The organism is Embleya sp. NPDC056575 (assembly GCF_042793325.1).
In the GTDB taxonomy this organism is placed as follows: domain Bacteria; phylum Actinomycetota; class Actinomycetes; order Streptomycetales; family Streptomycetaceae; genus Embleya.
On the sequence record NZ_JBHTVA010000054.1, the window covers coordinates 1 to 57,671 of the forward strand.

General features: G+C 73.6%; 28 protein-coding genes and 2 pseudogenes (1 of these 30 running past the window's edge). 8 read left to right on the forward strand and 22 right to left on the reverse strand.

All coding sequences use genetic code 11. The annotated features are described in order from the left end of the window. The 6 genes from ACFRCG_RS33980 to ACFRCG_RS34005 all read right to left on the reverse strand — a co-directional run. Positions 1-722, reverse strand: a 722-nt coding sequence (locus tag ACFRCG_RS33980; RefSeq protein WP_380038644.1) for a nitrilase-related carbon-nitrogen hydrolase, incomplete at its 3' end; no start/stop codon positions are given. A 56-nt stretch (positions 723-778) separates the two neighbouring features. Continuing rightward, a complete protein-coding gene (locus tag ACFRCG_RS33985) occupies positions 779-3,169 on the reverse strand; it encodes an FAD-dependent monooxygenase (protein WP_380038646.1) in 2,391 nt (796 codons plus the stop codon). 126 nt (positions 3,170-3,295) lie between these two features. Then, complete coding sequence (locus tag ACFRCG_RS33990) at positions 3,296-3,796, reverse strand: acyl-CoA thioesterase (RefSeq protein WP_380038648.1); 501 nt, start codon at positions 3,794-3,796, stop codon at positions 3,296-3,298. Positions 3,797-3,807: 11 nt separating this feature from the next. Continuing rightward, on the reverse strand, positions 3,808-5,466 hold the full coding sequence (locus ACFRCG_RS33995; protein ID WP_380038650.1) for an AMP-binding protein: 1,659 nt from the start codon (positions 5,464-5,466) through the stop codon (positions 3,808-3,810). 329 nt (positions 5,467-5,795) lie between these two features. After that, complete coding sequence (gene glmS / locus ACFRCG_RS34000; protein WP_380038653.1) at positions 5,796-7,625, reverse strand: glutamine--fructose-6-phosphate transaminase (isomerizing); 1,830 nt, start codon at positions 7,623-7,625, stop codon at positions 5,796-5,798. A gap of 166 nt (positions 7,626-7,791) precedes the next feature. Continuing rightward, on the reverse strand, positions 7,792-8,052 hold the full coding sequence (locus tag ACFRCG_RS34005; protein ID WP_380038655.1) for a hypothetical protein: 261 nt from the start codon (positions 8,050-8,052) through the stop codon (positions 7,792-7,794). Between the two features lie 257 nt (positions 8,053-8,309). On the opposite strand from ACFRCG_RS34005, the gene ACFRCG_RS34010 reads away from it, so the two are divergent. From ACFRCG_RS34010 to ACFRCG_RS34025, 4 genes and pseudogenes are all read left to right on the forward strand, one after another. After that, positions 8,310-8,678: a hypothetical protein gene (locus ACFRCG_RS34010; RefSeq protein WP_380038657.1), complete on the forward strand. Its 369-nt coding sequence runs from the start codon at positions 8,310-8,312 to the stop codon at positions 8,676-8,678. Positions 8,679-8,714: 36 nt separating this feature from the next. Further along, positions 8,715-8,942 carry a DUF6247 family protein gene (locus ACFRCG_RS34015; RefSeq protein ID WP_380038659.1) on the forward strand — a complete coding sequence of 76 codons (228 nt, stop codon included), beginning with the start codon at positions 8,715-8,717 and terminating at the stop codon, positions 8,940-8,942. A gap of 96 nt (positions 8,943-9,038) precedes the next feature. Then, positions 9,039-9,568: pseudogene (locus ACFRCG_RS34020) on the forward strand (FAD-dependent oxidoreductase); the annotation flags it as partial. A 335-nt stretch (positions 9,569-9,903) separates the two neighbouring features. Continuing rightward, positions 9,904-10,716 carry an SGNH/GDSL hydrolase family protein gene (locus tag ACFRCG_RS34025; protein ID WP_379997332.1) on the forward strand — a complete coding sequence of 271 codons (813 nt, stop codon included), beginning with the start codon at positions 9,904-9,906 and terminating at the stop codon, positions 10,714-10,716. 66 nt (positions 10,717-10,782) lie between these two features. Here ACFRCG_RS34025 and ACFRCG_RS34030 read toward each other — a convergent pair whose 3' ends face one another. Continuing rightward, entirely contained in the window at positions 10,783-11,571 is a 789-nt protein-coding gene (locus ACFRCG_RS34030) for a GNAT family N-acetyltransferase (protein WP_380038661.1), read from the reverse strand. 284 nt (positions 11,572-11,855) lie between these two features. On the opposite strand from ACFRCG_RS34030, the gene ACFRCG_RS34035 reads away from it, so the two are divergent. Beyond that, positions 11,856-15,371 carry an indolepyruvate ferredoxin oxidoreductase family protein gene (locus tag ACFRCG_RS34035; RefSeq protein ID WP_380038663.1) on the forward strand — a complete coding sequence of 1,172 codons (3,516 nt, stop codon included), beginning with the start codon at positions 11,856-11,858 and terminating at the stop codon, positions 15,369-15,371. A 58-nt stretch (positions 15,372-15,429) separates the two neighbouring features. After that, positions 15,430-16,578 (forward strand): acyl-CoA dehydrogenase family protein, encoded by a 1,149-nt coding sequence (locus tag ACFRCG_RS34040; RefSeq protein ID WP_380038665.1) that lies wholly within the window; start codon positions 15,430-15,432, stop codon positions 16,576-16,578. A 52-nt stretch (positions 16,579-16,630) separates the two neighbouring features. Here the strand turns inward: ACFRCG_RS34040 and ACFRCG_RS34045 are convergent, their stop codons facing one another. From ACFRCG_RS34045 to ACFRCG_RS34080, 8 genes are all read right to left on the reverse strand, one after another. After that, positions 16,631-16,864: a hypothetical protein gene (locus ACFRCG_RS34045; protein WP_379997087.1), complete on the reverse strand. Its 234-nt coding sequence runs from the start codon at positions 16,862-16,864 to the stop codon at positions 16,631-16,633. Beyond that, the gene (locus ACFRCG_RS34050; protein ID WP_380038667.1) at positions 16,861-17,187 is read right to left on the reverse strand and encodes a DUF6247 family protein; all 327 of its coding nucleotides are present in this window, start codon (positions 17,185-17,187) and stop codon (positions 16,861-16,863) included. Before ACFRCG_RS34050 ends, ACFRCG_RS34045 begins: the two co-directional genes overlap by 4 nt. A 93-nt stretch (positions 17,188-17,280) precedes the next feature. Continuing rightward, entirely contained in the window at positions 17,281-17,607 is a 327-nt protein-coding gene (locus tag ACFRCG_RS34055; protein ID WP_380038669.1) for a hypothetical protein, read from the reverse strand. A 66-nt stretch (positions 17,608-17,673) separates the two neighbouring features. After that, the gene (locus ACFRCG_RS34060; RefSeq protein WP_380038671.1) at positions 17,674-17,919 is read right to left on the reverse strand and encodes a hypothetical protein; all 246 of its coding nucleotides are present in this window, start codon (positions 17,917-17,919) and stop codon (positions 17,674-17,676) included. Next, complete coding sequence (locus tag ACFRCG_RS34065; protein WP_380038673.1) at positions 17,916-18,179, reverse strand: hypothetical protein; 264 nt, start codon at positions 18,177-18,179, stop codon at positions 17,916-17,918. The genes ACFRCG_RS34060 and ACFRCG_RS34065 overlap by 4 nt, the downstream gene beginning before the upstream one ends. A 171-nt stretch (positions 18,180-18,350) precedes the next feature. After that, the gene (gene ligD, locus ACFRCG_RS34070) at positions 18,351-19,319 is read right to left on the reverse strand and encodes a non-homologous end-joining DNA ligase (RefSeq protein WP_380038675.1); all 969 of its coding nucleotides are present in this window, start codon (positions 19,317-19,319) and stop codon (positions 18,351-18,353) included. A 192-nt stretch (positions 19,320-19,511) separates the two neighbouring features. Then, positions 19,512-20,273, reverse strand: coding sequence for a thioesterase II family protein (locus ACFRCG_RS34075; RefSeq protein WP_380038677.1), 762 nt, complete (start codon positions 20,271-20,273; stop codon positions 19,512-19,514). A gap of 46 nt (positions 20,274-20,319) precedes the next feature. Further along, positions 20,320-21,102, reverse strand: coding sequence for a BTAD domain-containing putative transcriptional regulator (locus ACFRCG_RS34080; protein WP_380038679.1), 783 nt, complete (start codon positions 21,100-21,102; stop codon positions 20,320-20,322). Positions 21,103-21,288: 186 nt separating this feature from the next. On the opposite strand from ACFRCG_RS34080, the gene ACFRCG_RS34085 reads away from it, so the two are divergent. Beyond that, entirely contained in the window at positions 21,289-22,188 is a 900-nt protein-coding gene (locus ACFRCG_RS34085; RefSeq protein ID WP_380038681.1) for a metallophosphoesterase family protein, read from the forward strand. Between the two features lie 2 nt (positions 22,189-22,190). Next, positions 22,191-22,838 (forward strand): 4'-phosphopantetheinyl transferase, encoded by a 648-nt coding sequence (locus tag ACFRCG_RS34090; RefSeq protein WP_380038717.1) that lies wholly within the window; start codon positions 22,191-22,193, stop codon positions 22,836-22,838. A 63-nt stretch (positions 22,839-22,901) separates the two neighbouring features. On the opposite strand, the gene ACFRCG_RS34095 is transcribed toward ACFRCG_RS34090, so the two are convergent. The 7 genes and pseudogenes from ACFRCG_RS34095 to ACFRCG_RS34125 form a co-directional block, all read right to left on the reverse strand. After that, positions 22,902-23,384 (reverse strand): nuclear transport factor 2 family protein, encoded by a 483-nt coding sequence (locus ACFRCG_RS34095; protein ID WP_380038683.1) that lies wholly within the window; start codon positions 23,382-23,384, stop codon positions 22,902-22,904. After that, complete coding sequence (locus ACFRCG_RS34100; RefSeq protein WP_380038685.1) at positions 23,381-23,845, reverse strand: nuclear transport factor 2 family protein; 465 nt, start codon at positions 23,843-23,845, stop codon at positions 23,381-23,383. Before ACFRCG_RS34100 ends, ACFRCG_RS34095 begins: the two co-directional genes overlap by 4 nt. An 85-nt stretch (positions 23,846-23,930) precedes the next feature. Then, positions 23,931-25,226, reverse strand: coding sequence for a thioesterase domain-containing protein (locus ACFRCG_RS34105; protein WP_380038719.1), 1,296 nt, complete (start codon positions 25,224-25,226; stop codon positions 23,931-23,933). Continuing rightward, a pseudogene (locus ACFRCG_RS34110) lies at positions 25,215-37,525 on the reverse strand (SDR family NAD(P)-dependent oxidoreductase); the annotation flags it as partial. The gene ACFRCG_RS34105 and the pseudogene ACFRCG_RS34110, both read right to left, overlap by 12 nt. A gap of 163 nt (positions 37,526-37,688) precedes the next feature. After that, entirely contained in the window at positions 37,689-47,243 is a 9,555-nt protein-coding gene (locus ACFRCG_RS34115) for a type I polyketide synthase (RefSeq protein WP_380038687.1), read from the reverse strand. 133 nt (positions 47,244-47,376) lie between these two features. Next, positions 47,377-57,000 (reverse strand): SDR family NAD(P)-dependent oxidoreductase, encoded by a 9,624-nt coding sequence (locus ACFRCG_RS34120; RefSeq protein ID WP_380038689.1) that lies wholly within the window; start codon positions 56,998-57,000, stop codon positions 47,377-47,379. 222 nt (positions 57,001-57,222) lie between these two features. After that, a protein-coding gene (locus ACFRCG_RS34125; protein ID WP_380038691.1) for an AAA family ATPase crosses the window boundary here: on the reverse strand, positions 57,223-57,671 show its end. 2,530 nt of this gene lie beyond the right edge of the window; 449 of the gene's 2,979 nt are visible here — the last part of the coding sequence; its start codon lies off the right edge, out of view; the stop codon is at positions 57,223-57,225.

A 57,671-nucleotide genomic window follows, 5' to 3' on the forward strand; every position in this document is an offset into this window, starting at 1 on the left:
GCTGCACCGAGTGGCGGTGTGTTCGTCTTGCCGATGACCAGGGCACCGGCGGCGCGGAGCCGGGCGACGTGGATGCTGTCGTAGTCGGCGGGCGCCACGGGCAGCGCGATGTAGCTCGCGGCGTGCACGAGTTCGCCCTGGGCGAGCAGGGTGAAGCGGGCCAGCGTGTTGGTGTTCTCGCCGCACGCGAGCACGCCGAGCGGGCCGATCCCGGTCGGGTGCACGCGCAGCGAACTGCCGTCGCCACCGGTCCAGGTCAGCTTCTCCGCCCAGGTGGGCACCAATTTGCGGTGCACGCCGATCAGTTCGCCGTCGGCGTCGATGGTCAGCATGGTGTTGTAGAGCACGCCCATGCTGTGCGGGCCGCGTTCGTTGACACCGATCACGACCACCGCGCCGGCCGCCCGGGCCGCCGCGCGCAGCGTTTCCACGTGCGGGCCCGGCACGTCCACCGAGGACCGGTACAGGCGTTCGTACCAGGGCGAGCCCTGGACCGGGTTCATCGTCCAGTTCCAGTACGGGTATCCGGGGACGAACGCCTCGGGGAAGACGATCAGTTCGGCGCCGTTGCCGGCGGCCTCGCGGATCAGCGCGACCGCCTTGGCCACGGTGGCGGCGGCGTCGAGGTAGACCGGCGCGGCCTGGACGGCGGCGGCCTTGAACCGGGGCGGGTTGTCGCGTTGGGCGCCGGTGAGCACGATCGGTGGGGTGGGACCTGTCATGGCGGGCTCCTCGTGGTGCGCTGTTCGGTCGGCGGATACGAGGTCGGGGTCTCGGGTCACCCCCGGCCGGGTGCGGCGAGCAGGCGGGGGTCGGTCTCCGGTCGCCACCGTCGCGGCACGGTCTCGACCCGCGCGCGCGACAGGTGCAGCCGCGGCGGCACGCGATCACTGCCCGCGCCGGGCGGCTTGCGACTGCCCGGCCGCCAGGCGCTCGGCCAGGGCGCGCCCGGTCCGGTGTAGCCCTGTTCGGCGGCGGCGTGCAGCGTCCACAGCGGGTCGTACAGGTGCGCGCGGCCCACCGCGCACAGATCCGCCCGGCCCGCGAGCAGGATCGAGTTGACGTCGTCGTAGGTGGAGATCGCGCCGACCGCGATGGTCGGCACACCGGTGGCGTTGCGGATCAGGTCGGCGAACGGCGTCTGGTAGCCGCGTCCGTAGGCGGGTCGCTCGTGCGGCACGACCTCGCCCGAGGACACGTCGATGGCGTCCGCGCCGGCCGCCGCGAGGGCCCGGGCGATCCGGACCGCCTCGTCCTCTGTGGTGCCGCCCTCGGCCCAGTCGCTCGCCGAGATCCGCACCACCAGCGGCTTGTTGCTCGGCCACACCGCCCGCACGGCGGACAGCACCTCGATCGGGAAGCGCAGTCGGCCGGCGAGCGAGCCGCCGTATTCGTCCTCGCGCAGGTTGGTCAGCGGGGACAGGAAGCCGGAGAGCAGATGGCCGTGCCCGTACTGGAGTTCCAGCGCGTCGAAGCCCGCCCGGTCGGCGCGTGCGGCGGCGGCGGCGAACGCGGCGGTGATCGTGTCCAGATCGGCCCGGTCCGCCTCGCGCGGGCGGAAGTCGCCCTCGGCGTCCCAGGCGATCGCGGACGCGGCCACGGTCGGCCAACCCTTGGCGCCCAGCGGCACCGATGTGCCGTCGGCGCCCGGCACCGAACCGGCCGCGCGGCGTCCGGCGTGGGTGAGCTGGATACCCAACAGGGGCCCGTTCGGGGCCTGTTCGCGCACCCGGGTGACCACCTCGCGCCAGGCCGTCTCCTGCGCGTCGGACCACAGGCCCGGACAGGCGGCGGTGGCCCGGCCGTTGGGCAACACGGCGGTCATCCCGGCGAAGACCAGGCTCGCCCCGCCGAGCGCGAGCGCGCCCAAGTGGGCGGCCTCGAACGGGCCGGGGAAGCCGTCGACGGCCGCGTAGGTCGCCATCGGCGGGACCACCACGCGGTTGCGCAGCCGGACCGCGCCGAGCCGGAAGGGCTGGAACATCGGCGCCGCGTCCACCCGGTCCGCTCGCCCGGCGGTGAACGCCGCGTCCACCTGCGCCACGAACGCCGGGTCGCGCTCGGACAGGTTGGCGTGGGTGACCCGGCGGCTGCGGGTGAGCAGGTTGAAGGCGAACTGCTCGGGCGCCTGGCCGACCGCCCGGTCGATGTTCTCGAACCACTCCAGGCTCGCCTGCGCGGCGCGCTGCGTGGAGGCCACCACCGGCTTGCGCTCGGCCTCGTAGGCGGTGAGGGCGGCCGGGATGTCGGCGTATTCGTTCAGGCACGCGGCCAGGGCGAGGGCGTCCTCCATGGCGAGCTTGGTGCCCGAGCCGATGGAGAAGTGCGCGGTGTGCGCGGCGTCGCCGAGCAGGACCACGTTCTCGTGGTGCCAGGTGGCGTTGCGCACCGTGGTGAACCGGATCCACCGCGAGTTGTTCGGGATCAGCCGGTGTCCGTCCAGGTGTTCGGCCAGCAGCGCCTCACAGCGCGCGATGCCCGCCTCGTCACTGGCCCCGCGCGGCAGCTCGCGACCGGCGAACTCGGCGAACCCGCCGCGCCGCCAGGCGTCTTCGGCCAGCTCCACGATGAACGTGCTGCGCCGGTCGTCGAACGGATACGCGTGCACCTGCACCACGCCGAAGTCGTGCTTGTCGACGATGAAGGTGAACGCGTCGAAGACCTTGTCCGTACCCAGCCACATGTAGCGGCAGCCGCGCTCGTCCAGATCGGGCCGGAACACGTCGGCGTAGCGCTCGCGCACGGTGGAGCGCACCCCGTCCGAGGCGACCACCAGGTCGTGCGTGCGCGCCAGTTCGTCCACGGGCGGGGCCTCGGTGCGGTAGCGCAGGTCGATGCCGAGCGCCGCGCAGCGCTCCTGCAGGATGCGCAACAGCCGCTCGCGGCCGAGCGCGGCGAACCCGTGCCCCCCGGAGGTGAGCGTGCGTCCGCCGTAGCGCACGTCGACGTCCGTCCAGCGGGCGAAGCCCTCGGACATCGCGGCGAAGATCTCCGGGTCGGCCTGGGCGATGCCGTCCAGGGTCTCGTCGGAGAACACCACGCCGAAGCCGAACACGTCGTCGGGTGCGTTGCGCTCCCACAGGGTGATCTCCGACGCCGGCGAGAGCTGCTTGGCGAGGGCGGCGAAGTACAACCCGCCCGGCCCGCCGCCGATGACTGCTATGCGCACAGCGTCCTCCAATGTTCCCGGCCTATCCGAGCGTATGTAATAAATTCCACGGTCGTCAACATCACGCGATATTCGAGGGGTCGGATCGGAGGTGCGATCCGCCCGGCCCCGCAGGGTGCGCGCGGGTCAGGTGTAGGACTCCGGGCGCTGCGGGCCGCCCCGGGACAGCGCGGTCCTGACCTCGTCGGGCCACGGCGACGCGCCCTTTTGGTCCGGCGGGCAGTGCACGACGGACAGTCGGCCGGTCGCGGCCACGCCGTGCTCGCCCCGCACCTCGAACGAGTAGTGCAGCGAGCTGGTACCCACCCGGTCGATGCGCAGCAGGATGTACGCGGCCTCGCCGAACCACAGACGTTCGAGGTAGTCCGCCTCGAAGTGCACCCGGGGGATCCGGCCGAACAGGTCGCCCACGCCCAGCCGGCGCAGCAGCACCGCCTCGGTCGCCTCGACCCAGCGCTGTACGGCCGAGTGGTGGTAGTGGCCGGCCGCGTCGGTGTCCTGCCACTCGACGCGGCGCTCGACCAGGACCGAGGGCAGGTCGGTGGGGTCGTCGACGGCCGGGTCGGTGGGGTCGCTCACGTCGGGCCGGATCGGGCCGGTCGAGCCGAGCGGGCTGTCTTGGGGCATCGTCGCGCCTTTCACGAGGCTTCCGGGGCAAGGGAGTTCGGGGCCGGTTCGCCGGTGTTGGCGGCCCAGGCGCGCAGTTCGGCGCGGCGCAGCTTGCCGTTGCCGGTTCGGGGCAGGGCGGCCACGAACTCGACGGCGCGCGGGTACTTGTACGGCGCGATCGTGTTCTTGACGTAGGACTGGATGCGCTCGGCGGTGTCCGCGTCGGCCGCGACCCCCTGGCGCAGCACCACGTACGCCTTGACGATCAGCCCCCGGCGGGGATCCGGTGCGCCGACCACGCCGCACTCGGCGACGTCGGGGTGTGCGGCCAGGGCCACTTCGACCTCGGGGCCGGCGATGTTGTAGCCGGAGGAGATGATCATGTCGTCGCTGCGCGCCTGGTACCAGAGGTAGCCGTCGGCGTCGCGGATATAGGTGTCGCCGGTGAAGTTCCAACCGTCGCGCACGTAGTCGAGCTGGCGCGGGTCGTCCAGGTAGCGGCACCCGGTCGGGCCCTTGACCGCGAGTTGCCCCGGTGTGCCGTCGGGGACCGGCTTGCCGTCGCCGTCCAGGACGACCGCCTCGAAGCCGGGTACGGCCCGCCCCGTCGCGCCGGGCCGGATGTCCTCGTCGGCGGCGGAGACGAACACGTGCAGCAGCTCGGTCGCGCCGATGCCGTCGATCAGCTCGATGCCGGTGGCCGCGTGCAGGTCGTGCCAGGTCTCCGCGGGCAGTGTCTCGCCCGCCGACACGCAGCGGCGCAGGCCCCGGAGGAGATCGGCATGACCCGCGGCCATGATCGCCCGGTACGCGGTCGGCGCGGTGAACAGCACCGTGACGCCGTGGTCGGCGACGATCCGGGCCAGCCGCTCGGGGGTGGCCTGTTCGAGCAGCAGGGTGGCCGCGCCGACGTGCAGCGGGAAGACCACCAGGCCGCCGAGACCGAAGGTGAAGCCGAGCGGAGGGGTGCCCGCGAACAGGTCGTCCGGGGTGGGCTTGAGGATGTGCCGGGAGAAGGTGTCGGAGTTGGCCAACACGTCGCGGTGGAAGTGCATGGTGGCCTTGGGCCGACCGGTGGTACCGGAGGTGAACGCGATCAGCGCCACGTCGTCGGCGGCGGTGTCCACGGCCTCGAAGTCGGCGCTCTTGGCCGCGCAGCGCCGGGTCAGGTCATCGGCCGCGTCGCCGCCGTAGGCCACGGTGGTCAGGCCGGGAACGGCCGCGGCGATCGGTTCGTCCATGAAGCGGTGGTCGCACAGCGCGATCGTGGGTCGGCCGATCTCGCACAGCGTGGTCAATTCGTGCGCCCGGAGCAGCGGCATCGTGGTCACCGCGACACCGCCCGCCTTGAGCACGCCGAACCAGCAGGCGACCAGCCACGGGTTGTTCGGACCGCGCAGCAGCACCCGGTTGCCCGGCACCAGGCCGAGGTCCTCGATCAGCACCCGGGCGACCTGATTGGCCCTGGTTCGCAGGTCGCCGTAGCTCCACAGATCGTCCAGGGTGACCAGACACCGTCGCTCGGCACCGAGCCGATCGATGGTGTCGTCGAGCAGGACCCTGGCGCAGTTCAGCCGGGTCGGGTAGCGCAATTCCGGTAGTTCGAAAAGCAGTTCGGGCCACTGCTCGGCAGGTGGCAATCGATCACGACAGAACGTGTCGACGTGAGCGGAACGGGACAGCTCCATGTGCGCGCACCTCATCCTGGTGTCAGCGGGAGTCGCGGAGCCAGTATCTATCAATTATGACGACAGTCAATGTTGCGCGATATATTTCCTTCGGCCACGCTGCGGGGAACGGGGATCGACGGGCACCGGGCACACGAACGCCCACCCCGGCGGGCGGTGTCCGGGCCGAGGCCGGGACACCGGGTGCCGAGGTGGGCGGGGTGGGCGGGGCCGGCGGGGTTGGCGAGAGCGGCCGGATTGGCGGGGCATGGTCGCGACAGTCCCCCACCCGGGGGCTCGTACCACCGCGCTTGGACCTTTCGGGTGAGCCGAACGGCGCCGACGCCGAGCTATTCGACCGTGACCGACTTGGCCAGGTTGCGGGGGCGGTCGATGTCCTCGCCGAGGGCTCGCGCCGCGTGGTACGCGAGCAACTGGGTGGGGATGGTGAGCAGGATCGGGTCGAGTTCGCGCTCGTTGCGCGGCACGGTGATCCGGTCGGCCTCCAGGTCGCCGAGGTCCACCCCGGGGTGGGTGATCACGGTCAGCCGGCCGCCGCGCGCACGGATCTCGTGCGCGGCCGCGAGGTTGCGTTCGACCAGGTCGTCCTCCGGGATGACGGCCACGGTCGGCAGGTCGGCGTCGATCAGCGCGAGCGGCCCGTGCTTGAGTTCGCTGCTGGGGTACGCCTCGGCGTGCCGGTAGGTGATCTCCTTGAACTTCTGCGCCGCCTCGCGCGCCACCGGATACCCCCGGACCCGGCCGATGAAGAACAGGCTGCGCGCGTCCGCGAGCCGCCGGCCCGCCCGGGCGATGGTCTCCTCGTCCGCCAGGATCTCGGCGATCTGGCCGGGCAGCGCCTGGAGCCCGGCCAGGATCCGCGCGCCGTCCGCGTGCGAGAGGTCGTGCACGCGACCAAGGGCGAGCGCGAGCAGCGCGAAGCCGACCGCCATGTGGGTCAGCGCCTTGGTCGAGGCGACCGAGACCTCGGGCCCGGCATGCAGATAGATCCCCCCGTCGCACTGGCGCGCGATGGACGAGCCGACCACGTTGACCAACCCGACCACCCGGCCGCCCTTGCGCTGGATCTCGCGGACCGCGAAGAGCGTGTCGGCGGTCTCGCCGGACTGGCTGACCGCGACGTACAGCGTGTCCGGCTCGATCACCGGATTGCGGTAGCGGAACTCCGAAGCGGGCTCGGCGTCGGCGGGCACCCGGGCCAGGTCCTCGATCAGCGTCGCGCCCAACTGGCCCGCGTAGTAAGCCGATCCGCAGCCGAGCACCTTGACCCGGCGGAATCCGCGCAACTCGCGCAGCTCCATCCGCAGGCCGTCGAGGCGGGCCGAGCCGAACCGGTCGTCGAGCCGGCCGCCGAGCATGCGCTCGACGGAGGACGGCTGTTCGTGGATCTCCTTGTGCATGAAGTGGTCGTGGCCCGCGAGTTCGAGTTCCTCGACGGTGAGTTCGACCGTGGTGGGCGTCTTGGCGACGTCGTCCCGCTCGCGGGTGAAGGTCCGGAAGCCGGTGGCCGTCACACTGGCCAGTTCGCCGTCTTCCAGGTGCACGACCGAACTGGTGTGCCGGACCAGGGCGGACACGTCGCTGGCCACGAACATCTCGCGCTCGCCGACCCCGATCACGAGCGGTGAGCCGTTGCGGGCCACCACGATCCGATCCGGCGTCGCGGTGTCCACGACGGCGATCGCGTATGTCCCGGTCACCTGCGCGAGCGCGGCCAGGACGGCGGTTTCCAGGGTGTCCCGCGTCCGCGCCGCGCCGGCGATCAGGTGGGCCAGGACCTCGGTGTCGGTGTCCGAGGCGAGGTCGACGCCCTCGGCCGCGAGGCGGGCGCGCAGTTCGGCCGCGTTGTCGATGATGCCGTTGTGGACGACCTGGATCCGGCCGTCGGCGGAGGGCTGCGGGTGGGCGTTCGCCTCCGAGGGCGCGCCGTGGGTGGCCCAGCGGGTGTGCCCGATGCCGACCCGCCCGGCGGTCTTGGCCGGCACGGCGGCGGCGAGCGCGTGTACGCGGCCCACCCGGCGGACCACCTTGACCGTGCCACGCGCGCCGAGCACGGCGATGCCGGCCGAGTCGTAGCCGCGGTACTCCAGTCGTCCCAGACCTTCGAGCAGGATGGGGGCGGCCTGCTGGGCGCCGATGTATCCGACAATTCCACACATACTGCTGCACTCCTCGGCAGGTCGACGGACCGACCGGCGGGGCGGTCGGGGGTGGATGTGTGCACGGGGCCTGCGGCGACGGCGGCGGGGTCGCGGTCGCGGTCGCGGTCGCGGTCGCGGTCGGGCGATGCTCACGCCTCGGCGTCGCGACCGTCGCCCGGTCGGCTCAGCCGTAGATCACGCGGCGCAGTTGACGTTCGGTCAACCGCGGTGGCGCGACGAGGCGTTCGTCCAGCTCGTCGGCGATCAGGCGATAGATCTGCGCGTTGCGCCGACCGTAGACCCTGTGATGGCGATGGCGCCGCCGCACATAGTCCTCGACCGGTTCGCGATACCAGGCCAGCACGTCGTCGACGATCCGCGCCACCTCGCCGGGTGCGAGGCCGGTCGTCGCCACGATGCGCTCCACCAATTCGCCGTCAGCCACCCCCCGATCCTGGCCCCATGCCGCCCCTACGGCAAGAATCTGCCCGAATTCGGGCAGATCCGAGCCACGCGGCCGGGTCGGCGGGCGCGGTGCGGGCCGTGGACGGGCCCGCGCCCCACACCGATGTCGCGTCGGCTCCGCGCACCGCCCAGCCGTCCCGGTGGCGCACTCCGGTCGTGAGAGCGCGCGGAAGCGGGGTGTGTCCTGCTCCGCGCGCCGGGTGTCGGGGCGGGGTGTCGCGGTGCCACGCTGGGGGGATGGATCGCGCACCCGACATCCACCTCGTCGTGACCGGTACCGGCCTGAACGCGCGGATCACCGATCAGGCCCTCGCCGTCGTCGACGACGATCTCCGCGCCGACTACGAACGCGCGGTCAGCCAGGGCCTGAAGGCCGCCGCCGCGGCCTGGGACGCCCACCACTACGACGACTTCGCCGTCCACCTCGCCGCGGCCGCAGACACTCTCACCGAGATCCAACGCACGGCCGTCACCTGCAAGGACCGCGCCGGCTACGAGGCCCTGACCGCCCGAGCCCGCCGCCTCGCCGCCCTCGACCCGGACGCCCCGGAAGCCGCGGAAGCCCTGAACACCCTGGACACCCCGGGCGCCCCGGACGCCGACTGAATCGCCGACGCCCACGCCATGCGCCACCCTGTCCCCATGAACGACCGGACACCCCACCGCACCATCCACATCGGCGGCCCGACCCACCCGACTCCCGCCGAACTGCGCGCCGAACTCCCCGACGACCTGCGCATGGACTTCGAGGAGGCGTATCAGGACGCCTTGGCCGAGGCCAACGCCAACGGCACCCTGCAACCGTTGGCCGACACCCTCGCGACGTGGCAGGCCGAACTCGCCCGCCACCGCGCGGAAGCCGCGGACTGACTCGGGCCGGATCGATGTGATCCGGGCCACACGGTGTCACAAGTTCGATTCGGGCGACGCCTCGTGTGCGTGACCCGAGCGAACGGAGCAGGGACCATGACGCAGCACGGCGGTGGACGCACGGCAGTCATCGTGATCGGCGGCGGATACGCCGGAGTCCTCGCGGCCAACCGGCTGACCCGCCGCGAGGACGTGGCCGTGACCCTGGTCAACCCACGCGCGAACTTCGTCGAGCGGCTGCGGCTGGACCGGTTGGTGGCGGGGTCCGACGACGCGGTCGTCGACTACCGGGACGTGCTGAGCGAGCGCGTCGAACTCGTGGTCGATTCCGCGACGGCGATCGACCGAAAGGCGCGCACCGTGGCGCCGCGGCGGCCCTCGGCGTGACCGTCCTCGAAGGCCCCGACACCAAGGCCGCGTCCGTGACGGCCGACGCCGTACACCTCGCCGACGGCCGCGAGGTACGCGGTCACGTGACCATCCGGGCCGCCGGCTTCGGCGTCCCCGACCTGGCCGCCCGCAGCGGCCTGAGCACCGACGAGACGGGTCGCCTTCTCACCGACGAGACCCTGACCAGCATCGACGACGACCCCATCGTCGCGGCCGGGGACGCGGCCGCGCCCTCGGCGGCAGCGCGTCGTCACCGGCATCCACTTCGTCCGCAACCCCGCCAAGCTCACCCACATCGCCGCCGCCACCCCGTTCACCCCGAACCGACACCGGAACACCCGCGGCGGCCCACTGCTCGCATCGGTTTTCCGGGGCCTGTTCTACACGTGTCAACCGGCCGAAATCCGCCTAGGCAGGGGGGAGATCGGGGCGGGACTATGTGTGCGCAAAGCCGAGTGTCAAGGGTGACGACTGCGGTAGAGGCGGACGAGGCAAGGCCGTTCCGGCTCGGGTATCCCAACGTGGGACGCGGCGTCCCCACGTCTTCCGAGGAGACCCGCCCGTGCTTCCCATGCCTCGCACCATCGCCGCGGTGGCCGCCGCCGTGGCCGCGGCCGCCATCGGCGTCGTCGCACCGAGCGCCCAGGCCGCGCCCGCGGCGAGCTACGCCACCAACTACGCCGCCCTGGGCGACTCGTACAGCTCCGGGGTCGGCACCGGCTCCTATCTTCCCGACAGCGGCTCGTGCAAGCGCAGCGCCAAGTCCTACCCCGCCCTGTGGAATCAGGCCCACCCGGGCGGCACGTTCGCGTTCGCCGCCTGTTCCGGTGCCAAGACCGCCGACGTACGCTCCGGTCAACTGTCCGTCCTGAACAGCGCCACGCAGTTGGTGACCATCAGCGTCGGCGGCAACGACGCCGGATTCGTCAGCACCATCACCACCTGCGTGCTCAGTTCGGACAGCGAGTGCGCCGCCGCCGTGAACAAGGCCAAGACCTACGCGACCACCACCCTGCCCGGCGATCTCGACGCCACCTACGCCCAGATCCGGGCCAAGGCTCCCAACGCCCGCCTCGTCGTGCTCGGTTACCCGCGCCTGTTCGAACTCGGTTCCTGCTTCCTGGGCTTGAGCCAGGCCAAGCGCACCGTGATCAACCAGGCCGCCGACACCCTGGACGAGGTCACCCACCAGCGCGCGAGCGCCGCCAACGCCGATTTCGCGGACGTACGCTCGCGGTTCGCCGGACACGGGGTCTGTGCGTCCAACGCCTGGGTCAACGGCGTCACCCTGCCGATCGACGAGTCGTACCACCCCACGACCTCCGGCCAGAGCCAGGGCTACCTGCCCGCGCTCCAGGCCGTGGTGGGCGTGCGCGCGCACTAGAACCGGCACGAGAACCGATACGAGACACCGTCCGGGGCGGCCCCAGGTCGCCCCGGACGCGCGTCGTCACCCCCGGCGCGCCACCAGGTAGCCGGCCTTCCGGTCGAAGTCGAGCACCCGCGCCCCGGCGTCGAGCAGCCCGCCCAGCACCTCGCGCAGCGTCGACCGCCAGGCCCCGGCCGCCTCGGGGTCGGTCCGGCGCATCGCCTCGATGTCGGCGGGCACCGCGACCCGTACCACCTCGGCGTCGGTCCGCAGCGACACCGGCCGGCCGTCGCGCTCCACCAGGGCCGGCTCGGCCCGCGCCACCGTGCCCGGCACCACCGCCCCCGTCTCCCCCACGGCCGCCCGCACGCGAGCGTCGTGCAGCGGCCACACGGCCAGTACCCGGTCGCTGCGATCCCCGCTGTTGACCGTGTCGGTCATGTCGTCGCCGTAGAAGTTCGGCAGGTACTCCTGCGGTCGCGCACCCAGCTTGACCAGGTTGAAGTAGGCGTTCCGGCGGACCAGCGGGTCGAACGTCCAGGTGATCCGGCCCAGCCCGCGCGCGAGCGCCCATTCCCGCTGATGCCGCTTGAGCGCGAAGCCCACCCCGCTCCCGGCCACGGCGCCGGTCGCGTGCGAGTGCAGCGTCTCGCCGATCGGCGCGCCGAAGAAGGCCACGGACGCGCCGACGAGCCGGCCGTCGCGATACGCCCCGGCCACGTAGTTGCCGGCATGGTCCAGCGCCCGCATCAGCTCGACGGTGAGCACCCGGCCCTGCCCCGCGACGTGCGGCCAGATCTCCTCGTACAGCCGCTCGACCTCCCGGAACTCGTCGAGTTCGTGCAGCTCGCGCACCACCGGATCGCCCATCCCGCCGCCGCCCTTCGCTCGCCGACCATCGCCGTCGCGGTCATGGGCTACCCCGACCCCGCGTCCGCCGAACGGAGCCCGTCACCCCATCGGCCGCCGAATGCCCCGCCCGGACCACCCCTCCGGTGACGTGCTTCACGCGCAAAGCACTGCCTCCCAGAACACCTGGGCAGCAATATCTTTGCGTCTTTCGACGGAAAACCCGCAAGGTACTTGCGTCGAGGGCGAGCCGTTGGTGTGCTTACCGCACCCCACCCCACCATCCGGTTTCGACGGAGGCTCCCGTGCGCGCAGATCAGGCTTCTCCGTCGGTTTCGTTGGACGACAAGTACGCCGTCGGCCAGGGCCGCGTGCTGATCTCGGGCGTACAGGCGCTGATCCGCCTGACCCTGGAACAGCGTCGGCTCGACACCGAGCGCGGACTGGACACCCGGGTCTTCGTCAGCGGCTATCAGGGCTCGCCGCTGGGCGGTGTGGACCTGGAGATGGGGCGCGCCAAGCGGTTCCTGGACCCGGCCGGGGTGGTGTTCCAGGCCGGACTCAACGAGGAGCTGGCCGCGACCGCCGTGGCCGGGACCCAGCTGGTGGACCAGACGCCGGGCGCCCGGTACGCCGGGGTGACCGGCTTCTGGTACGGCAAGAACCCGGGCCTGGACCGCGCCGCCGACGCGATTCGGCATGCCACGATGGCCGGCACCGCACCCCTCGGCGGTGCCGTCGCGTGGATCGGCGACGACCCGGGCAGCAAGTCGTCGACGGTGCCCAGCTCGTGCGAGCCGATGATGGAAAGCCTGTCGATGCCGCTGCTCGCCCCCGGCACGATCGGCGAGATCGTCGAGTTCGGGCTGCACGCGGTGGCCATGTCGCGCGCCTGCGGCCTGTGGACGGGCCTGAAGATCGTCGCCGACATCGCCGACGCGTCGACCACGGTGGACGTGTCCGGGTGGGGCGAGGACATCCCGGTCCCGGCCGCGACCAAGCGCGGCACGCTGCCGACCCTGGTCGGTCCGGCCGCGCTCGACGCCGAGCACGACCTGATCACCCGTCGGCTCGACCTGGCCCGCGCGTACGCCCGCGAGCACGGCCTGAACAAGGTCGTGCACGACACCCCCGACGCCCGCCTCGGCATCCTCGCCGCCGGCGTGTCGTTCTCCGTGGTCCGCCGCGCGCTGACCGACCTCGGTCTGACCGACGACGCGGCCCCGGACATCCGGCTGATCCGCATCGGCATGCCGTTCCCGCTGGACGACGCGGAACTCGCCGAGCTGACCGACGGCCTGGACGAGGTCCTGGTGGTCGAGGACAAGGTGCCGTTCCTGGAGGCCCGGCTCAAGGAGGCGCTGTACCGCCGCCCGAACGCGCCCCGCATCGTCGGTCGGCGCGACGACACCGGCCGCCCGCTGCTCACCGCGCGCGGCACGCTCGGCGCGGACGACGTGTCCCGCGCGATCGCCGCCCGGCTCGGCACGGACCGGCTGCCCGCGTCCGCCGGCGCCTACCTCGCCACGCTCGCCCCCAAGCGCCGCGCCCGGATCGCGCTGCCGATGCTGGCCTCGCGCACCCCGTACTTCTGTTCCGGCTGTCCGCACAACGCCTCCACCCGCACCGCCGACGACACCCTGGTCGGCGTCGGCATCGGCTGCCACGTGATGGTCGCGCTCGACGGCAAGGGCCGCGGGCACCAACTCGGGCTGACCCAGATGGGCGGCGAGGGCGCGCAGTGGATCGGCTTGGCGCCGTTCACCGACGACAAGCACTTCGTGCAAAACCTCGGCGACGGCACCTTCCACCACTCGGGCTCGCTGGCGATCCGCGCCGCGGTCGCGGCCGGCAGCAAGATGACCTACAAGCTGCTGTACAACGACGCGGTCGCGATGACGGGCGGCCAAAAGGCCGAGGGCCGGTTGGACGTGCCGGCGTTGACCCGGCTGCTCGCGGTCGAGGGGGTGCGCCGCGTGGTGGTCACCACCGACGACCCGCGCGGCTATCGGGGAGTTCGGCTCGACCCGATCGCGAGCGTCCGGCACCGTGACGAACTCCAGGACGTGGAGCGCGAGTTGTCCGGGCTCGACGGGGTCACCGTGCTGATCCACGACGACCGGTGCGCGGCCGAGGAGCGCCGACTGCGCAAGCGTGGGCAGTTGCCGACCCCGGCCGAGAAGGTCGTGATCAACGAGCGTGTGTGTGAGGGTTGCGGCGACTGCGGCGACAAGTCGTCGTGCCTGTCGGTACAGCCCGTGGACACCGAGTTCGGCCGCAAGACGCACATCCACCAGGGTTCGTGCAACTCCGACTTCAGCTGCCTGAACGGCGACTGCCCGTCCTTCCTGCTGGTCGAGCCGGGCACCCGCAAGGCCCGGGCGATACCGGACCTGCCGCTCGAACCCGCCCTGCCCGAGAGCCGGTTCGGCGCGGACGACCTGCTGGTGCGGATGCCCGGCATCGGCGGCACCGGCGTGGTCACCGTCTCCTCGATCCTGCAGATGGCCGCGCACATGGACGGGCTGTACGCGGCCGGCCTGGAGCAGACCGGCCTGGCCCAGAAGGGCGGACCGGTGGTGTCCGACCTGCGCCTTTCCACCCGGCCGATCACCGGCGCGCTGCGCGCCTCGCGGTCCGGCGCCGACGTGCTGATCGGCTTCGACCTGCTCGGCACGGCGGCGGAGAGCAACCTGGCCACCGCCGACCCGGAGCGCACCGTCGCCGTGGTCAACACCGCGATCGTGCCCACCGCCGCGATGGTCACCAACCAGATCGCGCTGCCCGGTTCGCCGACCGAGACGCTGGAGCGGATCGACACCGCGACCCGGCGGGCCGACAACCTGTACGTGGACGCGCTCGGGTTGTCCGAGGCGCTGTTCGCCGACCACATGCCGGCCAACATGATCCTGGTCGGCGCCGCGTTCCAGCACGGTTGCCTGCCGTTGAGCGCGGCGGCGATCGAGCGGGCGATCACGCTCAACGGCGCGGCGGTGGACAAGAACCTGGCGGCGTTCCGGTGGGGTCGGGCGCTGGCCGTGGACCCGGCCGCGGTACTGGCCGCGGCGGTCACCGCGCCGCCGCTCGCGGTGGTCCCGGTGGACGCGGCCTCGGTGGCCCTGGCCGATCGCTCCGGCGGCGAAGCGGCGCTGCGCGAGGTGCTCGGCACCCGGATCGCCGATCTGACGGGGTACCAGGACGCGGCCTACGCCCACCGCTACGCCGACGACGTGCGCGCGATCCGGACCCTGACGGTGGAACGCGCGGGGGCCGAGGGCGGCGAGCGGGTCGCGGTGGCCTACGCGAGGGCGCTGCACCACCTGATGGCCTACAAGGACGAGTACGAGGTGGCCCGTCTGCACCTCGACCCGGTCGAACAGGCCCGGCGCGACGCCGAGTTCGGTCCCGACGCGGCGGTCTCCGTGCTGCTGCACCCGCCGGTGCTGCGCTACCTCGGGATGAAGCGCAAGATCCGGCTGCGGCGCACGGCGGTGCCGGCCTTCAAGGCGCTGCGCGCGGCGCGCGGCCTGCGCGGCACCCGGTGGGATGTGTTCGGCTACGCCGAGGTGCGTCGGGTCGAGCGCGAACTGGTCGCCGAATACCGTGCGTTGGTCCGGACGGCGCTGCGCGAGCTGACCGCCGACAACGTCGACGCGGTGATCGCCCTGGTGGCGCTGCCCGAGACGATCCGGGGCTACGAGGACATCAAGCTCGCCCGGGTCGCGGAGTATCGCACCGCCGCGCGCGCCGCCCTGGCCGAACTCACCGCGCCCGCCGCGGTCGCCGCCCCGGCCGGCCCGCCGCTGGTCCCGGCGAGCTGACCGCGGCCCGCCCCCGCCCCACCCCGCACCCCCGACCTCCCCGACCTCCGGAGCAGCCGTGACCGTCGACCGCCTCCTGCCCACCCGGGACGCCGAGGACCTGCTCGACCTCACCCGTACCGTCGCCGACCGCGAACTGGCGCCCTTGGCCGCCCGGCACGAGCGTGAGGAGTCCTACCCGGAAGGGTTGTTCGCCGTCCTGGGCGAGGTCGGCCTGCTCGGCCTGCCCTACCCGGAGGAGGAGGGCGGCGGCGGTCAGCCGTACGAGGTCTACCTCCAGGTGCTGGAGGAGTTGGCCGCGCGCTGGGCGGCGGTCGCGGTGGCCACGAGCGTGCATACGCTGGCCTGCTTCCCGGTGGCCACCTACGGGTCGGCCGAGCAGCGGGAGCGCTGGTTGCCCGACATGCTGGAGGGCCGCGTGGTCGGCGGCTACAGCCTGTCCGAGCCGCACGCGGGCTCCGACGCGGCCGCGATCGTATGCAAGGCGCGGCCGATCGCCGACGGATACCGGATCACCGGCACCAAGGCGTGGATCACGCACGGCGGAAAGGCCGACTTCTACGCCCTGTTCGCGCGTACCGGCGAGGGCGGCCGGGGCATCTCGTGCTTCCTGGCGCCGGGCGAGGCGGAGGGGCTGGCCTTCGGTCGGCCCGAGGCGAAGATGGGCCTGAACGCGGTCCCGACGACCAGTGCGTTCTGGGACGGCGCGGTCCTGGAGCGGGATCGGCTGATCGGCGCGGAGGGGCAGGGGCTGGCGATCGCGCTCAGCGCCCTGGACTCGGGCCGACTGGGCATCGCAGCCTGCGCGACGGGTCTGGCCCAGGCCGCCCTGGACGCCGCGGTCGAATACGCCAACGAGCGCACCACGTTCGGCCGCCGCATCGTCGACCACCAGGGCCTGGGCTTCCTTTTGGCCGACATGGCCGCCGCCGTCGACTCGGCCCGCGCCACCTACCTCGACGCGGCCCGCCGCCGCGATCTGGGCCGCCCGTACAGCCGCCAGGCCAGCGTGGCCAAGCTGATCGCCACCGACGCGGCGATGAAGGTCACCACGGACGCGGTCCAGGTCTTCGGCGGCGCGGGCTACACACGGGAGTTCCCGGTCGAGCGCTACATGCGCGAGGCGAAGATCATGCAAATCTTCGAGGGCACCAACCAGATCCAACGGATGGTCATCGCCCGAGGCTTCACCCACCCGGAGAAGTAGCCGGCGGGTCGGTCCGCGAGCCGCCGCCGGCGCGTACGGGCCGGCCGAACGATCAGCTGATCTGCACGATCGTAACCGTCACGCATCGATCCTCGATGACGAAAGTCGCGGTGCCCTCCACGCAGAACGCGTACTCGCGCATGTTCGCGGACCTGGTCGGCGAGCCCACTCGCCATGGGTCGGAGGCGAGTCGGGAGACCATGTCGTTGTAGGCACCGATCGCATGCGAGGGCGCGCCCTTCAGCCACCGCTGCACGGTGTAGGTGGACTCGACGGTGTAGCTCATGGGGGGCTCTCCCATTCGTCCGTGTGAGCGGGCACCGTGTCCACGGGCAGGCCGGCGTTGAGCCGTCGGATGGTTTCCTCGGTCTCCGGCCAGTCGGGGCTGCGGCGCATGCGAACCTCGGCCTGCCAGGGCCCGAGCATTTCGGCAAGCGGGATGAGGTCACCGTCGCGGGCGGCGTCGAGGGCCTTGCCGTACTCGGCCTCGAACTCCTCGCGGAGTTGGGCGGGAAGCTCCGCTCGAATCTCGGCCGGTGTGGCGTGGTGGGTCCCGCCGACGCCGATGATGTGCCGGGGCCGGCGTGGGTCGGCGTTCTGCTCGTCCATGTCGGTCAGGATGCCACCAGTGGGGTAGCGGACGGTAGTCGGCGTGCGCCGGCGCGTCATCGTCCCCGTGTGCGCCCCTCGTGAGGGGGTCCGCTACCCGCCCGGCAGGTCCGGGCGCAGGCGTTGCCAGGTGGGGTGGCGCAGGCGGCCCTCCGGGGTCCAGCCCGAGGCGGTGACCTCGGCGGCCAGCCGGGGGTCGACCCACTGCGCGCCGGGCACGTCCACCATTCCCGCGAACGGCGAGTCCGCGCGCGCCAGCGCGCCCAGGTATTCGCCCAGTTCGCCGCGCTCGGCCAGGGTCGGGCCGTCCTCGACCGTGCCGACATAGCGCAGGCCGTCGGGTGCGGCGACGCCGACCAGCAACGCCCCCGGCAGGCCCCGCAGCTCGCCCCGGCCCTCGATCCAGCCGCCGATGACCACGTCGTGGGTCTCACCCGGAGAAGTAGCCGGCGGGTGCCCCGGCGGCCCGGTGCGGAGGCCGCCGGCCTACAGCGCGACCGTGCGCGTGACGGTGACGACCAGGACGCCGGCGCTGACGGTGTAGCGCACGAACACTCCGGTGATCGTGGCCTCCCGGCGGTCCCGGTCGCCACCGACCCGTGTGGAGCCCGACCCGTACGGGGTCCGGCCGATCGTGGCGTCGACCGCGTCCTTGAAGGCCCTGATCCGCCCGGACGACAGCGGCTTCAGGCCGTCTTCGGCCTCGTTCGTGTACTGCACGCGATAGCTCATGGGATCGCGTTCCCGTCCCGATCGACGCAGTCGGAGAAGTCCCCGGCCTTGAGGCGGGCGTGTACGGCCTCGTCGTCCTCCTGGGCCTCCGGAGGAAGTGCCCAGTGCAGGATCGCGTCGCGTTCGAGGCGATCCAGCGGGGTCTCGTACATGACCTTGTCGAACTCGTCCCGGCGATCCTCGGGCAGCGCCGCCCGGATCTCGGCAAGGGTGTTCGGCAGCTCGATGCGCTCGCCGCGGACCACGGTCGTTCTGGGCATGCACGCCTCCTCGGTGTGAGGCTCCCAGGGTGACAGTGGATCGGTCGCGCACGGTACCCGGCGCGCGCGGGCGAAGGACTCGTCGCGATCCGTACGCCTGGCGCGGGGCGATCGGTGGTGCGCCCGGGACAAAGCCTCGCGCGCCCCGCGAGTGCGACCGACCGCCGCGACCTACCCGCCCGGCAGGTCCGGGCGCAGGCGTTGCCAGGTGGGGTGGCGCAGGCGGCCCTCCGGGGTCCAGCCCGAGGCGGTGACCTCGGCGGCCAGCCGGGGGTCGACCCACTGCGCGCCGGGCACGTCCACCATTCCCGCGAACGGCGAGTCCGCGCGCGCCAGCGCGCCCAGGTATTCGCCCAGTTCGCCGCGCTCGGCCAGGGTCGGGCCGTCCTCGACCGTGCCGACATAGCGCAGGCCGTCGGGTGCGGCGACGCCGACCAGCAACGCCCCCGGCAGGCCCCGCAGCTCGCCCCGGCCCTCGATCCAGCCGCCGATGATCACGTCGTGGGTCTCCACGTGCTTGGCCTTGATCCAGTCCGGGGAGCGTTGTCCGGGTTGGTACTCGGAGGCCAGCCGCTTGGCCACGACGCCCTCGTGGCCCTGGTGCAGGCTGGTCGCCCAGGCGCGCCGCGCGTCGCCCTCGATCCATTCCGGGGTGGACCAGCGCGGGCCCGCCAGGTCGAGGCCGGCCAGCAACATCCGTCGTTCGCGGTACGGGGTGCGCAGCAGCGGCCGGCCGTCCAGATACATCAGGTCGAACAACATCAGGTGCACCGGCGCGTCGATGGTCAGCCGGGCCACCTTGCGCGGGTTGACCACACCCATGCGCCGGCGCAGCCGCGCGTGGTCGGGGCGCCCCCGGTCGTCCAGGACCACGATCTCGCCGTCCAGCACGGCCTGGCGCTGTCCGTGCTGCTCGCCCAGGCCGGCCAGTTCCGGGTACACCCGGGTCACGTCCACCCCGTCGCGCGCCAGCAGGCGCAGTCCCCCGTCCCCCGCGCAGTACGCCACCGTACGGGCCCCGTCCCACTTGACCTCGAAGCCCCAGTCGAGCTGGTACTCCTCCCCGGGCAGCGGCGCCGCGGCGGCCAGCATCGGCGGAATCTCGGGCAACAGGGCATGAACGTGATCGTGACCGGCCATGCCTCGATCATCGACGGGCCTCGACACCACCGCCGGCCGAACCGCCACACCCGAATACACCCGAATGGCCGATATATCCGGCCGGTCACCCGCCGACCCGCGTATCCCGGACCGCCCGACGCCCCTCGAACCCGGGCCCGCGCGGAACCCATTCGAGCGAGCATCCGGCCGACGGCCGCGCCCCGGGCCGCGCTATCCCTGTGCGGTCACCGCGTCGATCGTGTCCGCGATGCGCGCCGTGACCGCCGCCTGGTGGTCGATCAGATAGAAGTGCCCGCCGGTGAAGGTGTGCAGCGCGAACGTGCCGTTCGTGTGGTCGCGCCAGGCCGTGGCCTCATCCAGGGTGACCTTCGGATCCCGGTCGCCGATCAGCACGGTGATCGGGCACTCCAGTGGCGCGCCGGGGGTGCACCGGTACGTCTCGACCGCGCGGTAGTCGGCGCGCAGCGCCGGCAGCACCATCCGCAGCACCTCGTCGTTGGCCAGCAGGCTCGCGTCCGTGCCGCTCATCGAGCGCAGCTCGGCGGCGAGCCCCGCGTCGTCGAGCAGGTGCACCCGCTCGTCACGCTGCCGGTCCGGGGCCCGGCGCCCGGAGGCGATCAGCGCGGCGGGCGGGATCCGCAGCCGCCGGGCCACCTCGAAGCCGAGGACCGCGCCCATGCTGTGCCCGAACAGGATCAGCGGAAGCCGCTCGTCCAGCCAGGGATCCAGGGCCTCGGTGATGCGCTCGGCCAGGGTGTCGATGTCGTCGATGAGCGGTTCGGTGCGCCGGTCCTGGCGCCCCGGGTACTGCACGCCCAACACCTCGACGCGCTCCTTGAGCGCCGCCGACAACGGGAACCAGAAACTCGCCGAGCCGCCCGCGTGCGGCAGCGCGACCAGGCGCGGCACCCGATCGGCGGCCGGATGGAACCGGCGGATCCAGGTGTCCGATACGGAGGAGGCGGTACTCATGGCAGGGCCCTTCTGATCGTCACCGAATGATCGTGCTGCGTGACCGTCAGCCTGCCATCGAGTCCTTGCGCGCGCCCAGTGGTTCGGCCCCGGTGAGCACCGCGTGCTGGATCTCGCGCAGCGCCCGGGACGGTTCCAGGCCCAGCAGTTCGCGCAGCGCGGTGCGGGTGTCGCGGTACACCGCGAGCGCGTCGCCGCGCCGGCCGCAGTGGTACAGCGCGACCATCAGGTGCCGGGCGAAGTTCTCGTGCAGCGGATACTCGCCGGTCAGCGCGTACAGCCGGGCCACCGTCTCCCGGTGCCGGCCGAGCGCGAGGTTCGCCTCCACCAGCAACTCCAGGCACTCCAGCCGGGACGCCTCCAACCGCGCGGCGTGCGCCCGGACGATCGGCCCGAGGCTCACCCCCGCGTAGGCCGGGCCGCGCCACAGGTCGAGCGCGCTCGTGTACACCTCGGCCGCCTCGTGATACCGGCCGGCCCGCGCGCCCGCGCGACCACGTTCGACCAGGCGGTGGAAGGTGTCGGCGTCGAGGCGGTCCGGACCGGTGTGCAGCACGTAGCCGCCGGCGCAGGTGGCCAAGGGGCCGGTGCGGGCCGGTCCCGGCGCGCCGAGCATCGCCCGCAGCCGGGAAACGTACACGTGCACCGTCGACTTCGCCCGCTGCGGCCCGGCGTCGCTCCAGATCTCCGCGACGATCTGGTCGACCGTCAGCAGTTGGTCCCGCCGCGCGAGCAGGGCGGAGAGGAGCGTTTCCGGCTTGGGCGCCGCGATCGTGCGCGGCGTTGCGCCGTCGACGATCCGCACGGGGCCGAGAATCTCGTACCGCAACGGCTCTTCCCTCTCTGTGGCGCTGCCTGTGGCGTCCGGTCCTGCTCTCTCACGACGGTGACATATGACGGGCGTATGGCGTACCCCTGACCAACCCCTACGCCGCCTTGCGCCGAGCTTGCGCAGGTCCCCCGCACGGCCGCGTCGGCCTTCCCTCGGCGGCCCGGATCCGCCTATGGTCGATCGATGAGCACTGCCCGTTCGCCCGAGCGCGCCCTGTACGCCGTCAGCGACCTGCATTCCGCCATCCCGTCCAACCGCAGACTCGTCGAGGGCATCCGGCCGGGGCACGACGAGGACTGGATCCTGGTCGGAGGCGACGTGGCCGAGCACGTCGAGGAGATCGCCTCGACCCTGCGCCTGCTCGCCGAGCGCTTCGCCCGGGTGATCTGGGTGCCGGGCAACCACGAGTTGTGGTCCACCAACGACGACCCGGTGCAACTGCGCGGCGAGGAGCGCTACCGGCATCTCGTGGCGATGTGCGGGGAGTTGGGTGTGCTGACCCCCGAGGACCCGTTCCCGGTCTGGGACGGCCCGGGCGAAACCGTCACCGTGGCGCCGATGTTCGTGCTCTACGACTACACGTGGTGGCCGCCGGGCGCGGCGACGCGGCAGCAGGCGTTGGACGCCGCGTACGAGGCCGGCGTGGTGTGCAGCGACGAGTTCATGCTGCACCCGGATCCGTATCCGACCCGCGGCGACTGGTGCCGGGCCCGGGTGGCGTACACCGAGGACCGGCTCGTGGCGGCGGCCGATCCGGCGGCGCCGTTCCTGATGGTCAACCACTTCCCGCTGGTCCGGCAGCCCACGGACGTGCTGTGGTACCCGGAGTTCGCCCAGTGGTGCGGCACCGACCTGACCGCCGACTGGCATCGGCGTTTCCCGACCGCCGCCGTGGTGTACGGCCACCTGCACATCCCGCGCACCACCTGGTACGACGGGGTGCGCTTCGAGGAGGTCTCGCTCGGCTATCCGCGCGAGCGCAAGAACGGGCTGCGCAGGCCGATTCCGCGTCGGATCCTGCCGGCCGAGGTCGCCGGGACCGCCGGAGCCGGCCGTTCGGGGCAATCGGCGGGTGCCCGATGACGATGATCGACCGCATCCTGCCGCCCGGGGTGTTCGCCGAGGAGTGCTTCGACGACCCCGACGGGCCGCCGCTGTACCCGGCCGAGGAGGCGCTGCTCGCGAAGGCCGTGGACAAGCGCCGCCGTGAGTTCACCACCGTCCGACGGTGCGCGCGGCGTGCGTTGGCCCGCATGGGCGTGCCGGCCGCGCCGTTGTTGCCGGGGCTGCGCGGTGCGCCCGGTTGGCCGACCGGCGTGGTCGGCAGCATGACGCACTGCGACGGGTACCGGGCCGCGGTGGTCGCGGACGCCGCCGCGGTGCTGACCCTGGGCATCGACGCGGAGCCGGCGGGGCCGCTGCCCGACGGCGTCCTCGAGGTGGTCGCGTCCGAGACCGAGCGCAAACACCTGCGCGAACTGGCCGCCGATCGGCCGGAGATCGCGTGGGACCGGCTCCTGTTCAGCGCCAAGGAGTCCGTCTACAAGGCGTGGTTCCCGCTCACCTCGCGCTGGTTGGACTTCGCCGAGGCCGAACTCGAATTCGACCCGGCGGTGGGCACGTTCGACGCCCGGCTGCTGATCGAGGATCGTCCGCTGGACGGGTTCGCGGGACGGTGGCAGGTGGATCTGGGCATCGCGGTGACGGCGATCGTGGTGCGGCACGGCGACTGACGCACTCGGGGCGGGGCCGCCGCCGGCCCCGCCCCGGTCCGCCCGTCGGCGTCGGTATCGCCGTCAGCTCCGGGTGAACCGCACCAGGTTCTCCGCCGTGGGCCGCCACGCCTCGGCGAATTCCGCCGGCAGTTCCACGGCGTCCAGGATCGGATGCCTCGGTACCGAGACCCGATACCGGATCCGCCAGCCTCGTGAGGTGTGTTCGAGGATGTCGTAGTAGTCCCCGCCGTGTACCTCGCCGTCGATCAGCGTCGCGATGTACCGGCTGCGGGCCCGGACCGTGCCGCCCGCGTCCACCAGGAGCACGGTGTCGAGCGTCTGATGGTCGGGGGTGTCCGGACTGCGTCGGCCGGTGAACTGCCGGGCCGAGGCGATGCCGTCGATGGTGTAGCCGGCGCCGATGGTGTTCTCGATCACCGCGTTGTCCGTGAACACCCGGTGCAGGTCGCCGACTTCGTCGTTGTCGAAGACGTGCGCGAACTGCGCGAGGGTGTCGTGGATCTCCGCGACGTCCGCCGCGCTCAGCGCGGGGCCGCCGGTCACGGCGCGACCACCTCGGCGAGCCGGACCGCGAGCGGGAAGCCGACCCTGCTCACGCCCGCCCCGGCCTCACGGGGCGCGCGCGGCAGACTCAGCCGATAGGCGATCCGCCAGCCGGCCGGGGTCTTCCGAAGGATGTCCAGGAATTCGCCGCCGGTGATGCGGCCGGCGGGGTTGATCCCGATGTAGCGGCTGCGCGTCTGGACCTGGCCGTGCCGGTCCACCTCGACGGTCGTGTTGACCGTGTGGTGGTCGGGCGTCGCCGCGCTCTTGCTCCGGGTGTATTCGGCGAACTCGGCGATGCCGTGGAAGGCTCGCTTGGGCCCGGTGCCGATCTCGACCACGACGTCCTCGGTGAACACGAGGTCGAGTCCGTCCACGTCACCGTTGTCGAAGACGTGCGCGAACAGCGCGAGCGTGCGGTGGATCTCGGCGAGGTCCACCGGGGTCAATACCTTCGTCATGAATGTCCCAGCCTCGAAGTGATGTCGTATCGCAGTGGCGGTCGCGGTGGCGGTGGGGGTGGGGGTGGGGGTGATGGGGGCGGGCTCATCGGGCCAACCCGGCGGCCCAGTCGACGATGGTCGCCGCGGTCAGGTCGGCGTGGTCCTCCAGGACGGTGAAGTGGTCGCCGGTGATCTCGATCAGGTCGTGCGGCAGCGGCCAGTACGCCCGCCAGTCCCACCGGCCCTCCGGGTCGATCACGGTGCCCGCCACGGGCGTGTCCGCCTGCGCGACGAGCGTCGGGGTGGCGATCGGCTGCGGCTTCCAGTCCGCGAACAACCTCTGGTAGAGCCCCATCGTGCTGAGGTTGGTGTCGTCGAGTGTCATGTCGTACTGGGCGACCCGTCCGAGCATCCCCTCGATCATCGCGGGCAGCCACCAGTCCATGCCCGGCACCAGGGCGGTGTCGATCGGGAAGGTGTCGACCAGGCCGAGCCCTACCGGGTGCACCCCCTCGGCCTCCAGACGTCGGGTCACCTCGTGCGCGATGCATCCGCCCATCGAGCGGCCGACGACGACGAACGGCTCGTCGCCCACAGCCGCGCGTACGGTCTCCACGTGCATCCGCAGCAGCGCGTCCGCGTGATCCGGCAACGATTCGTCCGCCACGAAGCCCGGCGTCTGGATCACGAACACGTCCCGCTCGCCCTGGAACACCTGCCCGAACCGGGCGTATTCGTGCGGTCCGGAGATCGCGCTCAGCGACGGGAAGCAGACGATCTTCGGCCCGGTCTCGCCGGTCGCCAACCGCAACACCGGTTTGACGTGCCGATCCCGTTCGGACTCCGCGAAGGACGGCCGCAGCCCCGCCGACGCCATGATCACCTCTGCGGCCGTGGTGTACTTCTCGGCCGCGCACAGTTGCACGTAGAACGACGCGAGCGCGCCCTTGACCCGGTCGGACCCCGAGGGCGTCGAACTCGGCTGTTCGTCGGGTGACTTGCCCCGCTCCACGAGCGCGGTGCCCAGGTGTCGGGCGAGGGCGCGCGGGGTCGGATGCGCGATGGTCACCGTCGCCGGCAATCGCAGGCCCGTCGCCGTGGCGAGCCGGTTGCGCAGTTCGACGGCGGTCAGCGAGTCCAGGCCGACCTCCAGGAACGCCTGTTCCGCGTCCACCGATTCGTCGGCGGCATGGCCCAGGACCACGCCCAGCTCGGTCCGGACCAGGTCCACCAGGATCTCGTCCCGCTCCCCCTCGCCGGCCACCGCGAGCCGACGCCCGAGCCCCGATTCGGCAACCGCCGGGGCGGTACGCGCCACGCGCCGCTTACGCCGCCCGGCATCGGCGCCGGCCGCCCGGACGCGCGAACCGGTCCCGTCCGCGAGCCGCCCGGTGGGCACCGGACGCGATGTCAGCGACCCGACGGAAAGCACCGGCGCGCCGGTCTCGTCCCAGGCCGCCACCGCCACCGTGTCCGGCCCGGCGGGAGTGAGCCGAACCCGCAGCCGGCCGGCTCCGGTCGCATGCAGCCGTACCGCGCTCCACGCATAGGCCAGGCTCGTCCCGGCCTCCTCGCCGGCCGCCTCGGCCCGCCGCAGCGCATCGACGACCGCCACATGCAGCGCGGCATCCAACAGCGCCGGATGCAACCCGAACTCCCCGGCCTGCTCCGTCCCTTCCCCGGCCGCCCCGACCTCGGCGAACAACGCCTCGTCGGTCCGCCAGGCGGCCCGCAGTCCCTGGAACACCGGCCCGTAGTCGATCCCGGCCGCTGCCAACACCTCGTACGCGTCCTCGACCGGCACCGACACCCCGTCGGCAGGCGGCCAACTGCCCACCTCCGGAAGGATGTCGTCCTCGGCGGACTCCGGTGCGAGGAAGCCGCCGGCATGCCGCGTCCAGTCCGCGCCGTCCCCCGCCGCCTCGTCCCGGGAGAACACCGCGAACCGCCGCCGCCCGTCCTCGCCCGCGGAGCCCACCGCGACCTGGATGTGCACGCCGGCGTCGGAGTCGCCGGCGTCGTCACCCTCGTGGGCAAAAATCAGCGGCGCCTCGATCACGAGTTCGTCCACCACACCGAGACCGACCTCGTCACCGGCCCGCACGGCCAGCTCCAGGAAGACGGACGCGGGCAACAACACCGTGTCGCGGACCGCGTGATCGGCCAGCCACGGATGTGTACGAAGCGACAGCCGTCCGGTCAGCAGGACATCGTCCCCGTCGCCGGTGCCCACCGAGGCCCCGAGCAACGGATGCCCCACCGACCGCAGGCCCAACGACGACGCACCGGCGGCGGGGCGGGCCGGCGTCTCGCGCCAGTACCGCCGACGCTGGAACGCGTAGGTGGGCAACGCCACGCGCCGGGGCTGGTGTTCGGTGAAGGCGGTGGCCCAGTCCACCGGGACTCCCCGCACGAAGGCTTCGGCAAGCGAGGTGTACAGGCGCTGCGCACCACCCTGGTCGCGGCGCAACGTGCCGACCACCACGGGGTGTCCCGGGCCGGTCTCCTCCAACGTGGCCTCGATCGCGGCGGTCAGCACGGGGTGCGGACTCGCCTCGACGAACACGCCGTGTCCGGATTCGGCCAGCGCGCGCACCGCTTCCTCGAAGCGCACGGTCTCACGCAGGTTGGTGGCCCAGTACGCGGCATCCATCCCGGCGGTGTCCAGCCACTCGCCGGTCACCGTCGACCACAGCGGCACCGATCCGGACACCGGCGCGATCCCCGCGAGATCTGCGACGATGCGGTCCCGAATCTCCTCCACCTGTGCCGAATGCGACGCGTAATCCACCGGAATCAACCGCGCCCGACCACCCTCGTCGGTCACAACCGCCACCAACTCGGCCAACGCGTCCGGCTCCCCGGACACCACCACCTGACCCGGACCGTTCACCGCCGCCACCGAGATCCGCCCGTCCCACGCCGCGATCCGCTCCCGAAGCACCTCCACCGACTCCGCCACCGACGCCATGCCGCCGCGCCCCGACAGCGCCACGATCGCCCGACTCCGCAGCGCCACCACCCGCGCACCATCGTCCAGCGACAACCCACCGGCCACCACGGCCGCCGCGATCTCACCCTGCGAGTGCCCCACCACCGCGTCCGGGACGACCCCGAACGAGCGCCAGACCTCGGCAAGCGAAACCAACACCGCCCACAACACCGGCTGGACCACATCCACCCGATCCAACGACGGCGCACCCTCCACCCCGGTCAACACATCCACCGCCGACCAGTCCACGAACGGCTCCAACGCCTTCGCGCACTCACCGAACCGGGACGCGAACACCGAAGACTGGCCGTGGAGTTCCGCGGCCATGCCGGCCCACTGCGAACCCTGACCCGGAAACACGAACACGGTCCGACCCACCGGACCGACCGACCCCGAGACCACTTCCACCGCCGATTCGCCGCGCCGCACCGCGTCCAGGTTCTCGATCAACCCTCGACGGTCACCGATCACCACCGCCCGCTCCGCGAACGCCGCCCGGGTGGTGACCAGGGAGAAACCGATGTCGGCGGTCGATGGCGAGACGTCCCGATCGAGCCGGTCGAGCAACCGCGCCGCCTGGGCCCGCAACGCCTCCGGGGTCTTCGCCGACAACACCCACGGGAGGACGTCGTCCGACACCGGTCGCTCGTCGGCCGGTTCGCCCTCGGTGGAGGGCTGTTCGAGGATGACGTGCGCGTTGGTCCCGCTCACTCCGAACGCCGACACCGCCGCCCGACGAGGCCGATCCACCTCCGGCCACGGCCGGGCCTCGGTCAACAACCGCACCCCGCCCGACGACCAGTCCACATGCGGCGTCGGCTCGTCCACGTGCAACGTCTTCGGCAACACGCCGTGCCGCAACGCCTCCACCATCTTGATCACCCCGGCCACACCCGCAGCCGCCTGCGCATGACCGATGTTCGACTTCAACGACCCCAACCACAACGGCCGATCCGCCGGCCGATCCCGCCCATACGTCGCCAACAACGCCTGCGCCTCGATCGGATCACCCAGCGTCGTCCCGGTCCCGTGCGCCTCCACCACGTCCACCTCGTCGGCGGACAGTTCGGCGCCGGCCAACGCCGCCCGGATCACCCGCTGCTGCGCCGGGCCGTTCGGCGCGGTCAGGCCGTTGGAGGCGCCGTCCTGGTTGACCGCGCTGCCGCGTACCACCGCGAGCACCTCGTGGCCCAGGCGCTCGGCGTCGGAGAGCCGTTCCAGGATCAGCACGCCGACCCCCTCGGCCCAACCGGTGCCGTCGGCCGACGCTGCGAACGCCTTGCAGCGGCCGTCCACGGAGAGCCCGCGCTGCCGGGAGAACTCGACGTAGCCCATCGGCGAGGCCATCACCGTGGCCCCGCCCGCGACCGCGAGATCGCATTCCCCGCCGCGCAGCGACTGTGCCGCCAGGTGCAGCGCGACCAGCGACGACGAGCACGCGGTGTCCACCGTCACCGCCGGGCCCTCGAAGCCGAACGTGTACGAGATCCGGCCCGACGCGACGCTGCCGAGCGTGCCCGTGCCGAGATAGCCCTCCAGTTCCGGCGGCACCTGGTCGAGCGCGGGCGCGTAGTCGATGCCCGCGATCCCGGTGAACACCGAAGTGCGACTGCGGCGCAGGCCGGTGACGTCGATCCCGGCCCGCTCGAAGGCGTCCCACGCGGTCTCCAGGAGCAGCCGCTGCTGGGGGTCGGTGGCCGGTGCCTCGCGCGGCGAGATGCCGAAGAACGCCGCGTCGAAGTCGCCCGCGTCCGGCAGGAAGGAGCCGGCCACGGTGTAGGTGGTGCCCGGCCGGTCGGGATCCGGGTCGTAGAGGTCGCGCAGGTCCCAGCCACGATCGGTGGGCGCCTCGCCGACCGTGTCGGTGCCGGATTCGACCAGCCGCCACAGGTCCTCGGGCGAGGTCACCCCGCCCGGAAGCCGGCAGGCCATCCCGACGATCGCGATCGGCTCGCGCCGACTCGCCTCCACCTCGCGGACCCGCTTGCGGGCCTCCCGGACGTCGGCCAGCGCACGTTTGAGATATCCCCGGAGCTTGTCTTCGTCGGACATGGAGCTGCCTTTCCTGAGTGGTGGGGCCTGGTGGTCGGTCGGGGGTCCGGGGATCAGAAGGATTCGACGTTGCCGTCGAGCAGGCCGAACAGTTCCTCGTCGGTGGCACTGTCCAGATCGATCTCGTCCGGGTCGACGGACGCCGAACCGGACGCCGAACCGGATGCCGGGCCGGGTGCCTGGCCGTCCCACTTGGCGGTCAGCACCCGCAGTCGCTCGATGATCGCCAACCGCTGGGCGAAGTCGCCGAGATCGGCGGTCAACGTGGCGTCCAGCCGGTCGAGTTCGGCCAGCGCGTCGGGCAGGGGCAGACCGGGGCCGGCGGCGGCAAGCCGCTCCACGAGGAATTCGGCGACGTCGGCCGGGGTGGGGTAGTCGAAGATCAAGGTGGCGGGGAGTTCCAGGCCCGAGCCGGTGTTCAGCCGGTTGCGCAGCTCCACGGCGGTCAACGAGTCGAACCCCAGCTCCCGGAAGGCACGTTCGGGCTCGACCGAGGCCGCGTTCCCGTGCGCGAGCACGACCGCCGTCTCGGCCCGCACGAACTCGAGTACGGCGGCGTCGCGTTCGCTGCCGGCCAGGCCGGCGAGGCGCCCCGGGAGTACCGGGCCGGCTGCCGAATCGGCGCGCGATTCGGTCGCGCCCGGCAGCCCGATCGCGCTTGCACCTCCGCCCACGGCCGTCCGGCTCCCGTCCAGCCAAAAGCGTTCGTGCTGGAAGGCGTAGGTCGGCAACTCGACCGGCCGGGCGTGGAATCCCGCGTAGGCCACGCTCCAGTCGACCTCCACTCCTCGCACCCAAGCCTCGGCCAGCGAGGTGTACAGGCGCTGCGCGCCACCCTGATCGCGGCGCAACGTACCGACCACCAGGGAGCGGCCCGACGTCGTGACTTCCAGGGTCTCCTGGATCGCCGCCACCAGAACGGGGTGCGGGCTGGTCTCGACGAACACGCCGTGTCCGGATTCGGCCAGCGCGCGCACCGCTTCCTCGAAGCGCACGGTCTCACGCAGGTTGGTGGCCCAGTACGCGGCATCCATCCCGGCGGTGTCCAGCCACTCGCCGGTCACCGTCGACCACAGCGGCACCGATCCGGACACCGGCGCGATCCCCGCGAGATCTGCGACGATGCGGTCCCGAATCTCCTCCACCTGTGCCGAATGCGACGCGTAATCCACCGGAATCAACCGCGCCCGACCACCCTCGTCGGTCACAACCGCCACCAACTCGGCCAACGCGTCCGGCTCCCCGGACACCACCACCTGACCCGGACCGTTCACCGCCGCCACCGAGATCCGCCCGTCCCACGCCGCGATCCGCTCCCGAAGCACCTCCACCGACTCCGCCACCGACGCCATGCCGCCGCGCCCCGACAGCGCCACGATCGCCCGACTCCGCAGCGCCACCACCCGCGCACCATCGTCCAGCGACAACCCACCGGCCACCACGGCCGCCGCGATCTCACCCTGCGAGTGCCCCACCACCGCGTCCGGGACGACCCCGAACGAGCGCCAGACCTCGGCGAGCGAAACCAACACCGCCCAGAGCACCGGCTGGACCACATCCACCCGATCCAACGACGGCGCACCCTCCACGCCGGTCAACACATCCACCGCCGACCAGTCCACGAACGGCTCCAACGCCTTCGCGCACTCACCGAACCGGGACGCGAACACCGAAGACTGGCCATACAACTCCGCGGCCATACCGGCCCACTGCGAACCCTGACCCGGAAATACGAACACGGTCCGAGCGAGGGTGCCCGTCGCGGACCCGGTCACCACGCCGGCCGCGGAGTCGCCCCGGGCCAGCGCGCCCAGTTCGTCGGGCAGCGTGTCCGAGGCGCCGATCAGCACGGCGCGCTCCTCCAGAGCCGCGCGCGAGGCGATCAGCGCCGCGCCGACGTCCACCGGATCGAGGTCGGCCCCGGCCAGGGTGTCGATCAGCCGGGCGGCCTGGCCGCGCAGGGCAGGTGCCCGCTTGGCCGAGATCAGCCACGGGAGCACCACGTCGCGATCGCGGTGCGGGTCGGCGGCCTCGGGCCGCGCGACCGGCGGAGCCTGCTCCAGGATCACGTGCGCGTTGGTCCCGCTGACCCCGAAGGACGAGACTCCGGCCCGGCGCGGGCGCCCGGTCTCCGGCCAGGGACGGGACTCGGTCAGCAGCCGTACCCCGCCCGACGACCAGTCCACGTGCGGCGTTGGCTCGTCCACGTGCAACGTCTTCGGCAACACCCCGTGGCCCAGCGCCTCCACCATCTTGATCACCCCGGCCACCCCGGCGGCGGCCTGGGCGTGCCCGATGTTCGACTTCAACGACCCCAACCACAAGGGTCGATCCGCCGGCCGATCCCGCCCGTAGGTCGCCAACAACGCCTGCGCCTCGATCGGATCACCCAGCGTCGTCCCGGTCCCGTGCGCCTCCACCACGTCCACCTCGGCCGCCGGCACGCCCGCGTTCGCCAACGCCGCCCGGATCACCCGCTGCTGGGCCGGGCCGTTGGGCGCCGTCAACCCGTTCGACGCACCGTCCTGGTTGACCGCCGAACCCCGGACGACCGCCAGTACCCGATGCCCGTTGCGCCGGGCGTCCGACAGCCGCTCGAGAAGCACCAATCCGACGCCCTCGGCCCAGCCGACGCCGTCCGCCGCGCCCGCGAACGCCTTGCAGCGGCCGTCCACGGACAGTCCGCGCTGCCGGGAGAACTCGGTGAACGCACCGGGGGAGGCCATCACCGCGACCCCGCCCGCGACCGCCAGGTCGCTCTCGCCCAGGCGCAACGACTGTGCGGCCAGGTGCAGGGTGACCAGGGACGACGAGCACGCCGTGTCGATCGTGACCGCCGGGCCCTCGAAGCCGAACGAGTACGAGATCCGGCCCGACGCGACACTTCCCGCGTTGCCGTTGCCGACGTATCCCTCCAGGGCGGCCGGTACGTTGCCCGGGTGCGGCGCGTAGTCGTGGTACATCACCCCGGCGAACACACCCGTCCGGCTGCCGCGCAGCGTGGTCGGGTCGATCCCGGCCCGTTCGATCACCTCCCAGGTCGTCTCCAGGAGCAGCCGCTGCTGCGGGTCGGTGGCCAGCGCCTCCCGGGGCGAGATCTCGAAGAAGCCCGCGTCGAACTCGGCGGCGTCGTGGAGGAATCCGCCGTGTCGGGTGTACGACTTGCCGGCCGCCTCCGGGTCCGGGTCGAACAGGTCCTCGACGTCCCACCCGCGGTCCTCGGGGAACGCCCCCACCGCGTCGGTGCCGGATGCCACCAACCGCCACAGGTCGCCGGCGGACGAGACGCCGCCCGGCAGCCGGCAGGCCGTGCCGACGATCACGATGGGATCGTCCGTGCCCGGCAGAGGGGTTGCCGCGGCCGGGCTCGGCTCGGGCACGCCCGCCGCCTCGCCCAGCAACTCGCCACGCAGGAAATCGGCGAGGGCGGCCGGGGTCGGGTGGTCGAAGACCAGCGTCGCGGGCAACCGCAGGCCCGTGGTCGCGCCCAGCCGGTTGCGCAGTTCGACGGCCGTGAGCGAGTCCATGCCCACCTCGCCGAACGCACGTCGTGCACCGAGCGTTTCGGGCTCCGCGCCGAGTACGCCCGCGACCTCGGCGCGGACCAGGTCGAGCAGTTCCCGCTCCCGGTCGGCCGGACTCAGGCCGGCCAGTCGGGCGGTCAACGCGGCGCCGCCCGTCGACCGGGCCGCCGCCGTGGCGATCCGTCGGCTCGGCCGGACCAGCCCCCGCAGCAGCGCCGGTACCGCGTCCGGCCGGGCCCGCAGGCCGGCCGGATCCAGCGGCGCCGGGATCGGCACCGCCGAGTCCGGCCCGTCGGCGCCGCCTCGGGGCCGCACCACGTGATCGAACAGGCGCAGTCCGTCCGCCGTGGCCAGCGGCCGGATGCCGGCCCGGGCCGCACGCCGCCGGTCCGCCTCCGCCAACCCGGCGGTCATCCCGCCGGCCTCGGCCCACATCCCCCACGCCAACGACACCGCCGGCAGCCCGAGCGCCCGCCGGTGCAGCGCGAGCGCGTCCAGGAAGCCGTTGGCCGCCGCGTAGTTGCCCTGTCCGGGCCCGCCCAGCACACCCGCGACCGAGGAGAAGAGCACGAAGCCCGCCAGGTCCTGATGCCGGGTCAACTCGTGCAGGTGCCATCCGGCGTCGACCTTGGGCCGCAGTACCGCCGCAAGCCGCTCGGGCGTGAGCGCGTCGATCACGCCGTCGTCGATCACGCCCGCCGCGTGCACCACGGCGGTGAGCGGATAGGCCGCCGGCACGCTCGCGATCAGTGCGGCCAGCCGGTCGCGATCGGCCACGTCGGCCGCCGCGACGGTGACCTCCGCGCCGAGGTCGGTCAGCTCGGCCAGCAACTCGCCCGCACCCGGCGTGTCGAGGCCGCGACGGCCGGTCAACAGCAGCCGCCGCATGCCGTGTTCGGTCACCAGGTGACGGGCGACCAGGGCACCGAGCACACCCACGCCGCCGGTCACCAGGACGGTCCCGTCCGGATCCCAACCACGCGTGTCCCGGACCGACCCCGCGCCGATCGCCGCCGAACCGACCGCCGTCGACTCGATCCGCCGCAATCTCGGCACGAACAAGGCCTCACCGCGCACCGCCAGTTGCGGTTCGTCGGCGTCACGCGCGCCCGCATGGACCGCGCCGAGCGCCGCCTGCGAGGCCGGCTCCCCGTCGTGGTCGATCAGTACGATCCGGCCCGGTTGTTCGGCCTGCGCCGATCGCACCAGACCGGCCACCGCGGCGGCGGCCGGATCGGGATCCTCCCCCGCGGCCACCGCGAACGCGCCGCGCGTGAGCACCACGATCCGTTCGGCCTCCGACCGCAAGACCTCCAGCACCCGCGTGGTCTCCCGATGTGCCGAAGCCGACGCGTCCCGCTCCGTCGGCCGCACCGAAACGACCACCGTGCCGGCACCGAACTCCCCGCCGCGCTCGCCCGGTTCCCCGACCGGCGCCGCCCCCTCGACCCACTCCACCTCGAACAGCGCGTCCCGCTCCGGCGTTCGGGCCCCCTCCAGCTGATCCGCCGTCACCGTCCGGGTGGCCAGGGACTCGATCGAGACCACCGGCGTACCGCTCCCGTCGGCGGCCGTGAAGGTCAGCTCGCCCGGGCCGGTCGAGCCGATCCGGATCCGCAGCTCGGTCGCGCCGGACGCGTGCAGCCGTACCCCGTTCCAGGCGAACGGCAGTCGGCGCCCCTCGGCCGCGTCCGGGTCGGCCAGGCTCCGCACCGAGGCGATGTGCAGCGCGGCGTCGAGCAGGGCCGGGTGGATGCCGAACCGGGCCGCGTCCCGGTGTTCGTCGGCCGGCAGCGCGGCCTCGGCCAGGATCTCGCCGCCGAGCCGCCAGGCGGCGCGCAGGCCGCGGAAGGCCGGGCCGTAGTCGATGCCCGCCTCGGCCAGGGCCGCATACGCCTGCGAGACGTCGATCGGGCTCGCGTCGGCGGGCGGCCACGCGCCGGCGTCGCCGGACCGGGCCGGGACCTCGACGGCCTGCCGCGGGTCCTGCGACACGCTCAGGAAGCCCACCGCGTGCCGGGTCCAGGGCGCGTCCGCATCGGCGTCGGCCGGTCGCGCGTACACCGCGATCGGCCGACGGTCGGCAAACTCACGCGCCCCGACGACCACCTGAAGCTGTACCGCGTCGCGCTCGCGCAGGATCAGCGGCGCCTCGATCACCAACTCCTCGACGGTATCCAGGCCGACCTCGTCCCCGGCCCGGATCGCCGCCTCGACGAAGGCCGTTCCGGGCACCAGGACCGACCCGAACACCACGTGTCCGGCCAGCCACGGATGGCTGCGCAAGGACAACCGCCCGGTCAGCACCACCGTCTCCGCGCCGCCGTCGGCCGCACCGCCCGCCACCCGCAACGACGCGGCGAGGAGCGGGTGATCGGCCGCGCCGAGTCCGAGCCCGGACGCGTCGTCGGCCCCCACGGCGGTCTGGTCGATCCAGAACCGCCGGTGCTGGAAGGCGTACGTCGGCAGGTCGACCCGCCGGGCGCCGGAACCGGCATACCACGCGGGCCAGTCCACCGCCGCGCCGTGCACGTGGGCCGTGCCGAAGGCAAGCAGCGCGGTCTCGCCCTCCGGCCGATCCCGGCGCAGTGCGGCGGCGAACGCCGGTGCGTTGCCGCCCTCACCCGCGTCCGCGTCCGCGTCCGCCAGGCTGTCCTGGGCCATCGCGGTCAGCACCCCGTCGGGTCCCAGTTCCAGGTAGGTGGTCACGCCCGCGTCGGCCAGGTGGGCGATCACGTCCCGGAACCGCACCGCGTGGCGAACGTGTGCCACCCAGTGCGCGGCGTCGAGCGGCCGCCCCGCGTCGGCGGGTCGACCGGTGAGGTTGGAGATCACCGGGATGCGCGGCGCGTGGTGGGTCAGGCCGGCCGCGATCCGGCCGAACTCGTCGAGCATCCCGGCCATCAGCGGCGAGTGGAACGCGTGGCTGACCCGCAGTCGTTTGGTCTTGCGGCCCTGTGCGGCGAACTCGGCGGCGACCGCGAGCGTCGCCTCGGCGGCCCCGGACAGCACGATCGAGCGTGGCCCGTTGATCGCCGCCACCGCCACCTCGCCCTCCCGACCGGTCAGCGCGGCGGCGACCTCCCCCTCCGTGGCCTGGACGGCGACCATCGCGCCGGTCGTGGGCATCGCCTGCATCAGCCGGGCCCGGGCGGCGACGAGGGTCGCGGCATCGGGGAGGGTGAGTACGTCCGCGACATGTGCGGCGGTCAGTTCGCCGAGCGAGTGTCCGGTGACGAAGTCCGGCCGCAGGCCCCAGGACGCGTACAGCCGGTACAGCGCCACCTCGATCGCGAACAGCGCCGGTTGCGCGTACACCGTCCGGTCGAGGTGTTCGGCCGCGTCCTCGACAAGGCCGAACACCACGTCGCGCAGCGGGTACGGAACGTGCCCGGCCAGCTCGGCGTCCAGCGCTGCGGCGACCTCGTCGAAGGCGGCGGCGAACACCGGCTGGACGGCGTGCAGTTCGCGGCCCATACCGACACGCTGGCTGCCCTGCCCGGTGAACAGGTAGGCCAGCGGCCCCGATCCGCCCGCGCCGCCGCGCACGAGGCCGGCGGCGGGCGTGTCGGCCGCGAGCGCGTCGAGGCCGGCCGAAAAGCCCGCCGGGTCGTCGGCGACCACGATCGCGCGTTCGTCGAACCGGGCCCGGGCGGTGGCCAGCGAATAGCCGACGTCGAGCACATCGGCGCTCCCCAGCGCCGCGCCGCGCACATGCGCGGCCAGTCGGGCCGCCTGGGCGCGCAGCGCGGCGGGGGTCCTGGCGGTGAGCAGCCAGGGCGTCGCGCCCGACGGTCGCCGCTCGCTCGCCTGCCCCGGTTCGTCCGGCAGACCCCGATCGGCGGCCTCGGGCTGTTCGAGGATCAGGTGCGCGTTCGTCCCGCTCGCGCCGAACGCGGATATCCCCACCCGCCGGGGCCGGCCGGTCTCCGGCCAGGCCCGGGCCTCGGTGAGCAGCCGGACCGCGCCCGCCGACCAGTCCACGTGCGGGGTCGGTTCGTCGATGTGCAGCGTCCTGGGCAGTACGCCGTGCCGCATCGCCTCGATCATTTTGATCACGCCGACGATTCCGGCGGCGGCCTGGGTGTGGCCGATGTTGGACTTGGCCGAGCCGATCCACAGCGGCCGGTCCTCGGGCCGGTCCCGACCGTAGGTCGCGATCAGCGCCTGGGCCTCGATCGGGTCGCCCAGGGTGGTTCCGGTGCCGTGTGCCTCGACCGCGTCGATGTCGGCGGCGGTCAGCCGGGCGTCGCGCAGCGCCTGGCGGATCACCCGCTGCTGCGAGGGCCCGTTGGGCGCGGTCAGGCCGTTGGAGGCGCCGTCCTGGTTGACCGCGCTGCCGCGCAGCACCGCGAGGACCCGGTGGCCCAGGCGGCGGGCGTCCGCGAGCCGTTCGACCAGGACCAGGCCGGTGCCCTCGGACCAGCCGGTGCCGTCGGCGGCGCCGGCGAACGCCTTGCAGCGCCCGTCCGCGGCCAGCCCGCGCTGGCGGGAGAACTCGACGAAGCCCAGCGGCGACGCCATCAGCGTCACCCCGCCGGCCAGCGCGAGGTCGCATTCGCCGCCGCGCAGCGAGTGGGCCGCGAGGTGCAGCGCGACCAGCGAGGACGAGCACGCGGTGTCCACCGTCACGGCCGGACCCTCGAAGCCGAACGAGTAGGCGATCCGCCCGGACGCGACACTGGCCGCGTTGCCGTTGCCGATGTAGCCGCCGACCTCGTCGGGCACCCGGCTCAACCGGGCCGCGTAGTCCTGGCCGTTGAGGCCGGCGAAGACCCCGGTGCGGCTGCCGGCGAGGGTGGTGGGGTCGATGCCGGCCCGCTCGAACAACTCCCACGCGGTCTCCAGGAGGAGCCGGTGTTGCGGGTCGGTGGCCAGTGCCTCGCGCGGCGAGATGCCGAAGAACTCGGCGTCGAACCCCGCGATGTCGGGCAGGAACGCGCCCTGGCGGGTGTACGACTTTCCCGGTCGATCGGGGTCGGGATCATACAACTCCTCGACGTCCCAGCCTCGATCGGCGGGGAAGTCGCCGACCACGTCGATGCCTTCGGCCAGGATGCGCCACAGCTCCTCGGGGGACTGCGCGCCGCCGGGCAGCCGGCAGGCCGCCGAGACGATCGCGATCGGCTCGGGGGTCGGGTTCCGCGCCTCCTCCAACCGGGCCTGGGTGTCGTGCAGTTCGACGGTCAGCCGCTTGAGCAGGTGGCGGATCTGCTGGTCGCTCATGGTGGTTGTGCCTTTCGCGTGGACCGGCCGGTCGGGAGCCACCGGCGGGTCGGGGAATGCCGGCGGGTCAGGAGATGCCGAACTGCTTGCCGATGAATTCGATGAGTTCGGCGTCGGTGGCCGCGTCGATCTCCTCGTCGATCGCGCCGACCTCCGGGCCGTCGGACCCGGTGCCGGGTACCGCGGCGGCGGCCCAGCGGGCGGCGATCGTGGTCAACCGCGCGGCCGAGGCCGCGTGTTCGGCCGGAGTGACGGCCGGGTCGCCGGCCGCGTGGGCGAGCAGCGCCTCCAGACGGTCGATCTCGACCCGCACGGTCTCGGCGTCCGCGAGGGTCCGCGGTACGAGTTCGCCGCGCAGGAACTCGGCGAGCGCGTTCGGGGTCGGGTGGTCGAAGACCAGCGTCGCGGGCAACTTCAGACCGGTCTCGGCGGTCAGCCGATTGCGCAGTTCGACGGCGGTCAGTGAGTCGAATCCCTGGTCCCGGAACGGCTTTTTGGCCTCGACCGAGCCGGCCGAGGCGTGCCCGTGCACGATCGCCGCCTGGGTCCGGACCAGGTCGACCAGATGCGGTCGGCGCTGCTCCTCGGGGAGTTCGGCGAGCAGCGCGGTCAGCCTGCTCGCGGGCGTTTCGGCACCGGCCGCACCGTGCGTCGCGGCCGATCCGGCCACCGGCGCCCGCAGCAGCTCCGCGACCAGCGGGTGCGCACGGTCCCGGAACAGCACGTCCCAGTCGATGTCGCAGACCGTCAGGTGGCTCTCGTCGGCGTCGAGGACGTGTCCGAGCGCTTGCACCGCGCGGGCCGGGTCGAGCATGGTCAGGCCCTGCCGGCCCAGTCGTTCCTCGATCTCCGGCGCGGCGATCCCGCCGCCGGCCCAGTGTCCCCAGGACACCGAGGTGGCGACCCGCCCGGCCTGCCGGCGGCGCGCCGCGAGCGCGTCCAGGTAGGCGTTGCCCGGCGCGTAGTTGCCCTGCCCGGCCACCCCGCAGATACCGGCCACCGAGGAGAACAGCACGAATGCCGACAGGTCGAGATCGCGGGTGAGTTCGTCCAGGTGCCGGGCGCCGTCCACCTTGACCCGCGATACCCGCTGCTGCTGCTCCGAAGTCAGGTCCCCGATCACCGCGTCGTCCAGGATCGCCGCCGCGTGCAGCACCGCGGTCAGCGGGAACGCCTCCGGGACCCGGTCCAGTACGGCCGACAGCGCGCCTCGATCGGCCACGTCACACGCGGCGAACGAGACCCGGGCGCCGAGCGCGGTGATCTCCTCCGCGAGCCGCGCCGCGTCGGGAGCGTCCGCACCCCTTCGGCTGACCAACAACACATGCTCCGCGCCGCGTTCGGCCACCCAGCGGGCCACGTGTCCGCCGAGCGCGCCGGTGCCCCCGGTGATCAACACCGTTCCCGACGGCCGCCAGGTCGCGGCCGGCCGTGCCGCGCCGAGCGGCGCGCGCACGAGTCGGCGGCCCCGAAGTCCGCTCGCCCGTACCGCCACCTCCTTCTCGTCCGCCGCACCGGCCAGCACGGCCGTCAGTCGGGTCCACACCGGTGCCGTGGCGTCCCCGGTCGGGTACTCGCCCGGCAGGTCGATCAGGCCGCCCCACGACCCGGGACTCTCCGCCGCGACGACCCCGCCGAAGCCCCACACCTGCGCCTGCTCGGGCACCCGTACCGGATCCCCCGCCTCGACGGACACCGCACCGTCGGTCGCCACCCACAGCGGTGCCGACACCCCGGCGTCGTCCAGTGCCTGGACCAGCGCCACGGTGGCCGCCGAGCCCCACGGCACCGCGTCGAACCCGGGCGCCGTGCCATCGGCGAGGGCCAACAGCGAGAGCACGCCGGCGATCGGCCCGCGCGATCCCGCCACCAGGTGCCGCAGCGCGGCCCGTTCACCCGCCCCACGCGCCACCGGGACCGGCTCCACCCGGGCCCCGGCGGCGGTCAGCACCGCCGTCAGGAAGTCCGCCCAGGCCGTCGCGGCCCCCGCCTCCGGGACCAGGAGCAGCCAGGTGCCGACGAGCCTGCCGGACCCGGTGCCGCCGACCGGGCGCCAGAGGACGCGGTGCCGCCACGCGTCGATCGTGGCGTCCGAGCGCCGTCGGTCCCACCACGACGACAACGCGGGCAATACCTCGCCCAACGACTGTGCCGAGGCGTCCGCCCCGAGGGCCGCCGCCAGTTCGGCCCCGTCGCCACGCTCCACCAGGTCCCAGAACGCGGCGTCGATCGACGCCGTCGAAGCCGACGCGGAACCGGTCGCCGTGGCCCCGTGTTCGGTGTCCCGAATCCAATACCTCCCGCGCTCGAACGGGTAGGTGGGCAACTCGACGACCCGTGCGCCGACCCCGGCGAAGGCGGCCGTCCAGTCCACCGCGACCCCGCGCACGAATGCCTCGGCGAGCGAGGTGTACAGGCGCTCCGCACCACCCTGGTCGCGCCGCAACGTGCCGACCACGACAGGGTGTTCGACGCCGACCTCGTCGAGCGTGGCCTCGATCGCGGCGGTCAGCACGGGGTGCGGACTCGCCTCGACGAACACCCCGTGCCCGGTGGCGGCGAGACCCCGAATCGCCTCCTCGAAGCGCACGGTCTCGCGCAGATTGCCCGCCCAGTACGCGCCGTCCATCTCCGCGGTGTCCAGCCACTGCCCGGTGACCGTCGACCAGAGCGGAATCGTCCCGGAAACCGGCACTATCCCGGCCAGATCCTCGACGATCCGGGCGCGTATCTCCTCCACCTGTGCCGAATGCGACGCGTAGTCCACCGGTATCGGCCGGGCCCGGCCGTCCTCCTCTGTCACCGCCGCCACCAACTCGGCCAACGCGTCCGTTTCGCCGGAGACCACCACCTGCCCGGGGCCGTTCACCGCCGCGATCGAGATCCGCCCGTCCCAGGCCGCGATGCGCTCGCGCACCGCCACGAGCGGCTCCGCCACCGAGGCCATCCCGCCCCGACCGGACAGCGCCACGATCGCCCGACTCCGCAGCGCCACCACCCGCGCACCGTCGCGCAGCGACAACCCGCCGGCCACCACGGCGGCCGCGATCTCCCCCTGGGAGTGCCCCACGAGCGCGTCCGGGACGACCCCGTACGCCCCCCAGACTGCGGCCAGCGACACCAACACCGCCCAGAGCACCGGCTGGACCACATCCACCCGATCCAACGACGGCGCACCCTCGACCCCGGTCAACACCTCCACCGGCGACCAGTCGACGAACTCGGCGAGTGCGGTCGCGCACTCCTCGAACCGGGCCGCGAACACGGTCGACTCGCCGAGGAGTTCCGCCGCCATACCGACCCACTGCGATCCCTGCCCCGGGAATACGAACACGGTCTTGCCGACCGGCCCGGCCGTCCCGGTCACCACGCCCGCCGGGCGATCACCGCGTGCCAGCGCCTCCAGGCTCGCCGATCGATCCGCCGCGCCGACCAGTACCGCGCGCTCGGCGAACGACGCCCGCGAGGCGACCAGCGAGAACGCCACGTCCACCGGTTTCTCGTCGAGTACGCCCCGCGCCCGGGCGGCCTGCGCGCGCAGAGCGTCCGGTGTCCGGGCCGACAACACCCACGGGAACGCGTCGTCGACGGGCGGGCGTTCGTCGGCCGGCTCGCTCTCCGGCGGGGCCGGTTCGAGGATCACGTGCGCGTTCGTCCCGCTCACCCCGAAGGCGGACACCGCCGCCCGCCGGGGCCGATCCACCTCGGGCCAGGCACGGGCCTCGGTCAGCAGTCGCACCCCGCCCGAGGACCAGTCCACATGCGGCGTCGGCTCGTCCACGTGCAGCGTCCTCGGCAACACGCCGTGCCGCAGGGCCTCCACCATCTTGATCACCCCGGCCACCCCGGCGGCGGCCTGGGCGTGCCCGATGTTGGACTTCAACGAGCCCAGCCACAACGGCCGATCCTGGTCCCGACCCCGGCCGTAGGTGGCCAACAACGCCTGTGCCTCGATCGGATCACCCAGCGTCGTCCCGGTCCCGTGCGCCTCCACCACGTCCACGTCACCGGCGGACAACCCGGCGTCGGCCAGCGCCGCCCGGATCACCCGCTGCTGCGACGGGCCGTTCGGCGCCGTCAGCCCGTTCGACGCGCCGTCCTGGTTCACCGCCGAACCACGCAGCACGGCGAGCACCCGGCGACCCGCGCGCCGTGCGTGCGACAACCGCTGCAACACCACGAGTCCGACACCCTCGGCCCAGCCCGTGCCGTCCGCCGCGCCGGCGAACGCCTTGCACCTGCCGTCGACGGACAGGGCGCGCTGCCGGGAGAACTCGACGAGCATGTTCGGCGAGGCCATCACCGCGACCCCGCCGGCCAGCGCGAGATCGCTCTCCCCCGAGCGCAGCGACTGGGCCGCGAGGTGCAGCGCGACCAGCGACGACGAGCACGCGGTGTCCACCGTCACCGCCGGCCCCTCGAAGCCGAGGGTGTACGAGATGCGGCCCGAGGCGACGCTGCCCGCGTTGCCGGTGCCCAGGTAGCCCTCCAGGCCCTCCGGGGTCTCGGTCAGGTCGCGCAGGTAGTCCTGGCCGGCCAACCCGGCGAACACCCCGGTCCGGCTGCCGCGCAGCGTGTCCGGGTCGATCCCGGCCCGCTCCAGCGCCTCCCACGAGGTCTCCAGGAGCAGTCGCTGCTGCGGGTCCATCGCCAGCGCCTCGCGCGGGGAGATGCCGAAGAAGGCGGCGTCGAACTCGGTCGCCTCCGGCAGGAACGCGCCGTTGCGGGTGTACGACGTGCCCACCCGGTCCGGATCGGGGTCGTACAGTGCCTCGACGTCCCAGCCGCGGTCGATGGGCAGCCCGCCCACCGCGTCCGTACCGGCCGTCACCAGGCGCCACAGATCGGCGGGCGAGCCCACCCCGCCGGGCAACCGGCAGGCCATCCCGACGATCACCACGGGATCGTCGGTGGTGTCCACCCCGGATGCCCTCTCGACCACGTCCGCCGCCTCGACCCCGCCCAGCAGTTCGCCGCGCAGGAACTCGGCGAGCGTGTTCGGGGTCGGGTAGTCGAAGACCAGCGTCGCGGGCAACTTCAAACCGGTCTCGGCGGAGAGTCGATTGCGCAGTTCCACCGAGGTCAGCGAGTCGAATCCCTGATCCCGGAAGGGCTTCGCGGCGTCCACGGCGGCGGGGCTCGCGTGCCCCTGGACGACGGCCGCCTGGGCCCGCACCGCCTCCACGAGGAAACGCGGGCGGTCGGCCGTGGCGAGCGCGGCGAGTCGGGCGGCGAAGCCGCCGGCGGACGGGGCGTCGAGCGCGGTCGGGCGGGCACCGGTGCCGCCGCCGGTCGCGTCGAGCAGTTCGGTGACCAGCGGGGCGCGGCGGTCGCGGAACAGCACGTCCCAGTCGATGTCGCAGACCGTCAGGTGGCTGTCGCCGGCGTCGAGGATCCGGCCCAGCATCCGGATGGCGAGTTCGGGATCGAGCATCCGCAATCCCTGGCGCCCGAGCCGTTCCTCCACCTCGGGTGCGGCGATGCCGCCACCGGCCCAGTGGCCCCAGGAGATGGCCGTCGCGGGCAGTCCGGCGGCCCGGCGGCGGGCCGCCAGCGCGTCCAGATAGGCGTTGCCCGGTGCGTAGTTGCCCTGTCCCGGCACGCCGCAGATGCCCGCGAGCGAGGAGAACAGTACGAACGCGGACAGGTCGAGGTCGCGGGTGAGTTCGTCCAGGTGTCGGGCGCCGTCCACCTTGACCCGCAATACGCGGTCGAGTTGTTCGAGGGTCAGGTCGGCGATCACCGCGTCGTCGAGCACGGCGGCGGTGTGCACGACGGCGGTCAGCGGCGCGTCGGCCGGGATGCCGGCGAGTACGTCGGCCAGCGCCGCACGGTCGCCGACGTCGCACGCGGCGAACGAGACCCGGGCACCGAACGCGCCCACCTCGGCCGCGAGCGCCGCCGCTCCCGGGGCGTTGGCCCCGGACCTGCTCACCAACAACACGTGCGGCGCGCCGCGTTCGGCCACCCAGCGGGCCACATGCCCGCCCAGCGCACCGGTGCCGCCGGTGACGAGCACGGTTCCCGTGGGTTGCCAGGGCGTCGGGTCCGGACCGGCGTCCGGTGCGGCCCGAACCAGCCTGCGCGCCCAGATCGCCGCGTCGCGCACCGCGATCTCCGTCTCGCCCGTGGCCCCGGAGAGCACGGCGACCAGTCGCTCGGCCGCCGCCGCGGTCGGGATCCGCTCCGGGACGTCGATCAAGCCGCCCCACAGGTCGGTCAGTTCGGCCGCGGCGATTCCGCCGAAGCCCCATACCTGGGCCTGTTCGGGCACCCGCACCGGGTCCTCGGCGCCGATCGACACCGCACCGCCGGTCACGGCCCACACCGGGGCGACCACACCCGCGTCCCCCAGGCCCTGGACCAGCGCCAGAGTCGCCGCCGCACCCCACGGCACCGCGGCGAAGCCGGGCACCGGGCCCTCGGCCAGGGCCAGCAGCGACACGATGCCGGCGACGGATCCGCCGGCCGCCGCGACCGCGTCCGTCAGCCGATCCCGCAGCACCCCACGATCCGCGTCCTCCCGGGCCACCGCCAGCGGCACCACCCTGGCGCCGGCCGCCGCGAGCGCATCGCCGAACCACGTGACCCACGGCGCCGCTTCCGAGTCGTCCGGCACCGCGAGCAGCCAGATCCCATCCGACCGCGACCGCCCCGGATCGGCTACCGGACGCCATACGATCCGGTGTCGCCAGGACCGGGTCACCGCGCCGGACCGCCGCCGCTCCCACCAGGACGACAGGGCCGGCAGTACCGCGCCCAACGGCTCGGCCAGATGCCCGTCCGCGTCCCCCAGGGCGGCCGACAACCCCGCCGGGTCGCCACCCTCGACGAGTTCCCAAAAGGCCGCGTCCGCCGCGGCCTCGACCGGTTCGGTGTGCTCGCCGGTGTCCAGCCAGAACCGCTCGCGCTGGAAGGCGTAGGTGGGCAGCGAGACCCGCGGCGGGGTGCCCTCGGCAAACGCGAACGCCGCCTCCCAGAACACCGGCACCCCGCGGACGAACACCTCCGCCAGCGAGGTGTGCAGCCGCAGCAGGTCGCCCTGCTCCCGGCGCAGCGTGCCGACCACGACCGGATCGACCGCGCCGGCCGCCTCCAGGGTGTCCTGGATCGCGGCGGTCAGCACGGGATGCGGACTCACCTCGACGAACACGCCGTGGTCGGCCTCGGCCAGCCCGCGTACCGCCTCTTCGAAGCGCACGGTCTCGCGCAGGTTGGTCGCCCAGTACGCGGCGTCCATCTCGGCGGTGTCCAACCAGTCCCCGGTCACCGTCGACCACACCGGGACCGTCCCGGACACCGGCGCGATCCCGGCCAGATCCGCGACGATCCGCGCCCGGATCTCCTCCACCTGCGCCGAATGCGACGCGTAATCCACCGGAATCAGCCGAGCCCGACCACCCTCGTCGGTCACAACCGCCACCAACTCGGCCAACGCGTCGGGTTCGCCGGACACCACCACCTGCCCGGGCCCGTTCACCGCCGCGACCGCGATCCGCCCGCCCCACGCGGTGATCCGCTCCCGCACCGTCGGCTCGGGCAGCGCCACCGACGCCATCGCGCCCCGCCCCGACAGGGCCAGGATCGCCCGGCTGCGCAGGGCAACGACCGTGGCGCCGTCCTCCAGGGACAACCCGCCGGCGACCACCGCCGCCGCGATCTCGCCCTGCGAGTGTCCGACGAGCGCGTCCGGGACGACCCCGTACGCCCGCCAGACCTCGGCCAGCGACACCAACACCGCCCACAACACCGGCTGGACCACATCCGCCCGATCCAACGACGGCGCGCCCTCGACACCGGTCAGTACCTCGACCAACGACCAGTCCAGATGCGGTTCGACGGCCTTGGCGCACTCGTCGAAGCGGGCCGCGAACACCGGTGCCTGGGCGTACAGGTCGGCGGCCATGCCGGGCCACTGCGAGCCTTGGCCGGGGAAGACGAAGACGGTGCGGCCGGGTGCGCCCGCCGAGCCGGTGAGCACGGTCGGGGTCTGCTCGCCGCGCGCCAACGCGTCTAGCCCGGCGACCAGTTCCGTACGGTCCGCGCCCAGGACGACGGCACGCTCGCCGAAGACCGCGCGGGAGGAGACGAGCGCGAAGCCGACCTCGGCCGCGCCGGGCACGTCGGTCAGTCGAGCCGCCTGCGCGCGCAGCGCCGGTACCGACTTGGCGGAGAGCACCCACGGAATCGACGGCGCCGACACGGTCGTCGGCGACTCCGCGACCTCCCGGTCCTCGTCCGGCAGTTCCAGGATCACGTGCGCGTTGGTCCCGCTCACCCCGAACGCCGACACCGCCGCGCGCCGAGGCCGATCCACCTCCGGCCACGGCCGGGCCTCGGTCAACAACCGCACCCCGCCCGACGACCAGTCCACATGCGGGGTCGGCTCGTCCACGTGCAACGTTTCGGGCAGCACGCCGTGGCGCAGCGCCTCGATCATCTTGATCACCCCGGCCACCCCCGCGGCGGCCTGGGCGTGACCGATGTTGGACTTCAACGAGCCGAGCCACAACGGCTGTTCCGGCGTGCGGTCGCGGCCGTAGGTGGCCAGCAGGGCCTGGGCCTCGATCGGGTCGCCGAGCCGGGTACCGGTCCCGTGCGCCTCGACCGCGTCCACGTCGGCCGGGGTCAGGCCGGCGTTGGCGAGTGCCCGGCGGATCACCCGCTGCTGCGACGGGCCGTTGGGGGCGGTGAGTTGGCTGCTGGTGCCGTCCTGGTTGACCGCGCTGCCCCGCAGGACCGCGAGCACGCGGTGGCCGGCCCGGCGGGCGTCCGAGAGCCGTTCCAGGACGAGCAGGCCGACGCCCTCCGCCCAGCCGGTGCCGTCGGCGGCGCCGGCGAACGCCTTGCAGCGGCCGTCGGCGGACAGTCCGCGCTGGCGGGCGAACTCGACGAACATCCCGGGCGAGGCCATCACCGTGGCCCCGCCCGCGAGGGCGAGGTCGCACTCGCCCGAGCGCAGCGACTGGGCCGCCAGGTGCAGCGCGACCAGCGACGACGAGCACGCGGTGTCCACCGTCACCGCCGGCCCCTCGAAGCCGAAGGTGTACGAGATCCGGCCCGACGCGACGCTGGTGGTGCTGCCCGTCAACACGTAGCCGTCGACCCGGTCGGGCGTGGACTTGTACAGGCGTGGCGTGTACTCCTGCGCGATCACGCCGGCGAAGACGCCGGTGGCCGAGCCGCGGACCGCCGCCGGGTCGATCCCGGCGTCCTCCAGCGCCTCCCAGGCGGTTTCCAGGAGCAGTCGCTGCTGCGGGTCGGCGGCCAGCGCCTCGCGCGGCGAGACGCCGAAGAAGGCGGCGTCGAACTCGGCGGCGTCGTGCAGGAATCCGCCCTGTCGGGTGTACGTCCTGCCGACCGCGTCCGGGTCCGCGTCGTAGAGGCCGTCCAGGTCCCAGCCCCGGTCGGTGGGGAAGCCGCCGATCGCGTCCCGGCCCTCGGCCACCAGCCGCCACAGGTCCGCCGCCGAGTGCACGCCCCCGGGCAGCCGGCAGCCGATGCCGACCACGGCGATCGGCTCGTTCCGGGCTTCCTCGTTCTCCCGCAACCGGCGCCGGGCCTGGTGCAGGTCGGCGGTCACCCGGGTCAGGTAGTCACGCAGCTTCTCTTCGTTCGCCATGGGGTATCAGCCTTTTTCCGTGCGGCGGCTTCGCCGTGATGTGGTACGCGTCGGGGTGCCCGGCCGGCCCGCGTGGATCCACGCGGGCCCGCGCTCGGGCCTGCTCCTGCCTGGGTGGGCGCGCTGCGCCGGCTCAGGAGATGCCGAGTTCGTTGTCGATGAAGTCGAAGAGTTCGTCGTCCGTGCCCGCGCCGAGTCGGGCGATCACCGCCGAGGTCGGATCCTCCGGGGCGTCGACGCCGAGCCGGCCGAGCAGCCCGTACAGCCGGGCGACCGCGTCGGAGCGAAAGCCCTCGTCGGGACCGGCTCCGGCGTCGAGCAGGTCGGTCAGCGACAGCTGCCAGCGGTCGAGTTCGGCGAGCAGTCGGCCGCCGTCCGGGACGGCCGGGGCCGGGGCGAGCAGGTCGCGCAGGTGCTCGGCCAGCGCGATCGGGGTGGGGTGGTCGAAGGCCAGCGTGGAGGGCAGGTCCAGGCCGGTGCCGGCGTTGATCCGGTTGCGCAGCTCGATCGCGCCGAGCGAGTCGAACTCGGCTTCCAGGAAACCGCGTTCGGGTGCGATCGAGGCGGGTCCGTCGTGCCCGAGCACGGCCGCGGCGGTCTGGCGCACGAACAGCAGGAGTTCGCGGCGCTGTTCGTCGACGGGGCGACCCGCGAGGCGATCGCGCAAGCCGACGGCGGGTTTGCGGCCGCCCCGGCCGGCAGCGCGCTGGGCGGGCACCCGGGCCGGGCCGGCCGCGCGGGTCAGGCCGGCGAGTACGCCGCCGGCCGCGTCCGGGCGCAGTGTGCCGGTGTCGATCCGGGCCGCGATCGGTGCGGGCAGTGGGGTGTCCAGGGCCCGGTCGAGCAGTTCGAGGGCGGTGTCGGTGCGCATCGGGGCCAGGCCGCTGCCCGCGAGCCGGCGCCGGTCCACGTCGGTCAGGTGTGCGGCCAGGCCGCCCGCCTCGGCCCAGTGGCCCCAGCCGATCGAGGTGGCGGCCAGGCCGCGGCTGTGCCGGTGATGGGCGAGGGCGTCCAGGAAGGTGTTGGCCGCGGCGTAGGCGCTCTGCCCGGGGTTGCCGAGTACGCCGACGACGGAGGAGTAGAGCACGAAGGCGGACAGATCCAGGTCGGCGGTGAGCGTGTGCAGGTGCCAGGCGGCGTCGACCTTCGGCCGCAGTACGGCGTGCAGGCGGTCGGGGTCGGTGCCGGTGAGCGCGCCGTCGGCGACCACGCCGGCGGTGTGCACGATCGCGGTCAGCGGGTGTGCGGTCGGGATCCCGGCCAGCAGCTCGGCGAGCGCGGTCGGGTCGGCCACGTCGCACGCGGCGATCTCGACCGTGGCACCGGCGGCGGCCAGTTCGGCGCGCAGTTCGGCCGCGCCGGGGGCGGCCGGGCCGTGCCGGCCGACCAGGAGCAGGTGTCGGGCGCCGTGTTCGGCGACCAGGCGGCGGGCGGCGAGGGCGCCGAGGGTGCCGGTGCCGCCGGTGATCAGGACCGTGCCGGCGGGGTCGAAGGGGGCGGGGGTGGGCGCGATGGTGAGGACGAGTTTGCCGGTGTGGCGGGCCTGGCTCAGCCGGCGCAGCGCCGGGAGAGCGTGTCGGGCGTCCCACGCGGTGACCGGCAGCGGGGTGAGCGTTCCGGTCGCGAACAGCGGGGCCAGGGCTCGCGACATGCGGGCGATGTGCGCGGGGTCCAGGGTCAGCAGGTCGAAGGCCCGGTAGTCGACTCCCGGGAGTGCGGCGCGCACCTGGGCCGGGTCGCGCGGGTCGGTTTTGCCCAGTTCGACGAACCGGCCGCCGGGGGCGAGCAGTCGCAGGGACGCGTCGGTGAACTCGCGGGCGAGCGTGTTGAGCACGATGTCGACGCCCCGGCCGGCGGTGGTGTCGCGGAAGCGGTCCTCGAAGTCGAGGGTGCGGGAGGAGGCGATGCGCTCGTCGGGCAGGCCCTGGGCGCGCAGCGTGGGCCACTTGGCCGGGCTCGCGGTGCCGTGGACGTCGGCGCCCAGGTGGCGGGCGAGTTGTACGGCGGCGGTACCGACCCCGCCGGTCGCGGCGTGCACCAGGACGGACTCCCCGGCGCGCAGTCCGGCCAGTTCGACCAGGCCGTGGTAGGCGGTCAGGAAGGCTACGGGGACGGTGGCGGCCTGAGCGTACGTCCATCCGGTCGGGATCGGGGTGAGCAGGCGGTGGTCGACCACGGCCTGGGACCCGAGCACACCCGGCAGCAGGCCCATCACCCGGTCGCCGACCGCGAGTTCTTCGACGTCCGGGGCGACTTCGAGGACGCGGCCGGCGCCCTCCGCGCCGATGCGGGCACTGCCGGGGTAGACGCCGAGGGCGATCAGCACGTCGCGGAAGTTCAGCCCGGCGGCACGCAGCGCGATCCGGACCTGGCCGGGCGCCAACGGCGCGGCGGCCTCTGGGGCCGGCAACATCGCGACGTTGTCGATCGTGCCCGGTTCGGTGACGTCGAGCCGCCACGGCTCGTCGGCGCGCGGCGGTTCGAGCGCGTCGTCCGGGCGCACCCGGGCCAGGCGCGGCGCGAGGATGTCGCCGCCGCGCAGGGCGAGTTGCGGTTCGGGGCCGGCCAGTGCGGCGGGCAGCGCGGTGAGCGAGTCGGGATGGGTGTCCAGGTCGAGGACCCGCAATCGGCCCGGGTGTTCGCCGGCGGCGGCCCGGACCAGGCCCCACAGGCCGGCGGCGGTCGGGTCGCGCACGTCCTCGCCGGGGTGGGTGGCGATCGCCTCGCGGGTGACCAGGACCGGTGTGATGTCGCCGAGTTCGGGGTCGGCCAACCACGCGCCGAGCAGCGTTACGGCCCGCTCGGTGACCGCGTGTGTGGCCACGACGGTGCCCAGTTCCGGGACCGGTCGGGGGAACGGGACCAGCACGTGGGTGGGTCGGGACGCACCGGCGGCCAAGGCGGCCCGCAGCGCGTCGAGGTCGGGGTGGAACACGACGGACCGGTCGTCGGCTTCGGCCGGCGCGGTGAGACCGAGCGGGTCGGTGGGCTCGCCGAGGACGACCCAACCGCCCTGCTTCGCGGCCGACTCGCCCGGCGGCACGGGCATCCAGTCGACCCGGTACCAGGAGTCCGCGGCCGAGTCCGGCTCCGACCCCGGGCCGGAGCCCGGTCGGGTCGCGAGCCGGTCGGCCGGGATCGCGCGCAGGGTCAGCCGGTCGATCGTCACGACCGGCGTGCCCCGGTCGTCGGTGGCGGTCAGGGCGATCGTGTCCGTGCCGACCGGGCTGATCCGGACCCGCAGTTCGCGGGCGCCGTCGGTGTGCGCGGTGGCGCCGGACCAGGCGAACGGCAGCCGGGTGGGCGTGGCCGGATCGGCGCCGGGCAGCAGTGCCACCACGGCGTGCAGCGCGGCATCGAGCAGTGCGGGGTGGACTCGGTGGCCGATCTCCTCGACCTGTTCGGGCAGTTCCACCTCGGCGAGCAGGTCGTCACCGGCCTGCCAGGCGGCGATCAGGCCCTGGAAGGCCGGGCCGTAGTGGTAGCCCAGTGCGGCGAGGCGGTCGTAGACGTCGTCGACGTCGATCGGGCTCGCCCCGGGCGGCGGCCACGCGGTGTCGTTCGGTGCGGGGGCCGTGTCCCGCGCCGGGTCCAGTCGGCCGGTGGCGTGTCGGGTCCAGGTGTCGGTGTCGGCGGCGCGCGAGTGTACGGTCAGCGCCCGGGTGCCGTCCGGCTGTTCGGCGCCGACGGCGAGTTCGATCCGGACCGGCTCCGCGTCGGGCAGCACCAGCGGTGCGGCCAGCACGAGTTCGCCGATGCCGCCCGCGCCGGTGCGTTCGGCGGCGTACAGCGCGAGGTCGACGAAGGCGGTACCGGGCAGCAGGACCGTGTCCCGGACCGCGTGGTCGGCGAGCCAGGGCCGGTCCTTGGTGGACAGGCTGCCGGTCCAGACCCGGCCGGAGCCGTCCGCGCGGGTCAGCTCCGCGCCCAGGAAGGGGTGTTCGCTCGGGTCGAGACCGGCCGAGGTCGGGTCGGTGCTCGCCCGGGACGTGTCCAGCCAGTACCGGCGACGTCGGAACGCGTAGGTGGGCAGGTCGACCCGGCCGACCTCGCGCCCGTCGCGGGGTGTCGCGGTCCAGTCGACGGGCGTGCCGGTGACGTGCAGCCGGGCCAGCGCGTGGGTGAAGGTCGCCGGTTCGGGGCGGTCGGCACGCAGCGCGGCGACCACGACCGCCGACGGGTCGTCCAGGTTCGCCAGGGCGAGCGCGGTCAGCACGGCGTCGGGGCCGAGTTCGAGGAAGGTGGTGGTGCCGAGGTCGGCGAGTCGGCGGATGCCGTCGCGGAAGCGCACCGCCTCGCGGATGTGCCGAACCCAGTAGTCGGGATCGGCGAGTTCGGCGGCGTCGGCGAGGTCTCCGGTCAGGTTGGACACGATCGGGACGCGCGGCGCGCCGAAGCGTATGCCCGCCGCCACCGCGCGGAACTCGTCCAACACGGCGTCCATGTGCGGGGAGTGGAACGCGTGGCTCACCTGGAGTCGTTTGCTCTTGCGGCCCGCGTCCCGCCACCGCTCGGCGAGCGCCTCGACGAGGTCGGCCGTACCCGAGATCACCACCGAGTCGGGGCCGTTCACCGCCGCGATACCGACCTCGGTGGGGTGTTCGGCGATCAGCGCGGCGATCTCGTCCTCGGTGCCCTGGAGCGCGATCATCGCACCGGTGGCGGGCAGTCGGCCCATCAGCCGGCCCCGGGCGACGACCAGCGCGGCGGCGTCCGGGAGGTCGAGCACGCCGGCGATGTGGGCCGCGGTGAGTTCGCCGATCGAGTGGCCGATCAGGTGGTCGGCGCGCACTCCGTACGCCTCGGCGAGTCGGTACAGCGCGGTCTCGATCGCGAACAACGCGGGCTGGGTGTACGCGGTCTCGCCGAGCAACGCGGCCTCGGCGCTGCCCGGTTCGGCGAACAGCAGGTCGCGCAGCGGGCGTTCCAGGGCCGCGTCCAGGTGTTTCAGCGTCTCGTCCAGGGCCCGGGCGAACACCGGTTCGGACGCGTACAGTTCGCGGCCCATGCCGATGCGCTGGCTGCCCTGGCCGCTGAACAGCACGGCGAGCGGCCCGCTCGGACGGGCGGCGCCCTCGATCAGGTTGGCCGCGTCGAGGCCGTCGACGAGCGCGTCGAGCCCGCGCAGCAGGTCGTCCCGGCCGTTGCCGGTGATCACCGCACGGTACGCGAGGGTGTCCCGGGTGCCGGCCAGGGCCAGGGCCAGGTCGCCGAGCGAGAGGTCGGGACGCTCGACCAGGTGTGCCCGCAGCCGGGCGGCCTGGGCCGGCAGCGCGTCCGCGCTCACGGCGGACAACGTCCACGGCCCGGCGTCGTCACGCACCGCCGGCGTCGGCGGCGCCTCGATCGGGGCCTGCTCCAGGATCACGTGCGCGTTGGTGCCGCTGATCCCGAACGAGGACACCGCGGCGCGGCGCGGCCGGCCGGTGTCGGGCCAGGCGGTGGGCTCGGCGAGCAGACGCACCCCGCCCCGGGTCCAGTCCACGTGCGGGGACGGTGCGTCCAGGTGCAGCGTGCGCGGCAGTTCGCCGTGCCGCATGGCCTCGATCAGCGCGATCACGCCGGTGACGCCGGCGGCGGCCTGGGTGTGTCCGAGGTTGGACTTGACCGAGCCGACGAGGAGCGGTCGATCGGCCGGCCGGTCCGCGCCGTACGTGGACAGCAACGCCTCGGCCTCGATCGGGTCGCCGAGGGTGGTGCCGGTTCCGTGCGCCTCGACCGCGTCGACCTCGGGCGCGCTCAGCCCGGCGTCGTGCAGCGCGGCGCGGATCACCCGCTGCTGCGCGGGCCCGTTGGGCGCGGTCAGGCCGTTGGACGCACCGTCCTGGTTGATCGCGCTGCCCCGGAGCACGGCGAGTACGGGATGCCCGTTGCGGCGCGCGTCGGAGCGGCGCTCGAGCAGGACCAGGGCCGCGCCCTCGGCCCACGCGGTCCCGTCGGCGGCGGCGGCGAACGGCTTGCAGCGACCGTCGGGGGCGAGCCCCCGCTGCCGGCTGAACTCGGTGAACATGCCCGGCGTGGACATCACGGTGACCCCGCCGGCCAGCGCGAGTGTGCACTCGCCCGCGCGCAACGAACGCGCCGCCAGGTGCAGCGCGACCAGGGACGACGAGCAGGCGGTGTCGATCGTGAGCGCCGGGCCCTCCAGGCCGAGGGTGTACGCGAGCCGCCCGGACGCGACGCCGGCCAGCGCGCCGGTGAGCAGGTGTCCGGCGTGGTCCTCGGACGCCTCGTGCAGGCGCGGCCCGTACTCCTGCGGCATGGCGCCGACGAAGACGCCCGCCCGGGTGCCGCGCAGCGTGCTCGGCGCGATGCCCGCGCGCTCGACCACCTCCCACGCGATCTCCAGGAGCAGCCGCTGCTGCGGATCCATCGCGGCGGCCTCGCGCGGGCTGATCCCGAAGAAGCCCGCGTCGAAGGTGTCGGCGGCGGTGAGGAATCCGCCCGCGCGTACGTAGGTCGTCCCGGGTCGGCCGTGCTCGGGGTCGGGGTCGTGGAGCGCGTCGAGGTCCCAGCCCCGGTTGGTCGGGAACGGGCCGATGGTGTCGGTGCCGGTCGCGAGCAGGTCCCACAGCGCCTCGGGGGTGTCCGCGCCGCCGGGCCACCGGCCGCCGGCCGCGACGATGACGATCGGATCGTCCTCGGGCGCGGCCGGCGCCGGGCCGGTCCCGGGCCCGCCGGCATCCGCGGGCACGGTGCCGGCCGTGCGGTGCGCGAGATGGGCGGCGACGGCCCGGGGGGTCGGGTGGTCGAACGTCAGCGAGGCGGACAGCGCGGTCCCGCTCGCGGCGGCGAGCCGGTCGCGGAACTCCAGCGCGCCGACCGAGTCGAAGCCGAGGTCCTTGAAGGTGCGATCGGGGTCGACCGCACCGGGACCGGCGTGGCCGAGGACGACGGCGGCGGTGGCGCGGACGAGGACGAGGAGTTCGGGGGCGGCGTGGCCGGGGCTGTCGCCGCCGTGCGACCCGCCGTTGTCGCTCGCGGCGTTACCGGCGGCGACGCTTTCGGCCCGCATGGATCCCGCTGCCCCGCCCGCAGGCGCGTCCTGAGGCGCCGCCGTCGGTTCCGCGATCCAGTGCGGTGTCGGCAGGAAGGCGTACGTGGGCAGTTCGGTCCGTCGGGCGTCGGCCGGCAGCGCGGCTGTCCAGTCCACGGCAACACCGTGGACATACGCCTGGGCCAGCGAGGTCAGCAATCGGCGTGCCCCGCCGTCGTCGCGCCGCAGCGTGCCCACCGTCAGCACGGCGGCGGCATCCTCGGCGCCGGCTCCGTCGAGGATCTGCCGAAGTCCCATGGTCAGCACGGGATGCGGACTGGCCTCGACGAAGCCGCGCCGGCCGTCGGCGAGCGCGGCGCGCACCGCGTCCTCGAAGCGCACGGTGCCGCGCAGGTTCCGATACCAGTAGTCGGCGTCGAGCCCGGCGGTGTCCAGCGGGCCGCCGGTGACCGTGGAGTAGAACGTGATATCGCTCGATACCGGCGCGAGTCCGTCGAGTTCGCGGGCCAGATCGACGCGCAGCGGCTCCACGTGGGCCGAGTGCGAGGCGTAGTCGACCGGGATGGACCGGACGTCGACGCCGGCCTCGGTGTAGTCGGCGAGCAGCGTGTCCAGCGCGGCGCGGTCGCCGGAGACCACGGTGGACGAGGGGCCGTTGACCGCCGCGATCGCGATCCGCCCGGCCCGTACGGCCGGCGCGGCGCGCACCTCGTCGGCCGGGAGCGGTATGGAGGCCATGCCGCCACCGGGTGCGAGACCGGCCAGGAGCCGGCTGCGCCGGGCCACCAGACGCGCGGCGTCGGCCAGGGTCAGCGCACCGGCGATGTGCGCGGCGGCGATCTCCCCCTGCGAGTGGCCGATCACCGCGTCCGGGCGCACGCCGAACGCCTCCCACAGGCGGGCCAGCGAGACCATCACGGCGAACAGCGCGGGTTGTACGACGTCGACGCGGTCGAGCCCGGGCGCACCGGGCACGTCCCGCAGGACGTCGTGCGGCGACCAGTCGACGTGCGGCGCGAGCGCGTCCGCGCAGGCGTCCAGGTGTGCCGCGAACACCGGCGAGTCGGAACGCAGTTGCCGGGCCATGCCGATCCACTGGGAGCCCTGGCCGGGGAAGACGAACACGGTGGAGGGGTGCGGGTGGGCGACGCCGGTGACCGCGCCGGCGCTGGGCAGGCCGGCGGCCAACGCGGCGGCCGTGTCGCGGAGTTCGGTCCAGTCCTCGCCCAGGAGCACGGCCCGGTGGGCGAACGCGGTGCGGTGGGCCGCGAGGGTGAGTGCGACGTCCCCGGGCGCGGCGTCCACCGTCGCGAGCCGGCCGGCCTGGCCCGGAAGGGCGCGCGGGTCGCGGGCGGACAGCGGCCACGGCAGGACGGAGGCGACGAGCGCACGGGGGCCGTCGGGCGCGGACGCCCGGCCCACCACTACGGGCGCCTCGCCCACCACTACGGGCGCCTCGCCCACCACCGCGGGTGCCTCGCCCACCACCACATGGCAGTTCGTACCGCCCATCCCGAACGAGCTGACCCCCGCGAGCAGCGGCCGGTCCGGGTGCGGCCACGGTCCCGCTTCGGTCTGCACCCGCAGTCCGTTCGCGGTCGGGTCGACCGCCGGGTTCGTGGTGGTGTGGTGCAGGCTCGCGGGCAGCGTGCGCCGGCGGATCCCGAGCACCGTCTTGAGCAGTCCGACGATGCCGGAAGCGCCCTCCAGGTGACCGATGTTGGTCTTCACCGAGCCCACCGCGAGCCGGTCCGCGCCGGTGCGGCCGGCGCCGTAGGCGGTGCCGAGCGCGGCGGCCTCGATCGGGTCGCCGACGCGGGTGCCGGTGCCGTGCAGTTCGACGTACTGGATCCGGTCGGGCGCCACCCCGGCGGCGGTCGCGGCGCGGCGCAGCACGTCGGTCTGGGCGCCGACGTCCGGCACCGTGAGGCCGTCGGTGTCACCGTCGCTGGTGACCGCGCTGCCGTGGATCACCGCGTGGATCGGGTCGCCGTCGGCCAGCGCCCGGTCCAGCGGCTTGAGCAGCAGCACCGCGCCGCCCTCGCCGCGCACGAAGCCGTTGGCGCGGGTGTCGAAGGTGAACGAGCGGTGGTCCGGGGACAACGCGCCGAAACGTTCCGCGGCGACGGTGCTCTCCGCCGCCAGGTTCAGGTGCACGCCGCCGGCGAACGCGACGGTGGACTCGCCGCTGCGCAGGCTCTCGCAGGCCAGGTGTACCGCGACCAGCGAGGAGGACTGCGCGGTGTCGACGGTCAGGCTCGGGCCGTGCAGGTCCAGGGCCCAGGACAGGCGATTGGCGATCAGCGCGCGGGCGACGCCGGTGAAGGTGTGCCGGGTGATCGCGTCGGTTCCGTACCGGTGCACCACGGTGGACCAGTCGCCGGCGATCGCGCCGACGAACACACCGGCCCGGGTGCCCGCGAGGGATCCGGGCAGGAGGCCGGCGTCTTCGGCGGCCTCCCACCCGAGTTCGAGGGCCAGCCGCTGGTGCGGGTCCATCGCGTCGGCCTCGCGTGGCGAGATGCCGAAGAACGCCGCGTCGAAGGTGTCCACCCGGTCGAGGTAGCCCCCGGGCCGCAGGTCCGCGCCGCGCCGGCGCTCGGTGCCCGCCTCGCCGACGGCGTCCACACCGTCGGCCAGGAGCCGCCAGAACGCGGCGGGGTCGGCGGCGCCCGGCAGCCGGCAGGCGGTTCCGATGACGGCGATCGCGGCGCCGTGCCGATCGCGGTCGCCGGCGGTGTTCTCACTGGTCGTCATCATCGCGGAGTGTCGCCCCCCATGCCGAACGGTCCGATCCCGAACGGCGACGAGTGCGCCGAACGACCTCAGGATTCGGCCGGCGTGCCCCGCCCGAATACCCCTGTCGATCCCCTACCGACCCCATAGCGGACGGGGTCCGAAGCGACCCCTGTCGGGGCATGCCGAGGGCCGCCGCGCATACAGCGCGGCGGCCCTGGGTCGTGCTCCTCGATCGGGGTCCGTTCAGCCCGCGATCTCCTCCTCCAGCCACGGCGGCAGGTCCAGTCGGCGGGCCACTCCGAGCTTGCGGTACACCCGGGTCAGGTGTTGTTCGACGGTGCTGACGGTGATGAACAGCCGGCGGGAGATCTCCCGGTTGGTCTGGCCCTGGGCGGCCAGCGCGGCGACGCGGCGTTCGGCGTCGCTCAGACCCGCGCCGGGCTGCTCGTCGGCGCCCGGGGAAGCGCCCGGGGAGACGCCCCGGGAGGCGCTCGCGGATGCGGCCGGCACGGTGATGCGCGCCGTCTCGCGGTGTTCGGGTCGCCCGGGGCGTTCGGCGACCCGGTCCGCCTCGCGGTTCGTCGCGGGTTCGTGAATCGGCGCAGGCTCGGGCGTCGTGCCACGCAGGCGCGATATCGCGCCGTCCCGGTCGGGTACGGCGGCCAGCCGGTCGGTACGCGACAGGGTTTGTG

What these genes read in the sequence shown, in the direction of transcription:
- ACFRCG_RS33990 (WP_380038648.1), bottom strand. Translation starts at nt 3,796, where the DNA reads ATGCCCCAAGACAGCCCGCTCGGCTCGACCGGCCCGATCCGGCCCGAC.
- ACFRCG_RS33995 (WP_380038650.1), bottom strand. Translation starts at nt 5,466, where the DNA reads ATGGAGCTGTCCCGTTCCGCTCACGTCGACACGTTCTGTCGTGATCGA.
- glmS (WP_380038653.1), bottom strand. Translation starts at nt 7,625, where the DNA reads ATGTGTGGAATTGTCGGATACATCGGCGCCCAGCAGGCCGCCCCCATC.
- ACFRCG_RS34010 (WP_380038657.1), top strand. Translation starts at nt 8,310, where the DNA reads ATGGATCGCGCACCCGACATCCACCTCGTCGTGACCGGTACCGGCCTG.
- ACFRCG_RS34015 (WP_380038659.1), top strand. Translation starts at nt 8,715, where the DNA reads ATGAACGACCGGACACCCCACCGCACCATCCACATCGGCGGCCCGACC.
- ACFRCG_RS34025 (WP_379997332.1), top strand. Translation starts at nt 9,904, where the DNA reads ATGCCTCGCACCATCGCCGCGGTGGCCGCCGCCGTGGCCGCGGCCGCC.
- ACFRCG_RS34030 (WP_380038661.1), bottom strand. Translation starts at nt 11,571, where the DNA reads ATGGGCGATCCGGTGGTGCGCGAGCTGCACGAACTCGACGAGTTCCGG.
- ACFRCG_RS34045 (WP_379997087.1), bottom strand. Translation starts at nt 16,864, where the DNA reads ATGAGCTACACCGTCGAGTCCACCTACACCGTGCAGCGGTGGCTGAAG.
- ACFRCG_RS34050 (WP_380038667.1), bottom strand. Translation starts at nt 17,187, where the DNA reads ATGGACGAGCAGAACGCCGACCCACGCCGGCCCCGGCACATCATCGGC.
- ACFRCG_RS34060 (WP_380038671.1), bottom strand. Translation starts at nt 17,919, where the DNA reads ATGAGCTATCGCGTGCAGTACACGAACGAGGCCGAAGACGGCCTGAAG.
- ACFRCG_RS34065 (WP_380038673.1), bottom strand. Translation starts at nt 18,179, where the DNA reads ATGCCCAGAACGACCGTGGTCCGCGGCGAGCGCATCGAGCTGCCGAAC.
- ligD (WP_380038675.1), bottom strand. Translation starts at nt 19,319, where the DNA reads ATGGCCGGTCACGATCACGTTCATGCCCTGTTGCCCGAGATTCCGCCG.
- ACFRCG_RS34075 (WP_380038677.1), bottom strand. Translation starts at nt 20,273, where the DNA reads ATGAGTACCGCCTCCTCCGTATCGGACACCTGGATCCGCCGGTTCCAT.
- ACFRCG_RS34085 (WP_380038681.1), top strand. Translation starts at nt 21,289, where the DNA reads ATGAGCACTGCCCGTTCGCCCGAGCGCGCCCTGTACGCCGTCAGCGAC.
- ACFRCG_RS34090 (WP_380038717.1), top strand. Translation starts at nt 22,191, where the DNA reads ATGATCGACCGCATCCTGCCGCCCGGGGTGTTCGCCGAGGAGTGCTTC.
- ACFRCG_RS34100 (WP_380038685.1), bottom strand. Translation starts at nt 23,845, where the DNA reads ATGACGAAGGTATTGACCCCGGTGGACCTCGCCGAGATCCACCGCACG.
- ACFRCG_RS34115 (WP_380038687.1), bottom strand. Translation starts at nt 47,243, where the DNA reads ATGGCGAACGAAGAGAAGCTGCGTGACTACCTGACCCGGGTGACCGCC.
- ACFRCG_RS34120 (WP_380038689.1), bottom strand. Translation starts at nt 57,000, where the DNA reads ATGATGACGACCAGTGAGAACACCGCCGGCGACCGCGATCGGCACGGC.